The organism is Falsiroseomonas selenitidurans (assembly GCF_012103215.1).
GTDB classification, from domain to species: Bacteria; Pseudomonadota; Alphaproteobacteria; order Acetobacterales; family Acetobacteraceae; genus Falsiroseomonas; species Falsiroseomonas selenitidurans.
Genome location: NZ_JAAVNE010000041.1, coordinates 1 through 48083, shown reverse-complemented (window position 1 = coordinate 48083; position 48083 = coordinate 1). Strand labels below are relative to the sequence as shown.

Here is a 48083-nt window from a genome sequence, read left to right as displayed (position 1 = left end):
GCGGTCACCATCGCCCCGATCCCGCTGTTACAATTCACCCCGTAGCGGCTCCGAAATCGATAAGGCTAGAAGCAAGACACGTAGAGAAGGTGCGAGAGCGCCGCGGCTGAACAGCCACGCTGCGGCTCGATCGAGACAGTGGCTCGCGAGCCAATGGTTCCTTTCTGGCCCCGCTGTATGCGGGGGGCGGAAGCGCGCAACATTCCTAGCGCCAGGCCATTTTTCCAGGTTGCCACGCCGCCGTGTTGCCAGCCTCGCCAGGCGGCATTCTTCACCACCACCATCGATATCAGCAGGTGCGTATGCCCCAGGCCCCATGGTCTGCGAGCGCCGTTGAGGCGCGCGCGGTCGCCTCCCTGCTGCCCTATGCCGGCAATGCGCGCACGCATTCCGCCGAGCAGGTGGCGCAAATCGCTGCCTCCATTCTCGAGTTCGGCTTCGTGGCGCCGGTCCTGGTGGACGAGCGCGGTGAGGTCATCGCCGGCCACGGCCGGCTGCAAGCCGCCAAATCCCTGGGCCTGGAGACGGTCCCCACCATCATCCGCGCCGGACTGACCGAAGCGCAGAAGGCTGCCTACCGCCTGGCCGACAATCGCATCGCGCTGAACGCCGGATGGGACGAGGCGCTGCTCGCCGCCGAGGTGGCCAAGCTGCAGGAGATGGGCGGTCTCGATCTGGCGCTGACCGGCTTCGATGCCGGTGAGCTCGATCGGCTGCTGGCAGGCATGGAGCCATTGGCAACGGACCCTGGCAACGGGCCGCTTGCCAGCCCCGCCGTTGCCAGCGCCGACGCCCCTGGCAACGAGGCGCCGGCGGACGATCCCGCGGACGCCGAACCGGAGCCGCCGCGCCAGGCCGTCACCCGTCCCGGCGATCTCTGGATGCTCGGCGACCATCGCCTGCTCTGCGGCGACAGCACCGACGCCGCCTCAGTGGCGCGCGTGATGGGCGACGACCGCGCCACGCTGCTGTTCACCTCCCCGCCCTATGGAAATCAGCGGGACTACACCACCGGCGGCGGCACGGATTGGGATGCGCTGATGCAGGGCATGTTCCAGCATCTCGACTTGGCCATGCGGCCGGACGGTCAGGTGCTGGTGAACCTCGGCCTCATCCACCGCGACAGCGAATGGATCCCGTATTGGTCCGGCTGGCTCGACTGGATGCGCGCCCGCGGTTGGCGGCGCTTCGGGCTTTACACCTGGGACCAGGGGCCTGGCCTGCCCGGCGATTGGAACGGCCGCCTCGCGCCGGCCTTCGAGTTCGTCTTCCACTTCAACCGCCAGGCGCGCCAGGCCAACAAGATCGTCCCCTGCAAATGGGCCGGCACGCCGAACAAGGGCAGCGGGCTGCGCGCCGCCGACGGCACCATCTCGGAGTACCAGCATGCCGGCCTGCCGGTGCAGGACTTCCGGATCCCCGACAACGTGCTGCGCCTGACCCGCCACAAGGGCCGCGGCATCGAGACGGAGCACCCCGCGGTGTTCCCGGTCGTGCTGCCGGAATTCCTGATGCGCACCTACACCGTCGAGGGCGAGGTGGTGTTCGAACCGTTCGGCGGCTCCGGCACGACCATTCTCGCCGGCCAGCGCACCTGCCGCCGCGTGTGCGCCATCGAACTGGCGTCCGCCTATGTCGACTTGGCGATCGCCCGCTGGCGGATGCTGCACCCCGACCTGCCGGTGACGCTGGCAGATGATGGCCGCGATTACGAGGCTGTCGCCGCGGCCCGGATGGAGGTCACTGTCGATGCGGCCTGACCTTCAGATGGAGATGATGCCTGTGGCATCGCTCGTGGCCTATGCCGCCAATGCGCGCATGCACCCTAGCGAGCAGGTAGCGCAGCTGGCGGCGTCCATCGCCGAATTCGGCTTCAACGTGCCGGTGCTGGTGGACGATGCCGGCGTCCTGATCGCGGGCCATGGCCGCGTGCTGGCGGCCAAGGCGCTCGGGCTCGAGGCGGTGCCCGCCATCCGCCTCGGCCATCTGACCGAGGCGCAGGCGCGGGCCTTTCGGCTGGCGGACAACCAGCTGGCGCTGAACTCGACCTGGGACGAGAGCCTGCTCGCCGCCGAGCTGCGGGAACTGCGTGCCGACGAATTCGACCTGGGCCTGATCGGCTTCGACCAGGCGGCGCTGGATCGCCTGCTGGCCGACGCCGCGGGCGCGGATACGGGTCCCGCCGCGGGCGATCCCGACGCACCGGCGCCCGAGCCACCGGTCGTGCCGGTCACCCGTGCAGGCGACCTTTGGCAGCTTGGGGCACATCGGCTGCTCTGCGGCGACGCCACATCCGCCGCCGATGTCGCGCGCCTGCTGGATGGCGCGACGCCACATCTGATGATCACCGACCCACCCTATGGCGTGAACTACGATCCGGAATGGCGAAACGAAGCCGGCGTCTCGGCCACCATGCGTACCGGCAAGGTGGCGAATGACGATCGCGCCGACTGGCGGCAGGCCTGGGCGCTGTTCCCCGGCAACGTGGCTTATGTCTGGCACGCCGGTGTGCACAGCCGCACGATGATCGACAGCCTCGAGGCCGTGGGCTTCGTGATCCGCAGTCAGATCGTCTGGGCGAAGTCGCGCTTCGTGCTGGGCCGCGGCGACTATCACTGGCAGCACGAGCCCTGCCTCTACGCGGTCCGCAAGGGTGCGACCGGCCACTGGCAGGGTGCACGGGACCAAGCCACGCTCTGGGCGATCAGCAACGCTGGCGACGAGGACGCCGCCACGGTGCACGGCACGCAGAAGCCGGTGGAGTGCATGCGCCGCCCGATCATCAATAACAGCGCCGCCGGCGAGGCGATCTACGATCCCTTCCTCGGCAGCGGCACGACGCTGATTGCCGCGGAGACGACGGGCCGGGCCTGCTACGCGGTGGATATCGATCCGCGCTATGTCGATGTCGCCATCCAGCGCTGGCAGAACCTCACCGGCAAGGCGGCCGTGCTGGCCGGCGAGGACCGGGTGTTCCGGGACGTGGCCGCAGCGCGTGGTGTGGCACTCGCGGCATGATGCGTCAGCGGAGCGTCGTGGCTACCTTGCGAGCGGCATCGAATGCGGCGACCGCGGTGGGCCAATCGAGCGCGGCGCCGTCGCCAAGCGTCTGCACGGGCGCGAGCGCCACGCGACGGCGCGACCAGTAGTTGCCGTCCAGCGTGGCGAGCCATCCCGCCAGCCCCTGCACGGCGAGCGCCGCGGCGGCGGCTTCGACTTCTGCCTCGCTCGGCGGTGCGGCTCGCCCCATGGTGACGTGGCGGCCATCCTGCGCCAGGATGATCCAGCAGCGTTCGGAGGGCATCAGCCTTCCTCCTTCTCGGTCTGCCAGGTGGCGTATTCCACCGTGGCGTAGATCGCCCGCCCGTCGCTGGCGGTGCAGACCTGAATGGTCGCGCGGCCCACGCTGTCGGTGCTGCGCGGCGCGGTGGCGAGAAGCTGCTGCCAGGCGGCGCGATCCTGCGGGCCTTCGGCGGTCTCGTGCGGGAGGATGGTGGTGCTGGTCATCGTCGTCTCCGTCTGGCGGGGCGGGATGCCCTGCGCGTGACGGACGATTCGCGCTGTGTCGGAGCGCAGCCAACTCGATAAAGCGCCGGGAATCTGGATGATCCCCGGCGCTTCCGATGATGTTCAGTGGCGTGGCTGAGATGCTTCACTCCGCCAATGCGTAGATCGTGAAGGACCCCTTCGCGCCCGTCTTGTTGGGGCCGACCATCCGCTCGCGTGACTTCACCTCGACCGCGTGGCCCTTCTTCTTCAGCCCGGCAAAGAAGCCGCGCACCGTGTGCTGTGCCCAGCCCGTGGCCTCGGCTATCTGCGCGACCGTCGCGCCCTCGGGGCGGCGCAGCATGGCCAGCACCTGCTCCTGTTTGGTCCCCTCGCGCGGCTTGCGCGGCGCGCCCGGCTCGCGGGCGACGCGGGCGGGCTTCCCGGCAAGCAGGATGCGAAGGGCCGCGATCGGCGCGTCCAGGGCGCCGATCAGGTCGCCATCATGCGTCCCGAAGCGAGCAGCCTGGTCGTCCCAGGCGGCGAGGATGGCCGCGGCGGTATCGCGCAGGCTGGCGCGCGGCATCGCGGCGCGTGCGGCGAGGGCCTGGTCGAGCAGGGCGATCTCCTCCGTCAGGGGCGCGGTTTGGGCGGGCTCGGCGGCGAGCGTGGGGCTTTCCCCCGGCGCGGCGTCCGGCGCCACCGTGGGCGCCGTGTCGGGCACGCTGCCCTCGATGCCCGAGCAGTCGGGCTCGCTTGCCTCCGCGTCGCCCTCGTTGGGGTCGATGCCGATGGCGCGCAGCCCCTCGTCGGTGATGCGGGCCACGATCCAAGTGCCGTCGTCGTCCTGACGCCAGCCCAGCCCGACGAAGTCCCGCGGGGCGTTGATCTCGGTGAGCAGGTTGTTCTTGATCAGGCTGCGGAACACCGCGTTGCGGGCCGCGGCCGGCAGGGTCTTCGGCGCGCGGGCGAGGCCCATCTCGTGCTGCGCGGCGGCGCTGAGGATCACGCGCTGGCTGTCGGAAAGCTTCGTCATCGTGGTGGTCTCCGGTTCCGGGTGCCGGTCATCGGCCCCTACTGCCGGGAGCCCCGCCGGCGTGGCCGGTCGGGGCGGTGCGGGAGTGGCGCGCGTCAGGCTTCGTATTCGCCGCGGCGGAAATGCTGGTCCGCGATGTCCTTCAGCTTCGCGGTGGCATCGGAAAGCCAGGTCGCTTCGCCCCAAAGCACCGTCTCCGGATCCGCGCCGAAATGGTCCGCGCTGGCCTGGGTGAGTTCGGCGAGGAGGGCGTCGAACTCGGTCTTCTTCGCGAGGAAGGCGGCCAAGCTGCGTTCCTGGTTGCGGGCGGCGCGGGCGGTGCGGTCGGTCATGGCGGTCTCCGTCGTGGTGCAGGGCGTGATGCTCTGCGTGTGACGGACCATTCGCGCTGTGCCGCGCACGAGCCAAGCGCATCTCGCGCGCATCGAATTGCTAAGATCGGAGGCGTTCGATCACATCATGATCGCAGCCGCTTCCGATGCGCTGGTGGCCTCGCAGCGCGAGGTGGCGCGCCGGCTGGGCATTTCGCACACCGCGCTGCAGAAGGCCGCGCAGGCCGGCCGTATCGCGCAGGAGCCTGGCGGCGGCTGGGACGTCGAGAAGGTGCGTGCGCGGCTGGCTGCGAGCAGCGACCCGGCGCGCAAGACAGCGGCCATGGTGACGCCGGTATCGGCGCAGCCCTTGCCACCCCCGGCCGCGCCGCGGCCGGCCTTCGTCGCCCCGCCCATTCCGGAGCCGCTGCCCACGCCCTCCGCCGGCGGCAGCAGCTTCCACAATGCCCGCACCGCCAACGAGATGCTCAAGGCGCAGGAGCGCAAGCTCCGGCTCGATGAGCGTCGCGGCCAACTGGTCGAGAAGGCGCGCGCGCTCATGCTGGTGCACCGGCTGGCCAAGGAGGAGCGCGATGCCATCCTCGCATGGCCGGCCCGTATCGCCGCGGAATTGGCGGCCGAACTGGGTGTCGATGCGCATCGGCTGCAGACGCTGATGGATGCCCGGCTTCGGCAGCACCTGGCCGAGCGCAACGACGTCCGCGTGGCGGTCGCATGATGACCGGCGAACAGATCATCGGCGAGCTCGGCAACTTCGACGGCGCCGCCGAGATCCTGCAGGCCTGGCGCGACGGCATGGCGCCCGAGCCCGCGCTACTGGTTTCGGACTGGGCGGACAAGCATCGCATGCTCGGCTCCCGCGGCAGCGCCGAGCCAGGCCCATGGCGCACCAACCGCACGCCTTATCTGCGCGACGTGATGGACGCGCTCTCGCCCGCACATCCTGCCCGGCGCGTGGTCTTCATGAAGGGCGCGCAGGTCGGAGGTACGGAGTGCGGCAATAATTGGATTGGCTACGTCATCCACCATGCGCCTGGTCCGATGCTGGCGGTGCAGCCGACCACTGAACTCGCCAAGCGCTTCTCCGACCAGCGCATCGACCCGCTGGTGGAGGAGACGCCCGCCATCCGGCAGCGCGTCGCGCCGGCCCGATCGCGCGACAGCGGCAATCGCCAGCTCAGCAAGGAGTTCCCGGGCGGCCAGCTGGTGATGACCGGCGCCAACAGCGCGGTCGGGCTGCGCTCCATGTCGGCGCGCTTCCTCTTCCTGGACGAGGTCGATGCCTATCCTGGCGACGTCGAGGGCGAGGGCGATCCCGTCGCGCTGGCGGAAGCCCGGGCGCGCACCTTCGGCTGGCGCCGCAAGACGCTGCTGGTCTCGACGCCCACCATCTCCGGCCTGTCGCGCATCGAGCGCGAGTATCTGGCCAGCGACCAGCGGCGGTTCTTCCTGCCGTGTCCGCACTGCGCCGCGATGCAGTGGCTGCGCTTCGAGCGGCTGGTCTGGGAAAAGGGCGAGCCGGACAGCGCACGCTATCTCTGCGAGGCCTGCGACGGGGAGATCGGCGAGCAGCATAAGACGGCGATGCTAGCCGGCGGCGAATGGCGACCCACCGCCATCCCGCAGGATCCGCACGCCATCGGCTTTCACATCTCGGCGCTGTACTCGCCGGTCGGCTGGTTCTCCTGGTCCCAGGCGGTGCGGGATTGGGAGGCGGCGCAGGGCGACGACCGCGCCATCAAGACATTTCGGAATACCGTCCTCGGAGAAACCTGGCAGGAGAGCGGCGAGGCGCCGGACTGGCAGCGGCTCTACGATCGTCGAGAGGAATGGGCGCCCGGCACGGTTGCGGCCGAGGGGCTGCTGCTGACGGCGGGTGTCGACGTGCAGCGCGATCGCCTCGAGGCTAGCATCTGGGCATGGGCGCAGGATCGGCAGTCCTGGCTGATCGAGCACCGCATCCTCGCGGGCAATCCCTTCGAGGCGGCGGTGTGGGACGAGTTGCGCGGCCTGCTGGGCGAGACCTGGCGGCACGCTTCCGGCCACCGGCTTGGCCTTGCCATGACGGCGATCGACAGCGGCGACGGCATGACCACGGCCGAGGTCTATGCCTTCGTGCGGCGGGCCGGTGCCGGTCGTGCCATCGCCGTGAAGGGCCAGGACGGTCTGCGGGCGGCGATCGGGCAGCCCTCGGCCACGGAGGTGCGGCGGAACGGCCGCAAGCTTGGCGGGCTGAAGGTCTGGCCGGTCGGCTCGTCCTTCCTGAAGGGCGAGACTTACGGCTGGCTGAAGCTGGAGCGGCCAACGGCGGAGAGCGGCGATCCGTTCCCGCCCGGCTTCGTGCATCTGCCGCTGCATGCGGCCGGCGAGGAATTCTGTCGCCAGCTTACCGCCGAGCAGTTCGTGGCGCGTGCTGGCCGCAACGGCTTTCGCCGGCTCGAATGGGTCAAGACCAGGGAACGGAACGAGGCGCTGGACTGCCGGGTCTATGCGCGTGCTGCCGCGGCGGCCCTCGGCATGGATGGTTGGGGTGACGGGCGTTGGACACGGATGGCCGATGCGCTGTCGCTGCCAGCAGGCGAGATTCCCACCGGCGGGATTGTCGCTCCTCCATCGCCGCCGCAGGTCGCGACTGACACCCAACGCCCACGCGGCTGGCTCGCGCCGCGCAACGGCTGGCTTCGCTGAAGGAGGACGATCATGGACCCGACCGTCCTCGCCTGGGCACTCGCCCAACCGCCCGGCACCCGCGCCGCCGTGCTGGCCGCAGCCTTCACCGGCGGCACCACGCGCGTGACCTTCGATGGCCGCACGGTTGAATACCGCTCCCTGGATGAGCTCGGCCGCGCCCTATCCGTCCTGCACGCCGCCGAGAACACCGCCGCGCGCCGCCCCAGCGTGACCTTCGCCAGCTTCTCCCGCGAGGGAAGCAGGTGATGGGCCGCCTTCGCGATGCCTGGCACGCCCTGCGTGGCTATGCCGCCGCGCAGGACAGCCGTGCTTCGAGCTGGGCGGCCTCCGGCGGCAGCGCCACGGCCGATGTCGGCGCCGCCGCACCCACCGTGGCACGCCGCGCCCGCGATGCCGTCCGCAACGACCCCTACGCCGCCCGCATCGTGGATCTCTGGACCGGCAACGCGGTGGGCGCCGGCATCACCACTCGCTGGCCGGATAAGCCGCATGCCGAGGCCTGGCGGCGCTGGTCCGACAGCACCGCTTGCGACGCCGAGGGCCGGCTCGATCTCTATGGCCTGCAGGCGCTGGTGATGCGGGCGGTGGTCGAGAGCGGCGAATGCTTCGTCCGGCTGCTGCCGGCCGACAGCACGCCGGCCAATCCGATCGGCCTGAGGCTGCAGGTGCTGGAAAGCGATCACCTCGACACGGCCCGCCAGGGCGTCATCGAGGGTGTCTCCACCCTGCAGGGCATCGGCCTGGGAGAGGCCGGTGAGCCGGTCGGCTATTGGCTGCACCGCGTGCATCCCGGCGCGTCCTGGGTCCTGCCGGGCGGTGCCACCTGGCTCAGCAGCCAGCGCGTCCCCGCCCGCGATGTGCTGCACATCTACCGCAAGCGCCGGCCTGGCCAGCTGCGCGACGTGTCCTGGCTGGCGCCGGTGCTGACCCGACTGCGCGACCTCGGTGACTACGAGGCCGCGCTGCTGATGAAGGCCAAGATCGAGGCGTGCCTCGCCGCGGTTGTGTCCGAGGATGGCGACGACACCATGACCGGCCCGGCTTCGGGACTGCTGCGTGATGCGCAGGGCCGGACGGTCGAGAGCTTCGAGCCCGGCATGATCCTGTATCGCCGCGGCATGGGCAGCGTGGAGGTGGTGAACCCCTCCGGTGGTGGATCGCACGCGGCCTTCGCGCGGCGCGCGCTTGAAGCTTCCGCCGTCGGCACCGGCCTCACCTACGACCAGGTCGCCGGGGACCTCACCCAGGCGAACTACTCCAGCCTGCGTGCCGGCAAGATCGAGTTCCGCCGGCTCTGCGAGCAGGTGCAGTACGGGATGCTGATCCCAATGCTGGTGCGGCCGATCGCCGATCGCTTCCACGCGCAGGGCGCGCTGCTCGGCCTTTGGGGCGCGGATGTTCCCGAGGGCCTATCGCACGTCCCGCCCGCCCACGAGATGATCGACCCGCTGAAGGACACCACCGCCCTGATCGCCCAGGTGCGCGCCGGCTTCGTGCCGCAGCCCGAGGCCGTCGGCGCCTTCGGCTACGACTTCCGCCAGGTCGTCGAGATGATCCGCGAGGCCAACGCCCTGCTCGATGAGGCAGGGCTGTCGCTCGACAGCGATCCGCGCCGCGTCGCGAAGTCCGGCGCCGCACAGGATGCGGCCCAGCTCGCCGCCATCGAGATCGCCGCCACCGGCGCTGCTTCGCCGCGTGCGGATGCGGGCGCTGCCCCCAATCCAGGAGCATCCCAATGATCGCAGGTGCCTACGACTGGACCGACGACATGCTCAAGATCAAGAGCATGCAGAAGAAGTTCCGCGACAGCTTCAACGGCACCGAGATCAATCCGGCGCGCTGGGAGATCGCGGCGACCGGCGGCGGCATCACGCACACCGTCGCGGATGGCGCCGTCACCATCTCCACCGGCACCACGCTCGACGACGAGCTGACGCTCACCAGCCGCACCACCTTCACCATCCCGCTCCGGGTCATGGTGGCGGTGAATATGAGCCAGCGCATCGTCGGCCAGTCGGTCTGGCTCGAGCTGGTCAGCATTGATCCGGCCACCGCCCAGCCGGACGGGCGCAGTGCGGCTGCCTGGCGGCTGGACGGGACCAGCGCGACGCTCGCGAACTACGAGGTGCAAAGCGAGGCCGCGCCGCGCCTCGGCAGCGCCTCGGGCAGCACCATCCCGACCACGGCGCCGGCCGGCTGGTCGGTGCTGGAGCTCGAGCCGACCAACGACGAATGCTACTTCCATGGCCGCCTGCTCGACACCACCGCAGCGCGGTCGAACTCGTATGTCCGCCACCAGCAGATCCCAGAGCCGAATGCGCTGTATCGCTTTCGGATCCGCGTGCGGAACCGCCAGTTCATCAGCGGCGTCTCGGCGGTGGCGAACAATGGCGGTGGCGCGGTGCGTATCACCCGCGCGGCGCATGGCTTTGCCACGAACGATGTGGTGACGGTCGCCGATGTCTCCGGCGTGCCCGGGGCGAATGGCAGCTTCACCATCACGGTCATCGACGCGAACAGCTTTGATCTGGTCGGCTCGACCTTCACCGGCGCCTATCTGAACACCGGCTGGGCCTCGGTCTCGCGCAATCTCGCTCCCGCCTCGAACACCGACATCAAGGTCCAGTTCGTCACCATCGCGGACTATGCCGAGCTCACCACCGAAATCACCGCCGGCCGCGGCCAGTCGGTCGCGGGCCAGGGGCTTGGCGTGAATGTCCTCAGCACCATCCCGCCGACCGTAACGCCGGTGGGCGGCCAGGCCCGCGGTACCAGCGGCGCGCTGCCGGTGCTGGCGGCCACCGGCTACTCGGCCAATCCGGTCGCCGTCACCACGGCGCGTGGCGTGGATCTGCTGGCGACGCTGATCGGCGCGCTGGTCACAAAGCCCTACGCCATCCCCGAGGCCGACTGGCAGTACGCCGCCGCCGCGGGTGGGATCATCAACACCACCGATGTGGTGCTCCGGGCGGCCGCCGCGGCCGGCATCCGGAACTACGTCACCTCGATCGATATCCGCAACGCACACGCGACGGTCGCCACGGAGGTGGTCATCAAGGACGGCGCCACCGTGATCTGGCGTCAGCTGCTGCCGGCGGCGATGGCGGCCCCGGTCGAGATCACCTTTCCCACCCCGCTGCGCGGGACCGCCGCCACGGCGATGAACGTCGCCTGCATCACCACCGGCGCGCAGGTCTACGTCAACGCGCAGGGCTTCGCCGCGCCGTAACGGCGCCGCGCCAGGAGCACATCCATGACCGAGCCGATCGAACCGGAGGGGCCCAGCCCCGCGCCGGATCGAATGCCCGACGCTGGGCAGTCGATCACCGCCTGCCGCGCGCTCGCCGCGCCCGTCACCGTCAATCGGGCGGCCCGCACCGTCGAGGTGGTGTGGTCCACCGGCGCGCGGGCCCGCAACTTCGTGCCGCCCTATGGGCCGATCCTCGAAGAGCTCGACATGGCGCCCTCAGCGGTCCGCATGGACGCGCTGCGCTCCGGCCGCGCACCGGTGCTGGACACCCACCGGCGCGCTGGCACGCGCGACGTGCTGGGCCGCGTCACCGCCGCCCGGCTCGAGGCCGGCCGCGGCTACGCCACGCTGCAATTCAGTGGCGCCGATGACGTGGAGCCGGTCTGGCAGCGCGTCGCGGACGGCACGCTGCAGTCCGTCAGCGTCGGCTACCGGGTGCACCGCTACGAGCCCCGGCCCGACGCCGCCACCGGCCAGACCATCCACCGCGCCGTGGATTGGGAGCCTTACGAAATCTCGATCGTGCCGGTCCCCGTGGACGCGGCCGCCGTCGTGCGCGGCGAGGGGGACCAGGGCGCCCTCGCCACCGCCATCGAACCCGCCCTGACCATCCCCGAGGAACCCACCATGCCCGAGACGACGCCGGCTTCGTCGGATCCCGCGCCGGCGCCGCCCGCGCCGCCCATCGCATCCACGCCCCAGGAGAACCCCGTGACCACCGCACCCACCGCCGCACCCACCGCTCCGCCCGAGCCGACCCGCGCTGCGCCGCCGGCCCCCGACTTCGAGGCCATCCGCGCCGAAGCGGAGCGCGCCGCGGTCGAGCGCATCGCTGGCTACGAGCCGGTCCTCGCCGCCGCCCGCGGCCTGGTGACCGCCGACATGCTCGACACCATGCGCGAGGCCGCCATCCGCGACCGCGTCTCGCCCGAGGTGCTGCGCGGCCGGCTCTGGGACGCCTTCACCAGCGGGGCGGCCCGTCCCTCCCTGCCGGCGCGCCCCGACACCGGCCCCTCCAACGAGGACCCGGCGCAGATCCTCGACGCCATGGCCGAGGCGCTCGCCGCCCGCACCATGCCCGGCTACCAGGCGCCGACCACCGGCCGCCACACCGAGTTCCTGGGTTGGCGCCCCTCCGACATGATCGGCGAGCTTCTCCGCGCCCGGGGCGAGCGCAACGTCCCGCGCAACCCGACCATCCTGGCCGAGCGCGCCTTCCACACCACCTCCGACTTCCCGGTGCTGCTCTCCGCCGCGGCCAACAAGATGCTGCTGGCTGCCTACGCGCCGGCCGCACCCACCTACCGAACGCTGTTCCTCCGCCGCGATTTCCGGGACTTCAAGCCGCACCGCCACCTCCGCGTCGGCGACTTCCCGACCCTGCTGCCGCTGTCGGAGAATGGCGAGGTCCAGGCCGGCACCATGTCGGAGAGCCAGGAGCTCGTGTTCCTGCAGACCTTCGCCCGGCGCATCCGCGTCACGCGCCAGATGCTGGTGAATGACGATCTGGGCGCCTTCACTGACTTCGCCTCCATGATCGGCCGGCGTGTCGCCGACTTCGAGAATGCGACGGCCTATGCGCTGGTGAATAGCGCGGGTGGCGACGGCCCCACGCTCACCACCGGCGCGGCCGCGGTCTTCGGTACGGCGGCGGCGCGGGCCAACAAGGCGGGTGCCGGCACGCTGCTCGACTTGCCGAACCTCGCACTCGGCCGTGCCGCCGTGATGCGGCAGCGGACGCTCGACGGCCTGCCCATCGCGGTGGGCGCGCAGATGCGCCTGCTGGTCGGGCCGAACCAGGAGCTCGCGGCGCGCCAGCTCACCGTCTCGGTGCAGGCGACGCAGACCAGCAACGCCAACGTCTATGCTGGCTTCGTCCAGCCGCTGGTCGAGCCGCTGATCCCGGCCAACCGCTGGTACCTGTTCTCCGACCCGATGGCCGCGCCGGTCTACGTCTACGGCTACCTCAACGGCGCCGAGGGGCCGCAGGTCACCACCGGCAATGTGCAGGGCGTCGATGGTGTCGAAGTCTCGGTGATCTTCGACTTCGGCGTCGGCGCCATCGACTGGCGCGGCGCCTGGTTCAACCCGGGCACCTAAGGGCACGCCGCTGCGGGGCGGGCAGTGCGCGAAAGCGCCCGCCCAGCCGTAAGGCGTCGCGCGTCGGTATGTGGCCATTTTCGCGGGCGGGGATCAGAAGGACAGGTCGCTGCCCGCGATCCGCGATCACCACCCGATGCCCGCGCTCAACGAGCCGCAGGAACAGAGCGAGCTTGCCCCGCATCGCGCGACTGCTGACCCTCACTTCAAATGCCATGTCGCGCCTCACGCAAAGCCGAGGAAGACCGCCAAGCTTCTGTTCAGCGCGGTGATCTCCTCATCTGAGAGCCTCCCGATCACGGACGTCGCTCGATCGCGGCGGATGCTGGTTAGCTTTTCCACCATCACCCAGCTCGGCTGACGGATCGACAACCGATCACTCGGCGCGACTGCCACACGCAGCAATCCGGCATCGCGCTCCCGCGACGTCAGGGGGCACACCACCAGACTGAGCGTTTGGTCGTACATGTCCGACTGCACCACCACCGCCGGCCTGGGTTTCCCCGCATAGTCGCCGCCTGCACGGTCGGCGACGACCACCACCTCACCGCAGCGCATCGTATTCGGGGATATCGTCGTCTCCCTCGGGCCAGGCCGAATTGCGCTCGATGAAGCCCATCACCTCGCCGAACTCGTCATCCGCATCGACGAGCTGGGATTGCCGGCGCGCCTCCTCGGCAAAGCCGGGGGCGCGGGTGTCTGGGACCCAGATCTGGATCGGGCGCAGGCCGCGCTTGCGCAACTCCGCCCGGTGGGCAGCCACGCGCTTGCGCACATCAGGAGCGGGCATCGGAACCTCCATGAGACGTTACATGTAACGTCTTTGGCGGCCGACTTCAAGGCCGTCCTTCCTCACCAATCCACCCTCCACAGGAGCAATCCATGCGCAACTATGTGCAGCCCGGCGACAGCCTGGCGCTCGCCGTCCCCTATGCGGGCGGCGTCACCTCCGGCCAGGGCGTCCTGGTCGGCGCGCTCTTCGGCGTGGCCGCCGTCGACGGCGTGCAGAACGCCGTCATCGAATGCCAGACCAAGGGCGTCTTCGACATCACCAAGGAGCCGGCGCTCGCCATCACCGCCGGTGCGCGGCTGTTCTGGGACAACACCAACCGGCGCCTCACCACCACGGCCACCGGCAACTTCCAGGTGGGCCTCGCCACAGTGGCGGCGCTCGCGGCGGACACCACCGTCCGCGCCGTGCTGCTGCGCGTCCCGGCGTCCGGCGCATGAGCATCGATCCGAAGGCCACGCGGGGCTATCGCAACCGCAACCCGGGGAACATCGAGCACGTCCCTGCCAACAAGTGGCAGGGGCTGGCCGAGCCGCCGTCGGATGGGCGTTTCTGCCGCTTCACCAGCCACGAGTTCGGCATCCGCGCGCTCGCCGCCCTGCTGGTCACCTACCAGGACCGGCACAAGCTGCGCACGCCGCGCGCGATCATCGAGCGCTGGGCGCCCAAGGTGGAGAACGACACCGCGGCCTATATCGCGGTGGTGGCGCGACGCATTGGCGTCGCGCCGGACGATGCCATCGACCTGCATCGGAACGAACACCTCCGCCCGCTGGTCGAGGCCATCATCCACCATGAGTGCGCCGGGCTGAGCTATCCGGCCGCGGTGATTGACCGCGCGCTCACCCTGGCCGGGGTCCCGCCCGCGCCGCCGGTGACATTGCGGGAGGTGGCCGCCGTCACCGGCACCGGGCGTGGTGCGGTCCTCGTGGGCGCGGCGGGCATCGCCACCGCCGTGGCACAGGCGGCGCCGGCCATCCAAGCGCTGGGCACGCTGGCGCCCGCCGTCGCCATCGCGGTCATCGTCGCGGCCGTGGCGGGCGTCCTCGCCTGGCGGCTGCGGCGGCCCGCATGAGCGCCTTCGTCGCGGCCATGGATGCGCTGGCCGCGGATCCGAACATCGGAGCGGATGCGAGCTATCGCGCGGGCGGGACCGGTGCGCCGGTCCTGCTCCGCGTGGTCCGCTCGTCGCCGGATCGGCTGGGCGATGCCTTCGGCACCAGCGCGATCCAGGCCGGCGACGTGCTGACGGTGGCCATCGCCGTCCTCTCCAGCGTCGAGGCGGACGACACCTTCACCCTCGGCGCCGACACCCTGACCGTCCAGCACGCCGAGCGGGATGCCGCGGGCATCGCCTGGCGCGTCTTCTGCCGCCGATAGGAGAACCGCCATGATCGACCCGGAGCGCATCGGCGGCATCGTCGGCGAGGCGCTGCTCGCCGGCGCCCTGGGTGCGCTCGGGGCAATGGCGCGCTTCTCCTCCACCGACCGGCCACTGCTGACCCGCGCCTATCTGCTGCACGCGCTGGCGGGCGGCAGCCTCGGCACGGGCGCCTGGCTCATCGCGCACGCCTTCGAGCTCGATGGCTGGTGGCTCTTCGCTGTGGCGTGGCTGGCCGGCACGCTGGGCTACGCCGCGCTGCACGACCTGCTGCTGCGCATCCTCAGCCGCAAACTCGGCGGGCGCTGATCCATGCGGCTCGGCGCCAGCATCGTCGGCGATCTCCGCAAGGTGCTGGCCGATGAGGTGCGCGCAGGGGAGCGCGCAGCCATGACTGCCATTCGCGCCGAGACCGATCAGGTGAAGGCCGAGCTACGCCGGCAGGTCACCATCGCCTTCTCCGGCAATGCGCGGGGCATCGCCAATGCCTGGCGGTCGATGATCTTCCCGCGGACGGGGCAGTCGCTGCGGCCGGCGGGGCTGGTGTTCACCAAGGTGCCGAATGTCATCGATGCCTTCGAGCGGGGCGCGCTGATCCGCGCCAAGGGCGGCGGGAAGTTCCTCGCCATCCCGACCGGCTTCAACGCCGCCAGGGGCCGGCGTGGCCGAGGCGAGAAGGGGATGCGGGTGACGCCCGCGCAGATGGTCGCCTCGGGCCAGGCCTTCCTGCGGCCGTTCAAGTCGGGCCGGGGCTTCGTGTGGTGCCTGCCACTGCGGCAGGGCGAGCAGACCGGGCGCCGGCGGCGGACCCGCCTCGTGGCCGGCGGCGTGACGGAAGTCGGCACGGCCAATCGCAAAGGCCGCGAGGCCTGGGCGCGCGGGCTGCTGGAGCAGGGAATGGTGCCGATGTTCCTACTCCTGCCCCAGGTGAAGCTCGCCAAGCGGCTCGATGTGCGCGGCGCCGCCGAGCGTGGGCTGCGCCGCCTGCCAGGGCGATTTGTCGCGGCCTGGGAACGCGAGAGCGGGAGGTCAGCGTGAGCGCGCGCGAGACCGCCATCGCCGCACTGCACAGCCGGCTCGTCACTCAGCTGGTGGTGCGGAATCCGGCACCGCTGGTGCTGCGCGGTGAGACCATCCCGCAGCGCATTCCTGCTGGCGGGCTGGTACTGGTCCGAGATGGCGAGACGGTGGAGGAAACGCCGATCCTTTCCCCGCTCGCCTGGCAGATCGAGCATCGTGCTGAGGTCGAGATCACCGTCGCCGGCGCCACTCCCGCCGCCCGCAACACCCTGCTCGACGCGCTGCTGGTCGATGTCGCCGCGGCCATCACCGCCAACCGCACCCTCGGCGGCGCCGTCGAATGGACGCAGCCCGGCAGCGTCGCCTTCGAGGATGTCGAGTTCGAGGGTGCCGCCGCGGCCCGCGCCGCCGCCATCCCCGTCACCCTCTGGTTCACCGTTGCCGGCTCGCCGCTGGCCTGATCCCCATCCAGGAGAAAGCCCATGCCTCGTGCCATCGGCGCGAATTGCCGCCTGCTCATGCTGCCCGAGACCGTCTACGGGACGGCGCCCGGCAGCAACTGGCGGCGCATGCCGTTCCTGTCCTGCGACCTGGGCGCGGAGCAGCCGCTACTCGATGCCGACGTCATCGGCGTCGGCAGCAACCGGGATCCCGCCGCGCCCTTCCTCGACACGGTGACGGTCGCCGGCCAGGCGGTGGTGCCGGTCGACCTGATCAACATCGGCCACTGGCTGCGGCTGCTGCTCGGTGCGCCGACCACCAACGGTACCATCAACTTCATCCACACCTTCGGCTCGGGCGCGGCCTCGCTGCCCAGCAATGCGATGGAGATCGGCTATCCTGACGTGCCGAGCTTCGACGTCTGCACAGGCGTGCGCGCCGACACGCTGGAGATGGACTTCACGCCTACCGGTGCCGCGACGGCCACCTTCGGGCTGCTCGGCCAGGGCTCGGTGCGCACCGGCGCCACGTCAGGCGGGACGCCCACCAGCGCGGCCTATACCGCCTTCAACAAGGCCCAGGGATCGATCACGCGCAGCAGCGTGGCGCTGGCGCAGGTGACCGGCGCGCGGCTCACCTATGCCAACGGGATGGAGGCGGTGCGCACCATCCGCGCCGATCGTCGCGTCGAGGGCGTGGATCCCGGCATCGCGCGTTGCACCGGCCAGATCACGGCGCGCTTCGAGAACACGACGCTGCTCGCCCAGGCGCAGGCCGGCACCTCGGCGGAATTCGCGCTGGCCTTCACCATCGACGCCAACCGCAGCCTGACCATCACGCTGCACGAGGTCTATCTGGCGCTGGCCAAGACACCGATCGAGGGGCCGGCCGGCGTGGAGGCCAGCTTCGATTTCCGCGCTGCATTCAACGCGACGGCGACGCGTATGGTGACGGCAGTGCTGCGGAACCAGCAGGCGGGGACGGAGTACGCTTGATACCAGCCTGCGTCGCTGCCCTATTTTAGTTACCCCGCACAGCAGGACAGCTTACCGACCTCCTTGGAGAAGCTCAGCGCAGCCAGCTTCAGCGCTTCGACCGTCGTCAGGTAGGGGAAGATCGTCGCCGACAGGTCGGCCACGGTCAGCCTGTGCTTCACCGCCAAAACAGCGGTCTGGATGCTGTCCCCAGCCTCCGGCGCCAGCATGTGCGCGCCCAGGAGCCGCCCGCTCCCTCGCTCCGCCACCAGCTTGATCAGCCCCCGCGTGTCGCGGGCTGCCAACGCCCGGGGCACCTGGTCGAGCGGTACGATCCTGGTCTCGACCTCCAGCCCCGCACGTCGGGCCGCCGCCTCGGTCAGGCCGACGCTCGCCACCTGCGGGTCACTGAAGGTCACCTCTGGCATGGCCGTGGCGTCGTAGCGCGGCGCGCTTTCGTCGCCGAGCGCGTTCTCCGCAGCGATCTTGCCGCCGTGGGCCGCCATATAGACATAGAGGTCACGGCCAGTAACGTCGCCCGCCGCGTAGACCCCCGGGCGCATCGTGCGCATCCGGTCGTCGACCTGGACGGCGCCGCGGCTGTCCAGCACCACGCCAGCCTCCTCCAGACCCATCCCAGCTGTATTTGGGGTCCGGCCTGTGGCCACGAGCACGCGCTCGGCGAAGAGCGTAACTGCGGTACCCTCGGTGTCCCGGGCGACGAGCTCGACTCCGCCGTTCCCAGCCTGCCGTATGGCTTCGTAGGACACCCCAGACCGGACCTCGACGCCCTCGGCGCGGAGGTAGTCGGCCAGCGCCGCGCTCACCTCCGGCTCCGCACCGGGCAGCAGCCGGGAACGGCACACGATGGTCACGAGCACGCCGAAGCGGGCAAACATCTGGCCGAGCTCGACGCCAATGACGCCGCCGCCGATCACCAGGAGCGAGGCGGGGAGCTCTTCGAGCTCCATCGCGGTCGTGCTGGTGAGCCAGGGGACCGTGTCCAGCCCGGGGATCGCCGGTGCGGCGGGCGACGTCCCGGTCGCGATGATGACCTTCCCAGACCGGTAGGCTGCGTCCCCGACCATGACGGCGCCATCTGGCGTTAGGTGTGCCCGTCCCGGGACGTAGGTGACGTCGGGGTATTGCGGCAGGAGATCGGCGTACTTCGCCTGCCGGAGGCTCGCGACCAACTCGTCCTTCTGCGCGACGAGAGCCTTCCAGTCCCCCAGCCGCGCCGATGCGGTGATCCCGGCGAAGCGCGAGGCGGAGCGCGCTTGGTGCAGCGTCTCCGCCGCCCGGATGAGCGCCTTCGACGGCACGCAGCCAATGTTGACGCAGGTGCCGCCAATGGTTCCGTCGCCGACCAGCGTGACTTTCGCGCCAAGCTCCGAAGCGCGGATTGCCGCGGAGAAGCCCGCTGACCCGGTGCCGATCACGAGGAGGTCCGGTGTACGCTCGCCGTGGCTCGGCTTGACGCCGCAGCAGTCATGCTGGGCAGGCTGCGGTGCGAAGAAGTTCACGGTGGTTCCTTTGCTTTTCATTGGTCCGGCAGCCTAGGCGGAGCGCCGACGCCGGTAGGCCGCGTAGGCGACGATCCCAAGAAACAGGACCATCGCCGGGATCAGAACGTAGTCGAGGTAGCCAAGCACGGCCGAGAGACCAACGGCGCCGAACAGGACAGCCAAAATTGGGGTGAAGCAGCACAAAGCAGCCACCATGAAGCCAATGATGCCGGTGGCCATGAGCTTGCGGTTTTCCATGTCAGCGGTCCTTGCCCACGCGCCCGGGGGAACCGCCGGGGTCGAGCGCGAGCGCCTCGCGCGCCATCGGTTCGGTGACAAGCGTCCAGTCCGGTATCACCACGCCGGGGCGGAACGCGAAGGCATGGCCGACGGTGCCGATCATCCGTTCGACGATATCCATGGGGCCTCCGGGGGCTTCGTGGGCTGCCCTACTGCACCGCTCGCGAGGGGAATCCGGCGTTGGTCGTCGCCTGCACCAGGGCCGCGATGTTGGTCCTGGTAGTGTCAAACGTGACCGTCGCAGTGGCCGTCCCGGAGTGTTCAGCGACGGTCACCCGGCTCACGCCGGGCATACGGGTGAGGGTCCGCCTCACGATGGGCGCGCAGGTAACGCAGGAGATGTTCTGCACTTCGAGAGTTGCCGTCTGTTCGGCGGCGAAGGCCGTGGCGCCGGTGGCCAGGACGAGTCCCAGGGCGGCGGCAAGGCGGGTGATCAACTTCATGTCTGGCTTCCTTTTCAAAACGGCTACAGGAGGATTGACGCGGCGTATGGGAAGGCGAGGGCTGCCACGACAAGGGCGGCCGCGCTCCAGAGGGCGACCTTGGCGATCCGATCGGAGGCCGGTCGGGCGCAGTACGAGCCATCGGCGCAGGCCGCGGCCTTGGGCTTGCGGTAGACCGCGAAGAACCCGGCTACGAGGCAGGCCAGGGTGATGGCGATGAAGACCGGCTGATAGGGCGCCAGGACCGTCAGGTTGCCGATCCAGGCGCCGCTGACGCCGACCAGGAACAGGCCGAGGGGTAGGAGGCAGCAGCTCGACGCGCCGAGGGCGGCCAGCAACCCCACCATGGCCAACAACGCCTTGGGCGAGCCACTTCCATCCGCCGTTGGCTCCCCCGTGTCACCTGGGGCAAGGACATTCCGTTTCGCTTGGTCGCTCATCGCCGCCTGGCCCTTCTCCGTCATCTCGACCAAGATGGGACCTGTAGTAACTACAGGTTCAAGGGGGAATCTACGCCCTCTGGGAGATGGCGATGGACGGCAGGCAGCAGGGCATTTCGATCGGCGACCTGTCCATGCGGACGGAGGTCAACATTGAGACCATCCGGTACTACGAGAAGATTGGCCTGCTGCCCGCCCCGGGGCGGACGGGAGGGCGGCACCGGGTGTACGGGCCCGCGCACGTCGCGCGGCTCACCTTTGTGCGGAGGAGCCGCGAGCTGGGCTTTAGCCTTGAGGAGATCCGTAGCCTCCTGAGACTTGTCGACGGCGGCCACAGCTCGTGCTCGGACGTGCAGATCGTGACGCTCAAGCATCTCGATGATGTGCGAAAGAAGATCGGCGACCTCCAGCGGCTGGAGCGGACCCTCAGCGAGGTCGCGTCACGCTGCCAGGGCGGGTCGGTTCCGGATTGTCCCATCGTCGAGGCTCTGTACGCGCCCGCGCAGGGCGCCGAGGCGTGACCGCTCCTGTAGGTCTCGGGAAAGGGCCTTGAAGCTGTAGTTGCTACATGTCCGAGGGTCCGGTCGCGTGCGCTCCGCTATCGGACCTCCTCGGGGCGCCGATCGGCCGTTTCATGGGCATCGCATTTCACCTCGACTGAACTCCCGAAGAACCCGCCTCGGTCGGCTCGTGCCTGCACCCACCGGGGAAGCCCGGGCGCAACACTTATGGAGAACATCGGCATGCTCACCCTCGACCTCCCGGTCGAGCCGTACTGGCTCGACCTTCCCCGCGGCGTGCGCGTGGAGATCCGCCCCGTCACCACCGCCGTCATGGCGGCCGCCCAGGCCGGCTCGGCGCGTCGCCTCGGCGCGCTTCGGGCCGCGGAGGCCGACCTCGACCCCGACATGGCCCGCGGCTTCGCCTTCGCCTTCCTGGTCAAGGCGCTGGCCCGCCATGCCGTCACCGCCTGGGAGGGCGTCGGCGACGCGGCCGGCAATCCGCTGCCGCTCTCGCCCGAGGCCGTCGAGCGCCTGATGGACATGGACGAGATGGCCGCCGCTTTTTGGGACCGCGCCACCGGCCCGGTCGCCGCCGTGGCGCTGGAGGGAAACGGCTGAGGGCTCGCGCCGAATGGCACTTCGGCCAGGGCCCTGACTACTGCCGCGGCTGCGCGGCGCTCGATCGCGACTGCGGCCTTGCCTGCCCCTACGCCGCCCACGCGCCGGCCAGCGTCGAGGGCGCCGCCTGTTGGGCCGCCGGCACCACCTGCGCCACGGCGACCATGGCGGGCCTTGATCTCGACATGCCGGCGGCGCTGACCACCGCCCGCGAGATGGGCGCCTCCGGCTGGGCCGCCGCCGAACTGCTGCTCGCCATGCGCATGGGTCTCGCCGCTGGCAGCGCCGCCGGGCGCACTGATCCCCCCGGACCCTGACCACCCCACCGACTTAGGAGGCGCGACGCATGGCTGACGCCACCCGCCGCGTCTCGGTCCGGCTGTCGCTCGACGATGCCGCCCGCGTCAAGCAGGAGCTCCGCGAGGTCGGCGAGACCGGCCAGCGATCCCTGGAGCGCATCCAGGGCGGCGCCGATCGTGCCTCCCGCGCGCTGGACCTGCTCGACGTCGCGATCCGCGGCGTGCAGATCGCCGGCCTCGCCGCCGGGCTGCGCGCCGTCGTGGTGGCGGGTGATGCGCTCACCCAGTCCATGGGCCGGCTCAACACCGCGCTCGGCTCCGTCGAGCGCGCCGGCGAGATCTATGACCGGCTGTATCGCGACAGCCTGCAGACCGGCGTGGCGGTGCGCGAGAGCGTGGACGCCTTCGCGCGCTTCTCGATCGCGGCCCGCGAGATCGGCGCCACCTCCGATCAGGTCGCCTCCCTTGTCGGTGGCCTGCAGCGCATTGCCATCGCATCGGGCGCCAGCCAGCAGGAGATTGCCTCCAGCACGCAGCAGCTGGCCCAGGCGCTGGCCTCCGGCACGCTGCAGGGCGACGAACTCCGCTCGATCCTCGAAGGCCTGCCCACCCTGGCGCAGGCGCTGGCCCGCGAGCTCGGCGTCTCGATCGGCGAGCTCCGCAAGCTCGGCTCCGAGGGCAAGCTCACCGCCGACACGGTGTTTCCCGCGCTGCTGCGCGCGGTCGAGCGGCTGAATGGTGAGTTCGAGCGCGCACCGCTCTCCGTCGGCCGCGCCTTCGGCCAGCTGACCGCCGCGGCCGACCAGTTCCTCGCCCGGCTGGACCAGGCGATCGGGCTGTCCAACGCCCTGGCGCGGGCGCTCTCCGGCGCCGCCCGCGTGCTGGATGGCGTCCGCCGCGGCTCCGGCCTGCTGCTGCCCTCTGAGCAGGAGGCAGACCGCCGCGCCCAGGCCGAGGCCTTGCGCGCCCAGATCGCCCGCCTCGAGGCGGAGAACGACGGCCGCGACAGCCTGCGCTCGCAGCCGCGCCGTGGCTCGATCCGCGGGGGCCTGGTCGGCACCGCCCAGCAGCAGGCGGGCGTCGATCGCGCCGCGCGGCTGGAGGAATTGCGGCGGCAGTACGCCGAACTCCAGGATGAGATCACCCGCGGCGAGCAGGCTGCCGGCGAGCGCCAGCGCACCGAGCAGGAGGGCGCCGCTGCCCAGGCCGCCGAGGCCCGCCGTCGCCGCACGGCCGCGGATGCCGAGGAACTCCGCAAGGCGCTCGACGACCGCTTCCGCATCAACAGCGAATACGATGACCGCGTCCGCCGCCTGCGCGAGGCCGAGGCCGCCGGCGGCATCACCGCTGCCGATCGCACCCGCCTCGAAACCCTGGCGCTCCGCGAGCGCGACGAGGCCCTGCGCCGCATCGAGGGCACCACCCGCCGTGTGGCCGCCATCCCGCGCCCCGACCGCGAGGCCGAGCGCGAGATCAACGATATCATCCGCGAGCGCGAGCGGCTGATCCAGAACAACGAGAACGCCCAGGAACGCTACACTCGCCGCCTGGAAACCCTCGGCCGGCTGGTGGAGCGGTCCGAACGGATCGGCCAGCCCATCCCGGACGAGACCGTCTCGCGCGAGGCCAATGCCGCGCTGGAGGAGTTGGAGCGCAGCCAGCAGCGCGTCCAGCAGGCAACCGAGCGCACCAGCAACACGGCGCGCGAGCTCGGCCTGACCTTCTCCTCGGCCTTTGAGGACGCGATCATTAAGGGCGAGAGTTTTTCCAAGGTGCTGCAGGGCATCCTGCAGGACATCGCCCGCATCGTGGTCCGCCGCACCATCACCGAGCCGCTCGGCACGGCGGTGACCTCCAGCCTCAGTGGCTTCGACTTCGGCTCGATCTTCTCGGGGATCGGCTCGGCGCTGGGTGGGCTGTTCCGCGCCGAGGGTGGGCCGGTGGCGGGCGGCCAGCCCTACATCGTGGGCGAGCGGGGGCCCGAATGGTTCGTGCCGAGCTCCGCAGGCACGGTGCTGCCCAACGGCATGGCGCCGGGTGGGCCCGTCATCAACCAGAGCATCACCATCGATGCGCGCGGCGCCGATGCCGGGGTCGAGGCCCGGCTGCGCGTGCTCTCGGCGCAGATCGTGCGCCAGGCCAGTGCGGCCACGCTCGACGCCATCCGCCGCGGCGGCAGCGCCACCAGCATTGTGCGGGGATAGGGCAGATGACCGAATACGCCTGGCCCGCCGTGCTGCGGCCGTCGCGGCTGAGCTTCTACCTGCAGCACAACACGCTGCGTTTCGTCTCGCCGGTCACCCGCGCCACGCAGGTGTTGCGGCGCGAGGGTGCCCGCTGGGTGGCCGAGGCGAGCTTCGAGCCGCTGGGGCGCGTGCAGGCCGGGGTGATGGATGGGCTGCTGGCGGCCCTCGCGGGATCCGCCAACACGGTGCGCATCTGGGACTGGCGGCGGGAGTACCGCACCGGCGATCCGCGCAGCCAAGGCGACGTGCCGACCGGGCCGTATTCCTTCTCGGACGCGACGATCTTCACCGATGGTACCGGCCTGGTGGTGGGCTCGGGCAATCCCTCGCTCGCGGCCGGCGCGCCGCGTGGCGCGCTGTCCATCGTCACGCAGGGCTGGTGGCCCAGCACGGTGGCGGTCGGCGCCGGCGACTATATCGGCCTCGGCGGCCGGCTCTACATCGCCACCGCCGCGGTCGCGGCCTCCGGTGCCGGCACCGCCACCATTGCCATGGCGCCGCCGCTGCGCGCCCCGGTGGTGGTGGGCGAGCCGCTGATCCTCTCCCTGCCGAGCGTGCCGATGCGGCTGGTCTCGGATGACGAGGCCGCGAACCCGACGCGGCCCGGGCCCTTCGCTTCCGTCACCATCCGCATGGAGGAAGCCCTCTGATGTCCGGCACCCCACGCCTCAGCAACCAGGCGGCGGCCGCCGCCACGGCGCCGATCGCCACGCCGGTCGTGCTGATCGAGCTCGACTTCGCCACTGGCCCCTTTCGCGTCTGGACCGGACTCGGCCCGCTGGATTGGGCGGGGAAGGTGTTCGAGGGCGCCGGCAGCATCGGTGCCATCTCGGATGTCGAGGAAACGGTCGAGCTGCGGGCCGTGCGCCTGACCCTCGCCCTGTCGCCCGTGCCGCAGGAGGTGGTGGATATCGCGCTGGCCGAGCGCAGCTACCGGCTGCGGCCGGTCACGCTTTGGGGCGCGCTGCTCGATGCGCAGGGTGCCTTTGTCGCGGACCCATTCCCACTCTGGGCGGGGCTGATGGACACGATGGAGGTGACGGACGGCGCCGAGCCCTCCGTGGCGCTGGCCTGCGAAAGCCGGCTGGTGGACCTCGAGCGCGCCGAGGTGCGGCGCTACACGGATGCCGACCAGCAGGCGGAATTTCCCGGCGATCGGTTCTTCGAGTTCGTGCCGGCGCTCCAGGAGGCGGAGATCCGGCTGCCGAACCAGTGACGCGGTTGCCTGACTGGCCGGAGCGGCTGGCGACGCTCATCACTGCCGCCGAGCATCGCCCCTTCGAGGCTGCGCGCTGGAACTGCGGGCGCTTCGCCCTGGCGGCGGTGGTGGCCTGCACGGGCCTGCGACCATCATGGCAGCACCGCACCACGCTCGCGGAGATGGCCGACACAGCGGGGTACCCGCGCGTGCCGGTGCCCTTCGCTCGAGCTGGCGACGTGGTCTTGGCCGCAGACCCCGACCGCCTCGGCGTCGTGCTGGACGCCGGCCGCGCCGCCTTCGTCGGTGCCTCGGGCCTGGTCCGCCTCCCCATCACCGCCTGCACCATCGCCTGGAGGGTTGGCTGATGCCCGTCGCCATCCCCTTCATCGCCGCCGCGGCGGGAGCCGCGGCCTCCGCCGTCATTGGCGGCGGCGTCCTGGGCGCCGTGGCGGCCGCCGGCGCCGCCCTGGTGGTCTCCGCCGTGGGTGCCGCGGTCTTCCGCCCCAAGTCGCCCTCCGCCGCCCGCAGCGCCAACGTCACGCCAGGGACGGACACCGGCCCGGGTTCCGGCTTCGACCCGCGCACGCCCGGCGCCGGCCGCACCCAGTCCTTCCGCCAGCCCATCACCGAGCACCAGATCGTCTTTGGCCGCTGCCGCACCTCCGGCCCCGTCCTGTTCCTGCATTCCGCCACCGACGATGAGGGCCGCGCCGACGGGTTCCTGCACGTCGTCGTGGTGCTGGCCGCCCATCGCGTGCGCGCCATCGGCGAGGTGTTTCTCAACGGCACCGCCTCCACCGACGCCAAGTTCGTCGGCCTCCTGCGCATCGACCGCGCGCTGGGCGATCCCGGCCAGGCCGCCAACGCCAATCTCGTGGCGGACACCGGCGGCCAGTGGACCGCGGCGCATCGCGGCCAGGGCCGGGCCTATCTCGCCGTCCGCCTCAAGCTGCGGCCCGAGGCCTTTCCCTCCGGCGCCCCCAGCCTCTCCGCCATCGTCGAGGGGGCTGACACCATCCTCGATCCGCGCACCGGCGCCACGGGCTGGTCCGACAATCCCGCACTCTGCCTGGCCTGGTATCTGACCTCGCCTTTTGGGTGGCGCGCCGCCTGGGCGGATATCGACCTGCCGGCGCTCATGGCCGCGGCCAATACCTGCGACGAGATCATGGGCCGGCGCGATGGCACCGCCGAGCGGCGCTACACTGTCAACGGCGCCGTCACGCTCGGCGAGGGCAAGATCGCCATCACCCGCAAGCTGGTCGCCGCAATGGCCGGCGCGCTGGTCGTGAGTGGGGGGCGCTTCTACATCCATGCCGGGGCACCGGCGTTGCCGGCCGCGACCCTCACCTCGGACGATCTGCGTGGCGACGTCACCATTGTGGGTTCGCGCCCGCGGCGCGATCTCTTCAACGGGGTGCGGGCCGTCTATGTCGAGCCGGCTGCCGCCTGGCAGCCGACCGATGCGCCGCCGCTGCTGGCCAGCAACTACGTCACCGAGGATGGTGGCGAGGCAATCTACCGCGACATGGAGTTCCCGCTCACCACCTCGGCGGCGACGGTCCAGCGCCTGATGAAAATCGAGCTGGAGCGCAACCGCCGCCAGCGCGAGGTGGCGATGCAGGCCAACCTCTCGGCGCTGCGGCTGCGGCCCTGGGATGGGGTGACGGTGGCGTTGGAACGGCTCACGCCCTTTCCGGCGCGGGTGACGGGCTGGGCGCTGGCGCCTGATGGCGGGGTGAACCTGCAACTGGCCGAGGAGGATCCGGCCGTCTGGGCCTGGAACCCGGCGACGGATGAGCGCGCGACGGGGCAGAACCCCTCCGTGGTGCTGCCCAACCCGGGCGTGATCGCTGCGCCGGCCGCCATCCTGGTGGAGACGCCGCTCGGGACAGCCTTCACCGCGATCGCGGTTTCCTGGTCCGCGGTGGGCTCGGCCTATCTCGCCGGCTACGAGATCGAGTTCCGCCCCACCTCCGTCGCCGTCTGGCAGGGCTATGCGGGCGGCTTCGGCGCCATCGCCGTCGCCATCCCCACCGCGGAGCCGACCGCCTTTCGGGTGCGGGCCCAGGCGCGCAGCGGCGCGGTGTCGGGCTGGCGGGAGGCGCTGGTCCCGGCCGCAGCGTCAGGCTTGGCCGCGACCGGCATCGCCGCCGGCGTGCGGCTGTCGGGCGGCTTTCCCCCGGACGGGGTACGGTTGCAGGTCTTCGAGGCCAGCAGCGCCAGCCTTGCCGCCGCGACCAAGCTGGCCGCCGAGCCGACCGCACTCCCCTGGGACCGCACCGGCCTCACCACCGGCCAGACCCGCTGGTACTGGCTGCGCAGCGTCTCGGCCGAGGGCAACGTCTCAGCCTTCGCCGGCCCGGTCACCGCCACCGCACTGTAGGAGGCCCGCCATGCCGGCGCGCATCGATGACCTGCTGGTCCTCAACGCCAACCTCAACAAGACCGACTTCGCGAAGTATCTGCGCGACCGCGAGGCGGTGCTGCCGACCGATTTCGGCGGGCTCGGCGATGGCGTGGCGAACGATCGCACGGCCATCCAGGCCTGCTTCGATCGCGCCGCGGCCGATGGGAAGTTTGCGGTCATCCCGCCCGGCACCTGGAACGTGGGCAGCGGGGTCACGCTCGGTGGCGGCGCCCGCGGCCTGATCATGCGCGGCGTCATCCGATACACAGGCGCGGCCAACGCGCCCGCCACCGTGCTGACGCTGGGCGATGGCGGCACCACGCGCAATGGCGAGAAGCTCTATGCCGGGCTACAGGTGATCAGGCAGACGCAATCCGATTGGGCCTCCGAAGCCGATATCGGCATCCTGGTGCGCAACATCGACGCCTCGGTGGTGGAGCTGCGCCTGGTCTCGGGCTTCACCATCGGGATGCGGACGCTGGGCGATGGCCGCGGAGTCGAGGACAGCACCTTTCACCTGCTGCGCATCCTGAACAACCGCTACGGGCTCGACATCCGTGCCGAAACGGCGACGGCCTGGAACACCTCCATCCGCTACTATGGCGGCCACTTCGCCCTTGCCACGGGGATCAACCCCACCATCGACCGCTACGGCATCCGCTTCTCGCGCGGCGCCGGCGGTTACAACAACCACAATCGGCATGTCTTCGACGGGCCGAACTTCGAGCTGCGGCAGCTCGACCCGAACGTCGCCATCCCTTTCCTGAACGAGACGGACGGCACCGCCATCATCGGGCGCGCGCTGCGCATGGAGGCCTGCTCGCCGATCGTGGCGCGGCACACTGGCAGCGCGACCGACTGCGAATATGAGGTGGCCTGGGCCAATACCTATGCCGTGCGGATGGACTACACCTCCACCGCCGACCGCGCCGGCAACGCGGTGATCAATCGCCACCGCGCGCCGGCGTCGCGGCTGCTGCGGGTGCTGGAGGCGGTGCCGAACCTCCGCGCCGCGGCCTTTCGGCAGAGCGCGACCGAGATCGGCGTGGAGAGGCTGGCGACGCTGGCGACCTCCACCACAGCAGCCACCACCTTGGCTGGGCTGAGCTTCAACGGGCTGGACGGGATCGCCGCCACCGCGCGCGGGCTGCTGCTGGATGCGAACCGGGGCATGGCCATCGTGGTGGACACCTCCTCGGCGAAGGAGTTCGCGCTGGCGCATTGGCTGGTCGGCGGGGTCGATGGCGGGCGGCTTTTCGTGCGCGTGTTCGATGCGGCAGCCAATGTGCGGGAGAACATCGCCGGCGACGTGCTGGCCTCGGGCACCACCATGCAGTGGAACGCGCCGGCGAAGGGCTGGAATGCCGGCGCGGTGATGGCCGATGCCTCGCTCAACCGGAGGCAGACGATCCGGGTGGGTGCTGGCGTGGCCTTCGCGCAGGTCGGCATCGTGGGCTTCGACGGGCAGATCGAGCTCGAGGCGCTGCGGCTGTTCGGGCTGCCGGAGGCGGCTCCGGCCGTGCTCTATGCCTGCCCCTCGGTGCCGGTAGGGACGCGAAGCCTGGCGCTGGAGACGACATGGGACCTGCCGAGCCTGACCGCAGGCGCGACGGCGAACATCGACGTCACGGTGCCTGGCGCGCGGCGCGGCGACTTCGCCGATGCCTCGCTCGACACCAGCAGCATCGCCTTCGTGCTGGACTGCCATGTGTGGTCGAACAACAGCGTGCGCGTGACGGCGCGAAACGTCAGCGCGTCGACGGTGGACCTCGCAGCGGTGGCGCTGTCAGTCCAGGTGGTGAAGCGCAGGGTGGCGTAGAACCAAACGAGCCTGCGTCGCACCCCCAAATGCGCCGATCACCGCCGCCCCACCAGCATCCGCAACTTCTCCAGCGCAACTCGCTCGGATTCCTTGTAGTCCACGGTCCCGGCAAACCGTCCCTCGGCATCCAGCAGGAAGACGCTCGCCGAATGGTCCATCGTGTATCCGCCGCCCTCCAGCGGGACGCGACGGTAGAACACACGGAAGCCGTTCGCCGCCGCGGCGATCTGCGCCTCGGTGCCGGTCAGGCCGATGATCCTCCGGTCGAACGCCTCCAGATAGGCGGCCATGGCCTGCGGGGTGTCGCGCTCCGAATCGACGCTCACGAAGACCCACTGGATGCGATCCGCGTCCGGCCCCAGCGCCTCGATGAAGCCGGTCATCTCGGTGAGCGTGGTCGGGCAGACATCGGGGCAATAGGTGAAGCCGAAGAACACGGCCATCGGCCGGCCGCGGAAGTCGCGCTCCGTCACCGCGCGGCCGCGATGGTCGGTCAGGCTGAACGGCCCGCCGATCGCCAGCGTCTGCGGCCCGGTCGCCACGCGCGGCGGCGCCAGTGGACCATCGGAGACCAGCCACCCGCCGGTGGTGGCCAGCAACAGGGCACCCAGGACGCCAACGGCGCCCCAGGCGACCCAACGGATGATGCGCAGCACCGGCCGGCTCAATGGCCCTGGTGCGGGCCGGTGCCGCGCGCGCCCGGCGCATCGACAGCCAGTTCGACCGCGACCCGACCGGCGCGCTCGAACACCAGCGTCACCGGCACGCGAGCGCCCTGTTCGAAGCCGCCCTGCGGCCCGATCAGCATTAGATGCAGGCCGCCGGGGGCGAGCCGCACCTCCCCGCCCGGTGGCAGCGCGATGCCGCCGGCGATCGGGCGCATGCGCATGATGCCGTCGGTGACGGACATCTCGTGCAGTTCGACGCGCGCCGCGCGCGGCGTCTCGGCCGCGACCAGGCGATCCGGTGCGGCGCCGGTGTTGCGGATGACCATGTAGCCGGCGGCGGTCGGCGCCGAGGCGCCGACGGCACGCGTCCAGGGATGGTCGATGACCAGGTCGCCGGCACGGAAGTCGTGCGCGGCGAGCGGGGCGCCGAGGAAAGGCAGGGAGACGAAGGCAGCGCCGGTCATCAGGACCGCGCGCAGGAAGGTGCGACGCATAATGGGATTGCTCCGACAAGGGATGGAACGGCCCCGCGCCAGGCGGGACCGGCTTCAGCCGAGGGGCGGAGCGGCGGGCGGCGCGCGGGCCGGCGGCGGCGCCCGCGCCGGCGGCAAGGGCGATGCGCCGGCAACCGCGGCGCGGGGCGCGGCCAGCGGCGCCCAGGCCGGCATCGGCAGCACGACAGGAGTGGCCGGCGGCGCATCCACGGCATCGGGCAGGCGGCACAGCGGGCAATGCGTCACCTCCGCGGCATCCGGCGCCTGGTCGGGCGCGTCCGGCGCGGCCAGGCCGGACGGCAGGCACAGGGTTGCGCGCAGCATGGCGTCGAAGGCAGCCCGGTCCATCGCCGCGAAGACCGGGAGCGGCGCCAGCAGCCGCGCCACCATGCCCAACAGCACCAGGGCGGAGACCGGCCCTCGCAAGGCGCGCCAGATGTCCCTCATGCCGCGCGCGGCCCCCAGAGGATGATCGCGGCGCCGGCCAGAACGACCGTGCCGCCGGCAAGATCCGAGCGATCAGGCGCAATCCCCTCGACCACGCGCAGCCAGACCAGGCTGGCCACGACATAGATGCCGCCATAGGCCGCATAGGCGCGCCCCGCCGCGACGACCTCGACCAGGGTCAGCAACCACGCGAAGGCGATCAGCGCAGCGACGCCCGCAACTGCCCACACCGCCGAATGGCCGAGCCGCAGCCACGCCCAGAAGGCGAAGCAGCCGGCGATCTCCGCCAGCGCCGCCGCGGCGTAGATCGCCGCCGTCCTCATCGCCGGGCAGGCGCCTCGGCGACCTCGATGCCGGGGATGCAGGACTGCCGTGTCAGCCAGGGCCAGGGATTCTCCGCGCGGCCGTCGCGGCGCAGCTCGACATGCAGGTTCGCCCCGGTGGTGCGCCCGGTGCGCCCCACCACGCCCAGGTCCTGGCCCGCCGCGACCGGACGCCCGGCGGCCACGCCCGACGCGAATCGCGCGAGGTGGGCATACCGTGCGCGGGAGCCGTCGGCGTGCTCGATCTCGATCATCAGGCCGTAGTCGTAGTAGCGGCCGGCAAAGACCACCACGCCGTCGCTCGGCGCCACCACGGGCGTGCCCATCGGCGCGCGGATATCGACGCCAGGATGCGGCCTGCCGTGGCGCGAGCCGAAGCCGGAGGAGAACTCGCCTGCGACCGGCATAGTCGCTGGACAGGGGGCTGCGAGCGCGGCGGGCCCGGTACCGAGAACGAGCGCGACACCGAGGATCAGGGAGGGGCGATGGATCATGGCGCGGTCCGTGCCTTGACGCGCTCCGGAAGGCAACCCCGCATCCTCAGCCACGCGGCGTCGTGCCCGGCGGCAGCAGCGGGCGGACCAGCGCGGAGAAGCGCTCGAAGCTCTGCACGCCGCGATGCAACTGCCCGTTGATGACGAAGGACGGGGTCGCGTTGACGCCCGACTCGCGCTCGCCCTGGAGCCGCATCAGGATGATCGGGTCGGTGAAGCCGCGGTCGGTCATGCAGGCGTCGATCCGCGCCGCGGGAATGCCGGCGAGCGTGCCGGCGCGACGCAGCCAGGTGCGCGCATCCGGGCTGTGCGCCCAGGCCTCCTTGTTCGCGTAAAGCGTCGAGATCAGCGCCTCGTAGCGCTCCGGTCCGCCGCAATGGACCATCGCCGCCGCATCGAGCGCCACGCGGTCAAGCGGGAAGTCGCGCATCACGAATCGGACCAGCCCCGGCTCGATGAAGGTCGTGCGGATGCGCGGAAAGATCGTGGTGTGGAAGTTCGCGCAATTCCCGCAGGTCAGGGAGTGGTACTCGATAACCGCCACCGGCGCGTCGGCGCGACCGATGATGCGCTCGCCCGGCAGGGGGCGCGGCGTGTCGGGGCCGGGTGCCGTCGGCTCGAAGGCCTGGGGCCCGGGCGCCTGGGCGAAGGCGGCCGACGCGGGAACGGAGAGTGCCGCGGCGAGCGCCGCCCGGCGGGTGGTGGCGTGGGACATGGGTGGTTCCTCCGGTTCAAGGATCATGGTCATTGGGCCTGCACCTGTGGCGATGGTGCGCGGAAGCTGGTGAGCACCAGCAGCGTGACGCCGCAGACGATGGCGACATCGGCCATGTTGAAGGTCGGCCAGTGCCAGCCGCCGTAGTGCGCGTCGATGAAGTCGGTGACCGCGCCGATGCGCAGGCGGTCGAGGATGTTGCCGAGCGCGCCGCCGATGATGAGGCCGATTGCCGTCGCCTCGGTCCGGCTGGCCGCGCGCCGCAGCCAAAGCAGCAGCCAGGCCACCACCGCGAGCTTGATGCCGACCAGCAGCCAGACCGCGCCGGCGGCGCTTTCGGCGAACATCCCGAAGGTGACGCCGGTGTTGAAGCCGAGCCGCAGGTTCAGCACCGGCAGCAACGTGATGCCCTCGCTGTAGGGTGGCCAGAGCGCATCGAGCGCCCAGGCCTTGGTTGCCTGGTCGATGGCCGCGGCGATCGGCACGGCGAGCAGGCCGAAGCGCCGCAGGGCGCGGGGGGCGGGCGTGGTCATCCCAGCTGAGCCAGCCATGGAAAGGCCTCCAGGATCCAGATGGCGAGACGGGTCATCTCGCCGGTTGCGATGGCGAGGCCGGCGGCGAGCATGATGACGCCGCTCGCGACCTGCAGGATGCGCCCCAGCCGCCCGAGCCGCCGCGCGCGGGCCATCGCCGCCGGCAGGTAGAAGGCCGCCAGCAGGAAGGGCACGCCGAGGCCGAGCGCATAGGCGGCGAGCAGCCCGACGCCGGCGCCGGGCGTGAACGCCGCCGCCGTCAGCACGCCGGCCAGCACCGGCCCGATGCACGGCGTCCAGCCGAAGCCGAAGGCGACGCCGATCAGCGTCGCGGAGACCGGGCCGCCGCCCTCGCCCGGCGGCCTGAAGCGCAGGTCGCGCATCAGCGGTGCCACGCGCAGCAGGCCCATCTGAACCAGGCCCATCGCCGCGATCAGCAGGCCGGCGACTATGGTGAGCTCGTTGGACCAGCGCCGCAGCAGCCCGCCGATGGCGGTCGCCCCCAGGCCCAGCAGCACGAAGACCAGCCCGAAGCCCAACACGAAGAAGGCCGACAGGCGCAGCGCCCGCCACCGCTCCGCCCGCGCCGTCGCCAGGTCCGTCCCCGCCACCCAGGCGACATAGCCCGGCACAAGGGGCAGCACGCAGGGCGACAGGAAGGAGACCAGCCCCCCGCCGAAGGCCAGCACCAGGCCGAACAAGGTGAGGTCGATCGTCATGCGCGCCGCCGCCCGGCCAGCGCGAGCCCCGCCAGCGCCGCGACGCCGATCGCAAAAGGCACATCGCCGAAGCGCGCATAGGGCGTACCACCGGCCAGCGCCGCCGGCAGCGGCAGGTCCAGCACGCCCTCGGTCGCCAGCGGCAGCCGCGCGCGCTCGCGCCCCATCGCGTCGGTCACCAGCGAGATGCCGCTGTTGGCCACGCGCACCAGCGGCAGGCCGAGCTCGATGGCGCGCAGCCGGGCGGCCAGGGCATGCTGGTACGGGCCCCAGGAGGTGCCGAACCAGGCATCATTGGTCACTGTCAGGATCCAGCCGGGCATCGGACCGTGTGCCGGCAGCGTGGTGGGGAAGATCGCCTCGTAGCAGATCAGCGGCCAGAACGCCGGCAGGCCGGCGACGCGCATCGCCTGGCGCGGCGGGCCGGGGATGAAGTCCACCGTCCCCACTGTGAGCTTCGGCAGGTCCGCGAGCAGCCGACGGAACGGCTGGTATTCGCCGAAGGGCACCAGCCGGATCTTGTCGTAGGCCGCGGTGATCTCCCCGCTGTCGTCAAGCGCGACCAGGCTGTTGAGCAGCGCCGGGGCGCCATCGGCCGCGATGGTTTGCCGCACGGCGCCGGTCAGCAGCGCGCCGCCGGGCGGGACGATGCGCGCGACCGCTGCGCGGATCGCCGGCGCCTCAGCGAGGAGGTAGGGCACGGCACTTTCCGGCCAGATCACATGGGTGGGGGCCACGCCATCCGGCGCCGGCGCGGCGCTGAGCGCCAGCAGCCGGCCCAGGATTCGCTCGCGCTCTCCCTCGGCCCATTTCAAGTCCTGGGGGATGTTGGGCTGCACCAGGCGCAGGCGGATGTCCGGGACCTCGGCGGGCGTCGCATCGGCAAGGCGCGCCGCGCCCCAGGCCCAGGGCAGGGCGATGACGACCACCGCGGCCAGCGCGGGCCCGACGCGCCGCTGCCGCACCGCCACGCCCACCAGCACGGCGGCGAGCACGGCGAGCAGCCCCAGGCCATGGATGCCGACAAGGGCGGCCGCCTGCAGCCCGGCATCGCTGCCGCCCCAGGCATGGCCCGCGATGTTCCACGGAAAGCCGGTGAACACGGTGCCGCGCAGCCATTCGCCCGCGACCCAGGACGCGGCCAGCGCCAGGGCGAGCGGTACGCCGCCCGCGCGGCCGGCCAGCAGCCGCGCGGTGGCGACCGAGACGGCGGGGAACAGCGCCAGCCCGGCGCTGAGCGCGGCGAGCGCCGGCAGCGCCAGCGCGCCGAAGCGGGCCGCATCCACGCTGAAGGCCTCGGTGATCCAGGACAGGCCGACCAGGAACGATCCCAGGCCGAACAGCCAGCCGAGCGCGAAGGCACCGCGCAGCGATGCCGTCCGCTCCAGCAGGAACCACAGGCCGCCGAAGGCCGCCACGCCCGCCGGCACGACAAGCAGCGGCGCCAGCGCGAACGCGCTGAGCGCACCCAGGCCGAGGGACGCGCCACCCCAGGCCAGGCGCTGCGCGATGCCACGGATCGGCAGTGGCGCGGGCTTCACTCGGGCAAGCGCAGAAGTGCCGCGCATTGCCGAGCCGAACGCGGCAGGAGGCGTGCCGGACGCCCGTGACGGCCCGCAGCCTGTCACGGCGCGGCCTGCCGCGCGGGCACAGGCGCCAGCCGATCTTCCCGGGGGACGCGCGCCATCGAGACGGCGTAGAACAGGGCCGCGAGGCCAAGCAGGACAGCCAGCAAGGCCCGCGACCGTGAACGACGCCGCGCCAAGGCGCGGTGCAGCTCGGCACTGTCGTTCGCGGCCGGCGTATTCATCGTCAGTGCCAATGCGCCCGAAGCGACACGACCACTGCGCCTGCGCGTTCGAAGCGCAGCGTGACGCGGATCTCATCGCCGAGCGCGAGCGGTACCTGCAGGTCGCGCAGGAGAAGGTGCCGCCCGCCGGGCTCCAGGGCGACGACGTCGCCAGCAGGGATCACGAAGCCCTCGGTGACGGCGCGCGCGCCGCCGGCTGCGGACGCGTCTGGTTCGCGCAGTTCGACAGCGGCCGCGCCGGCCGACGTGGCGCCGAGCAGCCTCTCCGCTTCATGGCCGCGGTTGCGGATCGTCACGAAGCCGAAGGGCAGGCGCTGGTCGTTATCCGCGGCCTTCGCCCAGGCTCCGGTCAGAAGCAGGCTGCCCGCCTGAACATCCTGGGCCGCGGCCGGACCGGCCACGATCAGGCGCCACGCAAGGAGAACGGCGGGCATCAGCCAGCGCCGCCCGATGATGGTGTCGGGCGTCATGCGGTCGCCCGTCCGCTGTTCCGCGGCGCGCTGGTTTCCGCCATCAAGCACATCAGGCAGCATCCCTGGAACCCGCAGGCGTCCAGCGCAGCAGCCTGAGCGCATTCAGCGTCACCAGCACGGTCGCGCCGGTATCCGCCATGATGGCTGGCCACAGGCCGGTGATGCCGAGCATCGTCGTGACCAGGAACACCGCCTTCAGCCCGATCGCGACGGCGACATTCTGCTTCACGTTCGCCATGGTCGCGCGCGACAGGGAGACGAGTTCGGCCACCCCCGTCACGCGGTCCTTCAGCACGGCGGCATCGGCGGTTTCCAGCGCGACATCGGTACCGCCGCCCATCGCCACGCCGACATTGGCTGCCGCCAGCGCCGGCGCGTCGTTGATGCCATCGCCGACCATCACCACCGTGCCGCGCTCGCGCAGCTTGCCGATCTCGCGCAGCTTGTCGTCGGGCAGCAGTTCCGCCTTGGCGTCGAGGCCGAGCGAGATGGCGATCGCCTCGCCGGTGCGGCGGTTGTCGCCGGTCAGCATCACCGGGCGCACGCCAAGCGCGGTGATCGCCGCGATGCCGGACGCGGCATCCGCGCGCGGTTCATCGCGCAGCGCGACCAGCGCGGCCACGACGCCGCCGGCCAGCACCACCGACACCGTCTTGCCCTCGCCCTGGAGCCGCTCCAGCTCGGCTTCCAGCGGACCGAGCGCGGCATTGGACTCCCTCGCATGGCGCGGGCTGCCGATGCTGACCGCCACGCCGCCGACCGTGCCGGCCACGGCGCGGCCAGGGATGGCCGACTGCGCCTCGGCCGCCGGCACCGCGACCCCGCGCGCCGCCGCCTCCGCCAGGATCGCCTTAGCGAGCGGGTGGGAGGAGCCCTGTTCGACCGCGGCGGCGAGCGCGAGGACCTCATCGGCGATGCGCCCCTCGGCCGGCAGCACGTCGGTGACGCGCGGGCGGCCTTCGGTGAGCGTGCCGGTCTTGTCGAAGGCGACGGTCGTCGCGCTGCCGATCGCCTCCAGCGCCGCGCCGCCCTTGATCAGCAGGCCGCGTCGCGCGCCGGCCGACAGGCCCGAGACCATCGCCGCCGGCACCGAGATCACCAGCGCGCAGGGACAGGCGATCAACAGCACCGCGAGGCCGCGGTAGATGCTGGTGCTCCAGTCCCAGCCGAGAAGGAAGGGCGGCAGCAGGATGACCAGAAGGGCGACGATCATCGCGCCCGGCGTCCACCAGGTCGAGAAGCGCTCGATGAAGCGCTGCGTCGGCGCGCGGGAGGCGGTGGCCTCCTCCACCATGCGAATGATGCGCGCGATGGTGTTGTCGGACGCGGCACGCGTGACGCGCACGCGGATGGCGCCCTCGGCGTTGATGCTGCCGGCGACCACGGCCTCGCCGGGGCCGCGCGAGACGGGCACGCTCTCCCCGGTGACCGGGCTTTCGTCGAGGGCGGAGCTGCCTTCCTCGATCAGGCCGTCGCAGGCCACGCGGTCGCCGGGGCGGATCAGCACCAGGTCGCCGACCGCGAGCCGGTCGGCCGGCAGTTGTTCGGTCGTGCCGTCGGGCCGCAGCCGCAGCGCGGTGCGCGGCATGAGGTCGGCCAGCGCGCGGATGCCGGCGCGGGCGCGCCCGGCGGCGACGTTCTCCAGCAATTCGCCGACCGCGAAGAGCAGCACGACGACAGCGGCCTCCTCGGCGGCGCCGATGATCGCGGCGCCGATCGCGGCGGTGACCATCAGCGTCTCGATGCTGAACGGACTGCCGGCGCGGGCCAGGGCGAAGGCGCGCCGGCCGAAGGGCACCAGCGCGACGGCGGTGGCGGCGAGGAACAGCGGGTAGGTCAGCCGCTCCGGCAGGACGATGGACAGCGCGTAGGCACCGACCACCAGGCCCCCCAGCAGCCAGACGAGGATCGCCTTGCCGCTGCGCCACCAGGGCTTGCCGGCATCGGCAGGGTCGTCGTGGTCGTGGCCATGCGCCGCCGGGCCGGCGGCAGGTCCTGGCTCGGCACCATGCGCATGGCCTGCGTGGCCGTCCTTGCCGTCATGACCGTGACCGTCAGCGCCATGGGCGTGGTGATGGCCGCAATCGGCGTCATGGACATGAGCTGGGGCGGCCGCGGCGACGGGCGCCATTGGCATGACCTTGTAGCCCAGGATCTCGACCTGGCGAGCCACACCCTCGGCCGGCGTGGTGTCCGGCGCGAGCGCGACCGTCAGCCGCTCGGCCATCAGGTTCACCTGGACCTCCGAGACACCGGGCAGGCGTTCCACCGCCCTGGTCACCTTGGCGACGCACGAGGCGCAGTCCATGCCCTCGACCCGCCATGTCAGCTTCCTGGACTCACCCATGGCATCTGTCCTGATCGTCATGCGCGACCGTATGAGACCTCCAGCGGCTGGAGGTTCAAGGGGCTATTCGTCCGCCGGTGCCATTTTCGTCCCGCGCTGACGCAGGCGCGCTGGCGGTGTCGGATGCGACGTTATCCCCGCTTGCGCGCGGACAGCGATGTTTGGGATAGATCGGTACCCCCCGCGCCAGGAGCCTTGCCGTGCCGTCAATCAGTTCCCCGGATCTGCGCGTCGGTCGCCGGCTCGTGGTGCGCGCCGCGCTGGCTGCGCCGTTCATCGCCGCCGGACGCGCCGCCGGCGCACAACCAGTGGCCGAGGCACCTGCGTCGGCGCCCGCCGGCTCGCTCTTCGTCCTCAATTCCCTCGACGCCAATGTGCAGGTGCTGGACCCCGCCAGCAGCAGCGACCTGCGCCGCGTGCCCGTGCTGCGCGAACCGCACCACCTGGTGCTGACCCCCGCGCGGGACCTAATCCTGGTCGGCGATTCCGGCGCCAACGAGATGTTCCTGCTCGACCCGCGCAGCGGCGAGGTGCGTCGGCGGGAGCCGATCAGCAATCCCTACAACCTCGGCTTCACGCCGGACGGCAGGCGGCTGGTCGTCACCAGCCTGCGGCGTAACCAGGTGGACATCTACCGCTGGGACGGCGCCGCCCTGGCCTTCGAGGGCCGCCTGCAGGCCGGGCGCAAGCCGAGCCACGTCACCTTCTCGCCGGATTCGCGCTTCGCCTTCGTGACCCTGCAGGGCGAGGCGGCGGCCATCGCGGTCGACCTCGACACCCGCACCGAGGCCTGGCGCGCCGAGGTCGGGCGCGACCCTGCCGGTATCCTGTGGCATCGCGGGCGCATCCTGGTGGGCGTCATGGGCGGCGACTACGTGTCGGTGATCGATCCGGTGGCGCGGCGCGCCGACCGGCAGATCACCGTCGGACGCGGCGCCCACGCGCTGTTCGAGGGGCCGCGGGACGGACTGGTCTATGTCACGTCGCGCGTCGACAGCCGGATCACCGCGCTCGACCCGCAGACGCTGGAGATCAAGCGCGTCCACGAGATCGGCGGCGGTCCGGACTGCCTGACCTTCGACGCGGACGGCACGATCTGGGCGACGCTGCGATGGACCGGGCGGATCGCCAGCATCGACCCGCGCAGCGGCGCGGCGCGCGTGTCGCGCGTCGGGCGGTCGCCGCACGGCATCCTGTTCGCGCCGACGGCCGCCGCCTGAGGGTTGGTGGCAGGGTCTGCGCGGCGCCGTCCGGACGCCTCGTTCCTCAATCGCCGAAGGCGGCGTCGAACAGCAGCTTCATGTTCAGCCCGACGATCACCGCCGCGGTCGCCCAGCCCAGGGCCAACTGCCAGGCGGGCGCGGTGAACACCCCCATCCGCTTGCGATCCTGCGCGAACAGCATCAGCGGGATCACCGCGAAGGGCAGCTGCATCGACAGGATCACCTGGCTGAGGATCAGCAACTGCGCCGTACCGGACGCGCCATACATCCAGGTCACGATCACCGCCGGGATGATGGCGATCAGCCGGGTGACCAGCCGCCGCAGCACCGGCGGCAGGCGAAAGCGCAGGAAGCCTTCCATCACCACCTGCCCGGCCAGCGTCGCGGTGACCGTGGCGTTCAGCCCGCACAGCAGCAACGCCACGCCGAAGGCCGTGGCCGCGATGCCCGCACCCAGCAGCGGCGTGAGCAGCTGGTAGGCCTCGCCGATCTCGGCGACCTCGGTATTGCCGCTGGCGTGGAACGTGGCGGCGGCGGTGATCAGGATGGCGGAATTGATCAGCAGCGCGAGCGTCAGCGCGAGGGTGCTGTCGATGGTGGCGAACTTGATTGCCTCCCGCTTGCCCGCGTCATCGAGGTTCCAGGACCGCGACTGCACCACGGCGGTGTGCAGGTACAGGTTGTGCGGCATCACCGTCGCACCCAGGATGCCCATGGCGATGTAGAGCTGCGTCTGGTTCGTCACGATCGAGACAGCGGGGATGTAGCCGTTCAGCACCGCCGCCCAATCCGGGTCGGACAGCACGATCTGGATGCCGAAGCAGCCGACGATCAGCACGATGAAGCCGAAGATCAGCGCCTCCAGCCAGCGCACGCCCTTGTTCTGCAGCCAGAGGATCAGGAAGGCGTCGAAGGCGGTCAGGAACACGCCGTAGAGGAGCGGGATTCCAAACAGCAGTTCAAGCGCGATGGCGGTGCCGATCAGCTCGGCAAGGTCGGTGGCGCAGATGGCGATCTCGGCGAACAGCCACAGCGGATAGGCGACGACCTTGGGGAACCGCTCCCGGCACAACTGGGCCAGGTCGCGTCCGGTGGAGACGCCGATGCGCACGCACAGCGCCTGCAGCAGAATCGCCATCAACGAGGAGGTGAGCGCGACCGCGAGCAGCGTGTAGCCGAAGGCGGATCCGCCGGCGAGCGAGGTCGCCCAGTTGCCCGGGTCCATGTAGCCGACCGCGACCAGATAACCCGGACCCATGAAGGCAAAGAGCTTGCGGAGAAACCCGCCGGCGTTGGGCACCGCCACCGAGCGGTGGACCTCAGGCAGGCTTGGAAGGCCGGCCTGTGCAGGTGGCGCGGCAACCTCGGATGGCGGATTCACGCTGGCCCTCCAAAATTTAGCGTCGGCTAAATCATAGTGACTCGGCTATCGCCGATGTCAAGAGGTGCCGCTATAGTGCTGTATGTCTCGCGCTTCGCCACGCCCGCTGCCCCCGCCGGAAGACCATGCGGCCCGCTTCGCTCAGCAGCGCGAGGCCGACCGCACGGCGATCGCCGAGGACTACGTCGAACTGATCGCCGACCTCCTTCAGGAGGAAGGCGAGGCGCGGGCTGTGGATATCGCACGACGCATGGGAGTTGCGCAGGCGACGGTCGCCGCGACTGTCGCGAGGCTGCAGCGCGATGGCCTGGTGGAGACCAAGCCTTATCGCGGCTTGTTCCTGACGCCCGCCGGCCAGGCGGTGGCATCCGCGGCCCGGGCGCGACACGAACTGGTCGTCCGGTTCCTCCTGGCGGTGGGGCTCGACCCGGAGACGGCGGAGGCCGACGCCGAGGGGCTTGAGCACCATGCCAGCGACAAGGCCCTGGCCGCCTTCGCGCGCTTCCTCGCGAGGCAGGAGGGCGACCGGACGTGAGCGCGACATTCTCGATCGGCGATCTCGCGCGTGCCACGGGGGTCAAGCCGACCACGATCCGGTGGTACGAACAGGAGGGGTGGCTGCCCCCACCAGGTCGGACCGAGGGCGGCCATCGAGCTTACGGCGCTGCGCACCTGCGGCGCCTCGGGTTCATTCGCCACGCCCGGGAACTGGGCTTCGAGAGCGAGGCAATCCGCGCTTTACTCGACCTCGCGGACAGGCCGGATGCAGACTGCGGACAGGCGCATGCGCTGGCCACCGCGCAGATTGGCGAGATCGACGCGCGGCTACGGCGTCTCACGGCGCTGCGTGCGGAGCTTCAGCGTATGGCCACGAGTTGCGAGGGCGGCGTCGTCGGTGAGTGTCGGATCATCGAGACGTTGGCCGATTTCGGGCACGGGCACTGCGAGGATCCAACACACGGGACGCGGTGACCCAGCCGGCGAGACGCGTCTCACGAACACCAGAGAAGGTTGGATTCCGGTTCCCACCGCTGCTCCAATTTCCCCAGCAAATTCAATACCTTGTAGCCGATACCTTGGGGCCGCCTTGTGGAGCATTCGTTCCTGGGGGCCGGATAGGGTGCCATTTTCGCGTGGCTGTAGGCGGTTTTGGGCGAACTTCGGCGAACGAAGGGCGGGTACTCGCGACGCCGCCCGGGCAGAGGTGTTCGACTACATCGAGCGGTTCTACAATCCGACGCGACGCCACTCGGCCATCGGCTATCTCAGCCCGGTGGCATTCGAGCGCTTGGCCGGTTCAGGCTAAACTCGGTGTCCATCGAACCGCCAGCAGGCCATAGTCTGGGCCATCATAGAGCGAAGTCGGCCTGCTTCAGGGCTGCGTCGGTCTCCTCGCGGTTCACAACGACGATGTGTTGGCTCCGAGCGGGGAGCCGTTCCGGATGACCCAGTAGGTTGAGGCGCTTCAGGACGTAGAACAGCATCGCGTAGCGGACCTCGATCTCGCCCTCGCCATCAGTCATCCGGTAGTCCCTCACGACACTGGCCTGCTGATCGCGACTGAGGTCGGGATGGGGCGCGATCCTGATCTTGAAGCGCTCCTGCCAGAGCTTATCGGCCGCCCCGTGCGCACCTCCCGCCTGCGGATCGCGCGACCCACTGATGCGCGGGAGCAGGAAGTCCTTAAACCTGTCGGTCAGATGGCAATAGGCACGGACATGCCAGCGGAAGCCATCATAGCCAAAGGCGTGCGTCGTGATCCTGCGCCACATCGGCTTGGGGCGGTCGAGGCTCATCGACTGGTAGAGGATCTCCAGCGACTGACCGTTGCGGTGAGCCGAGAGAATGGCCCTTAGGCAGTCTTCACTCACCTCACGCGTCGGCGTGACGACGATGTCGACCTCCGGCTCGTTGGCGATCCATGACTCCGCCCTTTCTGTCAGTCCCTCGGCGAGGGAACGCAGGCGCTGGAGATAGTTCTCGGGCCCCCGCTCCAGGAACACGGGTCGGAAGTCCTCCCCCGCCACATACCGCTTCGACACCTTGTCGTAGACCGCGTTGCCCGGCGCCCGCTCCTGATAGAGGGTCAGGTCCTTCGAGGCCTGGGGTTCGGACACGCGAAACGCGGCCATGATGTCGGACCGGCGGACGCCGCCCTCCCAGGACAGGCGGAACTCGATGAACTCGAGTCTTCGCTCCACCCCCCAGTTGATCTTGCCGTCGTCGGCCGCCATGACTTTTTGCTCCCATAGGCACAGAAAGTATATGGACATACTTTTAAGCTCGGTGTAGTTTCTATCCCTACAAGCGAATCTTGTCAATCGGTTCCTAACCAGGCGGCACCCCGCTTCCGGGCACGGGGGATCGCGTCTGCCTGGATCACACAGGAAAAAGCGAAAGGGACTGCAATGCCGCTGAACAATACGCAGCTGCGCTACTACGACTACAACGTGCTCCGCCTCCCCAAGGATAAGCGGACCGAATATAACGCTCAGGTCGATCGCCTGATCGATAACCTGCGCAAAAACGTGCGAGACAAGACCGAGATCAAGATCACGAAGGTGATCAAGGCGGGCTCGTTCGCAAAGCACACCATCCTGCGCAAGACGACCGACGATCCGGTAGACGTGGACGTGGTGTTCTACATCTCGGGCAAGGACGCGCTCGTCGAGACGATCGAGACCCTGACCGCCGACATCACGAAGCTGCTCGAGGCGCAGTATCCCAACAAGTCGGTGGAGGACTTCACCATCCAGTCGAAGGCGGCGACGGTCGCGTTCGTAGGGTCTGGGCTGTCGGTCGACATCGTGCCGGTGATCCAGGACGAGGAGGCCTCCGAATACGGCTGGCAGTACGACATCCGCGACGGCAGCAAGACGCACACTTGCGCACCGTGCCAGGTGAATTTCGTCTACAAGCGCAAGCAGGCCGACCCCGACTTCCGCACCCTGGTCCGTCTCGGGAAGCGCTGGAGCCGCCGCGCCGAGGTGAAGGGCCTCAAGTCGTTCCACGTCGAGCTGATCATGGCCCACCTGCAGGATACCCGCGGCAAGCCAACGAGCATCGAGCAGCGCTTCTGCGACTTCCTCCTCTTCATCGCGCAGTCGGAGCTCAAGCAGGTCATCTCCTTTCCGGAGAACGGCGCCTCGATCCCTTCCTTCGGCCATCCGGTCGTGATCATCGACCCGGTCTGCGACACCAACAATGTGGCGAGCCGGATTACCGAGGCCGAGCGCAAGGCGATCGTCGAGGCGGCCCGCGACGCCTGGGAGACCGCCAACTTCGCGTCGATCGAGAACGACGACGTGGTTTGGAAGGAGCTCTTCGGCCCCAAGTTCCGGACGGAGGACCAGTGATGAACACGACCACCACCACCCAGACCTACAGCACCACCGACGTCCAAAACGTCGTGCGGCGCTTCCAGGCCGACCTCAAGATGATCGCCGACAGCACCGGGGCCATCTCGAGCGAGGACGTGGCGAACTACGTCCACGACATCGAACTGTTAGCGAAGATGGGATACCTGGCCTCCATCGACGTAACGCTGCTCAACCTCGGCACCGAGGTTCGCGCCGCCTGCTATACTGTCGACACGGACGCGGGCGGGCTTGTCTCGAGCCGGCCAGGCAACGCGATGTGGCCGCGGGTGACGATCCCGACGCTCCGCATCGTGATCTCCTACACCAGTTCCTACGACCACGATGCGCACCAGGCGATGAGCGGCAGGCTCAACCTCACCTGGTCCACCAACTACGACGACACCAGCCACGCCAGCCTCAACGACGACGGCGGGCGCAACTACACCAGCGGCTCGTATGGGCTGAAGCGGAAGGATTGGACGAAGTGAGCCAGACCGACATCTTCGACAGCGAGACCGTTGTGCCGGACGCGGGCCTGGCGCAGCGCGCCGGGACGCTTCTCGGGTTCCAGGAACGCTACGCCCGCGTTCACGACCAGCTGCGGCTGCTCCTCGCCGCCGACAAGCTCGGCGACTGGAGCCGACGCCACCACCGCCAGCAGCTCGCGATCACTAACCTCGTCGCCGACCAGTATCCGCTGGTCGTGTTCCACGGCGACGTCGGCACCGGCAAGACGGCGATGGCGGAATGCATCGCTAACCGCCTGCTTACCGACGCCCGTTCCGAGGATGCGACGATCTTTCGGCTGTCCAACCGCGTGCGCGGCAGCGGCAAGGTCGGCGAGATGACCACGCTGCTCGCCGAGGCGCTGAAGCGCGTCACCGCGTCGGTCGGCAAGACGCGGCGCGCCGTCCTCGTCATCGACGAGGGCGACAGCATCGCTGCGGCCCGCACGCAGGAGCACAGCCATCACGAGGACAAGGTCGCGGTGAACACCCTGATCCAGGGCATCGACGACCTGCGCCGCTACAAGGGTCGCATTGTCGTGATCCTTTGCACCAACCGGCTGAGCGTCCTCGATCCAGCGCTGCTGCGCCGCGCCGCCATCGTCGACCGGTTCGACCGGCCGTCCGACGCGGAACGCCGCGCTCTGCTGGAGATGGATCTCGATGGGCTTGAGCTCACGGCGGCGCAGTTTGGCGAACTGGTCAGGCTGACGGGCCAGACGCAGGAGAAGCCCCTCTGGACCTATTCCGACTTCCGCACCCGCTTCTACCCCGCCGCGATGGCGAAGGCCTTCCCCGACGGCCCGCTGCGCTACGAACATTTGCGCGCCGCCGCCACCGAGATGTCCGGGTCGCGCGTGATGGAGGACCGCTAATGGCCCGCTCCCCCCTTCTCGGCCGGCGCATCCACATCGCCGGCAGCATCTCCAAGGATCTCGCCGTCGCGTCCCCTAACGACGTCGCCAGGTCACGCGAGTTGGTGGTCGGGCTGGTGCGCGCCCTTATGAAACTGGGCGCGACGTTCGTCGTCCCGGTCGACGCCGAGCCGAAGCGCGACGACGGAGGGCCGATCTGCTTCGACTGGCTGGTGTGGCAGACGATCAAGAACGCGATCTCAACCCGCCCGGCTGGCGCGCCCGTCCCTCTCGCGGTCGCGGTCCAGCACCACAAGAACGAGGACCAGATCCCGGAGGAATTCCACGCACTGTGGGACGAGATGCGGGACTCTCCCGTGGTCCGGATGGAAAGCGCCGCACGCTGGAACATGAACAGCAAGCGCATGGAGGCGCAGGCGCGTTACGGCGACATCCTGATCGCGCTCGGCGGCACTGAAGGCGTGCGGTTCCTCGCCGACCTTTATCATGCCGCGGGCAAGCCGGTGATCCCGCTGAACCTGTCGATCACGCCGGAGAACGAGGGCAGCCGCCGCCTCTATTCCTTCGGCGAGGCGAGCGGCAACAGCCGCAAACTGTTCCAGATCGCGGACGGCGGGGATTCGCACGACTGGATCAACCGCATCCGCTTTCCGGCCCGCCAGTCGGTGCAGGACAGGGTCACCGTCCTAGTCGACCTGCTCGAGAACCTTGAGCGGCCGAGGGCGTTCGCGGTGCGCCTCCTGGCGCCCGACCAGGAGGAGTTCGCGGCCGTCCAGGGCTTCTTCGACACCGTCGTGCAGCCGGTGATCGAGGACGAGCTCGGCTACCGACTTACCGTCATCGACGGGCGTCAAGCCTACGATCACGCGCGCATCGATGACGAGATCTTCGCGAAGCTCCACCGCGCCAGCGTCGTGGTCGCCGACATAACCGGGTCGCGGCCCAACTGTTTCCTCGAGCTCGGCTACGCGCTTGGACGGTCCATCCCGACGATCGTCACCGCCCGTGACGGCTCCGACACGCCGTTCGACATCAAGACGCTGGCCGGACTGCGCTGGAAGACCGACGGCACCGCCGAGGATCGCCGCAAGGCGTTCCGCGAGCACTGGGAGGCGGTCCGCAACCGTCCACCGCTTGTCACCGTGGAGGAACTGATCGCGTGAGCACGTCCAGACAAGAGATCTTCATCTCGATCGACGTGGAGACCGCGGGCCCGATCCCCGGCGAATACAGCATGCTCTCGATCGGAGCCTGCGTCGTGGCCGCCCCGTCCACGACATTCGCGTGCGAGCTGAAGCCGATCAACGACCGGTTCGTGCAGGAAGCGCTCGAGGTCTCGGGGATGTCGTTGGACCAGCTCAAGCGGGACGGGACGGAACCCGAGGCCGCCATGCGTCGCTTCCGCGCCTGGGTCGACAAGGTCGCGGGCGACGCCACGCCGGTCTTTGTCGGGTTCAACGCTCCGTTCGACTGGTCGTTCGTGAACTACTACTTCCACAGGTTCACCGGTGAGAACCCGTTCGGCTTCACCGCCCTGGACATCAAGGCGCTCTGGATGGGCGTGTCCGGCTGCAGCTGGGCAGACACTCGGTCGAGCCGCATCGCGGAGGAAGTCCATCCCGAGCTTCACGGCGACCACGATGCGCTCCATGATGCGCTCTACCAGGCGGAACTCTTCCGGTTGATCCTGAACCGTAAATCCCGCTGCGGTTCCGTTTCCTAACGCACCCCGTTAGCTCGCCGATCTTCCAGAGGAGGATGCCATGACCTGCGCATCATTCTGGCTCGGCGACGGAGGCGGCGGCTGCTGGTCTCCTGAGCAGGCGAAATAATTGAGGCCGCTTCCGCAGGGAGGCAGCCTTTTTCATTCCTGGCCGACTGATTGGGCCAAGCCGGCCGGACTCTCGTAGGCTCCACACGGTCGTAAGTCCAGAATATCGTGCTCGTGGCGTGCATTGGTAGCTGCTATCCCCACGGTCGGGGGAATGTTCGATGCTGACGCAGATCAGAAGGATAAGGGGCCTGGACGTCTTCGACGACTACACGCCCGCGGCTCGTGATCATGTCGCAGACCATCAGCGCGCCACTGATCAAGGGCTTGTCGTCAAGTTGGATCAGCCGCGTGGCCAGCCGATCGGATTGCCGAGCCCCGCGAACCGGACTTCTCCTTCAACCGCACCGATCCGCTGCCGTGCACAACATCGAGCATTATCAGGCTCACCCTGCACTGTGCAGCTCAACTCGAACAGGCGCATGGGCGTGCGGCGCAGCGCGGCGACGTTGCTTCGTGTGGCGACGCCCACCTTTCGACCGCGGCGACGGAGATATGGCCTGCTGCCGGTTTGGTGGACACCTGGATAAGGTTTTCACCCAATCGGAGGCCCTTGCATGGGACGAAGGACATTCAGCCGCGAGTTCAAGCTCGAGG

The 48083-nt window shown here is 70.3% G+C and carries 56 protein-coding genes and 1 pseudogene; 33 read left to right on the top strand and 24 right to left on the bottom strand.

Translation table 11 applies throughout. The features are described from left to right. The first annotated feature begins 302 nt into the window (after positions 1–302). Positions 303–1760, top strand: coding sequence for a site-specific DNA-methyltransferase (locus tag HEQ75_RS20725; protein ID WP_168034020.1), 1458 nt, complete (start codon positions 303–305; stop codon positions 1758–1760). Further along, the gene (locus HEQ75_RS20720; RefSeq protein ID WP_168034019.1) at positions 1750–3018 is read left to right on the top strand and encodes a site-specific DNA-methyltransferase; all 1269 of its coding nucleotides are present in this window, start codon (positions 1750–1752) and stop codon (positions 3016–3018) included. The genes HEQ75_RS20725 and HEQ75_RS20720 overlap by 11 nt, the downstream gene beginning before the upstream one ends. 4 nt (positions 3019–3022) lie before the next feature. On the opposite strand, the gene HEQ75_RS20715 is transcribed toward HEQ75_RS20720, so the two are convergent. From HEQ75_RS20715 to HEQ75_RS20700, 4 genes are all read right to left on the bottom strand, one after another. After that, positions 3023–3304 (bottom strand): hypothetical protein, encoded by a 282-nt coding sequence (locus tag HEQ75_RS20715; RefSeq protein ID WP_168034018.1) that lies wholly within the window; start codon positions 3302–3304, stop codon positions 3023–3025. Then, positions 3304–3507, bottom strand: coding sequence for a hypothetical protein (locus HEQ75_RS20710; protein ID WP_168034017.1), 204 nt, complete (start codon positions 3505–3507; stop codon positions 3304–3306). The genes HEQ75_RS20715 and HEQ75_RS20710 overlap by 1 nt, the downstream gene beginning before the upstream one ends. A gap of 145 nt (positions 3508–3652) precedes the next feature. Continuing rightward, positions 3653–4495, bottom strand: coding sequence for a DUF3489 domain-containing protein (locus HEQ75_RS29090; protein ID WP_328734535.1), 843 nt, complete (start codon positions 4493–4495; stop codon positions 3653–3655). A gap of 122 nt (positions 4496–4617) precedes the next feature. Continuing rightward, entirely contained in the window at positions 4618–4854 is a 237-nt protein-coding gene (locus tag HEQ75_RS20700; RefSeq protein WP_168034025.1) for a hypothetical protein, read from the bottom strand. A gap of 58 nt (positions 4855–4912) precedes the next feature. On the opposite strand from HEQ75_RS20700, the gene HEQ75_RS20695 reads away from it, so the two are divergent. Genes HEQ75_RS20695 through HEQ75_RS20670 form a run of 6 tightly spaced genes read left to right on the top strand, consistent with a single transcriptional unit; the run spans position 4913 to position 12895 of the window. Then, entirely contained in the window at positions 4913–5572 is a 660-nt protein-coding gene (locus HEQ75_RS20695; protein WP_168034016.1) for an elements of external origin, read from the top strand. Then, positions 5572–7542 carry a phage terminase large subunit family protein gene (locus HEQ75_RS20690; RefSeq protein WP_168034015.1) on the top strand — a complete coding sequence of 657 codons (1971 nt, stop codon included), beginning with the start codon at positions 5572–5574 and terminating at the stop codon, positions 7540–7542. Before HEQ75_RS20695 ends, HEQ75_RS20690 begins: the two co-directional genes overlap by 1 nt. A gap of 12 nt (positions 7543–7554) precedes the next feature. Beyond that, positions 7555–7791, top strand: a complete 237-nt coding sequence (locus tag HEQ75_RS20685) for a phage head-tail joining protein (protein WP_168034014.1) — start codon at positions 7555–7557, stop codon at positions 7789–7791. Next, the gene (locus tag HEQ75_RS20680; protein WP_168034013.1) at positions 7791–9284 is read left to right on the top strand and encodes a phage portal protein; all 1494 of its coding nucleotides are present in this window, start codon (positions 7791–7793) and stop codon (positions 9282–9284) included. Before HEQ75_RS20685 ends, HEQ75_RS20680 begins: the two co-directional genes overlap by 1 nt. Further along, on the top strand, positions 9281–10774 hold the full coding sequence (locus HEQ75_RS20675) for a ubiquitin-activating E1 FCCH domain-containing protein (protein WP_168034012.1): 1494 nt from the start codon (positions 9281–9283) through the stop codon (positions 10772–10774). The genes HEQ75_RS20680 and HEQ75_RS20675 overlap by 4 nt, the downstream gene beginning before the upstream one ends. A 24-nt stretch (positions 10775–10798) precedes the next feature. Then, positions 10799–12895 (top strand): prohead protease/major capsid protein fusion protein, encoded by a 2097-nt coding sequence (locus HEQ75_RS20670; RefSeq protein ID WP_168034011.1) that lies wholly within the window; start codon positions 10799–10801, stop codon positions 12893–12895. A 225-nt stretch (positions 12896–13120) separates the two neighbouring features. Here HEQ75_RS20670 and HEQ75_RS20665 read toward each other — a convergent pair whose 3' ends face one another. Further along, positions 13121–13438 (bottom strand): type II toxin-antitoxin system PemK/MazF family toxin, encoded by a 318-nt coding sequence (locus HEQ75_RS20665; RefSeq protein ID WP_209318683.1) that lies wholly within the window; start codon positions 13436–13438, stop codon positions 13121–13123. Between the two features lies 1 nt (position 13439). Beyond that, a complete protein-coding gene (locus tag HEQ75_RS20660; protein WP_168034009.1) occupies positions 13440–13685 on the bottom strand; it encodes an antitoxin MazE family protein in 246 nt (81 codons plus the stop codon). Between the two features lie 92 nt (positions 13686–13777). On the opposite strand from HEQ75_RS20660, the gene HEQ75_RS20655 reads away from it, so the two are divergent. Genes HEQ75_RS20655 through HEQ75_RS20625 form a run of 7 tightly spaced genes read left to right on the top strand, consistent with a single transcriptional unit; the run spans position 13778 to position 17522 of the window. Next, entirely contained in the window at positions 13778–14125 is a 348-nt protein-coding gene (locus HEQ75_RS20655; protein ID WP_168034008.1) for a DUF2190 family protein, read from the top strand. Next, entirely contained in the window at positions 14122–14760 is a 639-nt protein-coding gene (locus HEQ75_RS27925) for a structural protein (RefSeq protein WP_209318682.1), read from the top strand. The genes HEQ75_RS20655 and HEQ75_RS27925 overlap by 4 nt, the downstream gene beginning before the upstream one ends. Further along, positions 14757–15065, top strand: coding sequence for a head-tail joining protein (locus HEQ75_RS20645; protein WP_168034007.1), 309 nt, complete (start codon positions 14757–14759; stop codon positions 15063–15065). The genes HEQ75_RS27925 and HEQ75_RS20645 overlap by 4 nt, the downstream gene beginning before the upstream one ends. A gap of 10 nt (positions 15066–15075) precedes the next feature. Further along, entirely contained in the window at positions 15076–15375 is a 300-nt protein-coding gene (locus HEQ75_RS20640; RefSeq protein ID WP_168034006.1) for a hypothetical protein, read from the top strand. A 3-nt stretch (positions 15376–15378) separates the two neighbouring features. Next, a complete protein-coding gene (locus HEQ75_RS20635) occupies positions 15379–16104 on the top strand; it encodes a DUF6441 family protein (RefSeq protein ID WP_168034005.1) in 726 nt (241 codons plus the stop codon). Next, positions 16101–16547 (top strand): hypothetical protein, encoded by a 447-nt coding sequence (locus tag HEQ75_RS20630; protein WP_168034004.1) that lies wholly within the window; start codon positions 16101–16103, stop codon positions 16545–16547. Before HEQ75_RS20635 ends, HEQ75_RS20630 begins: the two co-directional genes overlap by 4 nt. Positions 16548–16568: 21 nt before the next feature. Further along, complete coding sequence (locus HEQ75_RS20625) at positions 16569–17522, top strand: phage tail tube protein (protein WP_168034003.1); 954 nt, start codon at positions 16569–16571, stop codon at positions 17520–17522. A 29-nt stretch (positions 17523–17551) separates the two neighbouring features. Here the strand turns inward: HEQ75_RS20625 and merA are convergent, their stop codons facing one another. Genes merA through HEQ75_RS20600 form a run of 5 tightly spaced genes read right to left on the bottom strand, consistent with a single transcriptional unit; the run spans position 17552 to position 20213 of the window. After that, a complete protein-coding gene (gene merA / locus HEQ75_RS20620; protein ID WP_407925903.1) occupies positions 17552–19024 on the bottom strand; it encodes a mercury(II) reductase in 1473 nt (490 codons plus the stop codon). Between the two features lie 33 nt (positions 19025–19057). Then, positions 19058–19264 (bottom strand): mercury resistance system transport protein MerF, encoded by a 207-nt coding sequence (merF, locus tag HEQ75_RS20615; RefSeq protein ID WP_168034001.1) that lies wholly within the window; start codon positions 19262–19264, stop codon positions 19058–19060. A gap of 1 nt (position 19265) precedes the next feature. Beyond that, positions 19266–19427 carry a hypothetical protein gene (locus HEQ75_RS20610; RefSeq protein ID WP_168034000.1) on the bottom strand — a complete coding sequence of 54 codons (162 nt, stop codon included), beginning with the start codon at positions 19425–19427 and terminating at the stop codon, positions 19266–19268. Between the two features lie 28 nt (positions 19428–19455). Continuing rightward, positions 19456–19749, bottom strand: a complete 294-nt coding sequence (locus HEQ75_RS20605) for a cation transporter (protein ID WP_168033999.1) — start codon at positions 19747–19749, stop codon at positions 19456–19458. A 23-nt stretch (positions 19750–19772) separates the two neighbouring features. Continuing rightward, positions 19773–20213, bottom strand: coding sequence for a mercuric transporter MerT family protein (locus HEQ75_RS20600; RefSeq protein WP_235962015.1), 441 nt, complete (start codon positions 20211–20213; stop codon positions 19773–19775). Between the two features lie 68 nt (positions 20214–20281). Between HEQ75_RS20600 and HEQ75_RS20595 the strand changes: the two genes are divergently transcribed. The 9 genes from HEQ75_RS20595 (at position 20282) to HEQ75_RS20555 (ending at position 29285) form a co-directional block, all read left to right on the top strand. Next, complete coding sequence (locus HEQ75_RS20595) at positions 20282–20710, top strand: MerR family transcriptional regulator (protein WP_168033998.1); 429 nt, start codon at positions 20282–20284, stop codon at positions 20708–20710. 222 nt (positions 20711–20932) lie between these two features. Then, complete coding sequence (locus HEQ75_RS20590) at positions 20933–21310, top strand: hypothetical protein (protein WP_168033997.1); 378 nt, start codon at positions 20933–20935, stop codon at positions 21308–21310. A 164-nt stretch (positions 21311–21474) separates the two neighbouring features. Further along, on the top strand, positions 21475–21627 hold the full coding sequence (locus tag HEQ75_RS20585) for a hypothetical protein (RefSeq protein ID WP_168033996.1): 153 nt from the start codon (positions 21475–21477) through the stop codon (positions 21625–21627). 29 nt (positions 21628–21656) lie between these two features. After that, positions 21657–23813 (top strand): tape measure protein, encoded by a 2157-nt coding sequence (locus HEQ75_RS20580; protein ID WP_168033995.1) that lies wholly within the window; start codon positions 21657–21659, stop codon positions 23811–23813. Between the two features lie 5 nt (positions 23814–23818). Further along, entirely contained in the window at positions 23819–24505 is a 687-nt protein-coding gene (locus HEQ75_RS20575) for a hypothetical protein (RefSeq protein WP_168033994.1), read from the top strand. Next, complete coding sequence (locus HEQ75_RS20570; protein WP_168033993.1) at positions 24505–25071, top strand: hypothetical protein; 567 nt, start codon at positions 24505–24507, stop codon at positions 25069–25071. The genes HEQ75_RS20575 and HEQ75_RS20570 overlap by 1 nt, the downstream gene beginning before the upstream one ends. Beyond that, positions 25068–25421, top strand: coding sequence for a DUF6950 family protein (locus HEQ75_RS20565; RefSeq protein ID WP_168033992.1), 354 nt, complete (start codon positions 25068–25070; stop codon positions 25419–25421). The genes HEQ75_RS20570 and HEQ75_RS20565 overlap by 4 nt, the downstream gene beginning before the upstream one ends. Next, on the top strand, positions 25421–27442 hold the full coding sequence (locus HEQ75_RS28860) for a phage tail protein (RefSeq protein WP_168033991.1): 2022 nt from the start codon (positions 25421–25423) through the stop codon (positions 27440–27442). The genes HEQ75_RS20565 and HEQ75_RS28860 overlap by 1 nt, the downstream gene beginning before the upstream one ends. A gap of 10 nt (positions 27443–27452) precedes the next feature. Beyond that, entirely contained in the window at positions 27453–29285 is a 1833-nt protein-coding gene (locus HEQ75_RS20555) for a hypothetical protein (protein WP_168033990.1), read from the top strand. Between the two features lie 38 nt (positions 29286–29323). On the opposite strand, the gene HEQ75_RS20550 is transcribed toward HEQ75_RS20555, so the two are convergent. The 11 genes from HEQ75_RS20550 to HEQ75_RS20500 form a co-directional block, all read right to left on the bottom strand. After that, on the bottom strand, positions 29324–29944 hold the full coding sequence (locus HEQ75_RS20550; RefSeq protein ID WP_007006078.1) for an SCO family protein: 621 nt from the start codon (positions 29942–29944) through the stop codon (positions 29324–29326). Positions 29945–29952: 8 nt separating this feature from the next. After that, entirely contained in the window at positions 29953–30450 is a 498-nt protein-coding gene (locus HEQ75_RS20545; protein ID WP_007006079.1) for a copper chaperone PCu(A)C, read from the bottom strand. Positions 30451–30504: 54 nt separating this feature from the next. Beyond that, a complete protein-coding gene (locus HEQ75_RS20540; RefSeq protein WP_168033989.1) occupies positions 30505–30897 on the bottom strand; it encodes a DUF2946 family protein in 393 nt (130 codons plus the stop codon). Beyond that, positions 30894–31220 (bottom strand): YnfA family protein, encoded by a 327-nt coding sequence (locus HEQ75_RS20535; protein WP_007005759.1) that lies wholly within the window; start codon positions 31218–31220, stop codon positions 30894–30896. Before HEQ75_RS20535 ends, HEQ75_RS20540 begins: the two co-directional genes overlap by 4 nt. Next, complete coding sequence (locus tag HEQ75_RS20530; protein ID WP_235962010.1) at positions 31217–31627, bottom strand: M23 family metallopeptidase; 411 nt, start codon at positions 31625–31627, stop codon at positions 31217–31219. Before HEQ75_RS20530 ends, HEQ75_RS20535 begins: the two co-directional genes overlap by 4 nt. Positions 31628–31760: 133 nt before the next feature. Further along, positions 31761–32429, bottom strand: coding sequence for a thioredoxin domain-containing protein (locus tag HEQ75_RS20525; RefSeq protein WP_157136233.1), 669 nt, complete (start codon positions 32427–32429; stop codon positions 31761–31763). A 29-nt stretch (positions 32430–32458) separates the two neighbouring features. Beyond that, positions 32459–32962 carry a signal peptidase II gene (gene lspA, locus HEQ75_RS20520; RefSeq protein WP_235962009.1) on the bottom strand — a complete coding sequence of 168 codons (504 nt, stop codon included), beginning with the start codon at positions 32960–32962 and terminating at the stop codon, positions 32459–32461. Then, complete coding sequence (locus HEQ75_RS20515; protein WP_209318679.1) at positions 32959–33681, bottom strand: cytochrome c biogenesis CcdA family protein; 723 nt, start codon at positions 33679–33681, stop codon at positions 32959–32961. The genes lspA and HEQ75_RS20515 overlap by 4 nt, the downstream gene beginning before the upstream one ends. Beyond that, a complete protein-coding gene (gene lnt, locus HEQ75_RS20510; RefSeq protein WP_328734522.1) occupies positions 33678–35222 on the bottom strand; it encodes an apolipoprotein N-acyltransferase in 1545 nt (514 codons plus the stop codon). The genes HEQ75_RS20515 and lnt overlap by 4 nt, the downstream gene beginning before the upstream one ends. 271 nt (positions 35223–35493) lie before the next feature. Continuing rightward, complete coding sequence (locus tag HEQ75_RS20505; RefSeq protein ID WP_168033986.1) at positions 35494–36024, bottom strand: copper chaperone PCu(A)C; 531 nt, start codon at positions 36022–36024, stop codon at positions 35494–35496. Next, positions 36014–38311 (bottom strand): heavy metal translocating P-type ATPase, encoded by a 2298-nt coding sequence (locus tag HEQ75_RS20500; RefSeq protein ID WP_235962008.1) that lies wholly within the window; start codon positions 38309–38311, stop codon positions 36014–36016. The genes HEQ75_RS20505 and HEQ75_RS20500 overlap by 11 nt, the downstream gene beginning before the upstream one ends. Positions 38312–38511: 200 nt before the next feature. Between HEQ75_RS20500 and HEQ75_RS20495 the strand changes: the two genes are divergently transcribed. Beyond that, complete coding sequence (locus tag HEQ75_RS20495; protein WP_328734520.1) at positions 38512–39531, top strand: YncE family protein; 1020 nt, start codon at positions 38512–38514, stop codon at positions 39529–39531. 46 nt (positions 39532–39577) lie between these two features. On the opposite strand, the gene HEQ75_RS20490 is transcribed toward HEQ75_RS20495, so the two are convergent. Continuing rightward, on the bottom strand, positions 39578–40915 hold the full coding sequence (locus HEQ75_RS20490; protein WP_168033984.1) for an Nramp family divalent metal transporter: 1338 nt from the start codon (positions 40913–40915) through the stop codon (positions 39578–39580). Between the two features lie 82 nt (positions 40916–40997). Between HEQ75_RS20490 and mntR the strand changes: the two genes are divergently transcribed. The 3 genes and pseudogenes from mntR to HEQ75_RS20475 all read left to right on the top strand — a co-directional run. Then, positions 40998–41450, top strand: a complete 453-nt coding sequence (gene mntR, locus HEQ75_RS20485; RefSeq protein ID WP_168033983.1) for a manganese-binding transcriptional regulator MntR — start codon at positions 40998–41000, stop codon at positions 41448–41450. Next, entirely contained in the window at positions 41447–41887 is a 441-nt protein-coding gene (locus HEQ75_RS20480; protein WP_168033982.1) for a MerR family transcriptional regulator, read from the top strand. Before mntR ends, HEQ75_RS20480 begins: the two co-directional genes overlap by 4 nt. Positions 41888–42095: 208 nt before the next feature. Continuing rightward, a pseudogene (locus HEQ75_RS20475) lies at positions 42096–42221 on the top strand (IS3 family transposase); the annotation flags it as partial. 43 nt (positions 42222–42264) lie between these two features. Here the strand turns inward: HEQ75_RS20475 and HEQ75_RS20470 are convergent. Next, positions 42265–43149 carry a WYL domain-containing protein gene (locus HEQ75_RS20470; protein WP_168033981.1) on the bottom strand — a complete coding sequence of 295 codons (885 nt, stop codon included), beginning with the start codon at positions 43147–43149 and terminating at the stop codon, positions 42265–42267. A 174-nt stretch (positions 43150–43323) separates the two neighbouring features. On the opposite strand from HEQ75_RS20470, the gene HEQ75_RS20465 reads away from it, so the two are divergent. From HEQ75_RS20465 to HEQ75_RS20445, 5 genes are read left to right on the top strand one after another with little or no spacing between them, the layout of a single operon-like run. Further along, the gene (locus HEQ75_RS20465; protein WP_168033980.1) at positions 43324–44271 is read left to right on the top strand and encodes a CBASS oligonucleotide cyclase; all 948 of its coding nucleotides are present in this window, start codon (positions 43324–43326) and stop codon (positions 44269–44271) included. After that, positions 44271–44762, top strand: a complete 492-nt coding sequence (locus HEQ75_RS20460) for an HORMA-1 domain-containing protein (RefSeq protein ID WP_168033979.1) — start codon at positions 44271–44273, stop codon at positions 44760–44762. The genes HEQ75_RS20465 and HEQ75_RS20460 overlap by 1 nt, the downstream gene beginning before the upstream one ends. After that, positions 44759–45655 (top strand): AAA family ATPase, encoded by an 897-nt coding sequence (locus HEQ75_RS20455; protein WP_168033978.1) that lies wholly within the window; start codon positions 44759–44761, stop codon positions 45653–45655. The genes HEQ75_RS20460 and HEQ75_RS20455 overlap by 4 nt, the downstream gene beginning before the upstream one ends. Next, positions 45655–46818, top strand: a complete 1164-nt coding sequence (locus tag HEQ75_RS20450; RefSeq protein WP_168033977.1) for a hypothetical protein — start codon at positions 45655–45657, stop codon at positions 46816–46818. The genes HEQ75_RS20455 and HEQ75_RS20450 overlap by 1 nt, the downstream gene beginning before the upstream one ends. After that, positions 46815–47378 (top strand): 3'-5' exonuclease, encoded by a 564-nt coding sequence (locus tag HEQ75_RS20445; RefSeq protein ID WP_168033976.1) that lies wholly within the window; start codon positions 46815–46817, stop codon positions 47376–47378. The genes HEQ75_RS20450 and HEQ75_RS20445 overlap by 4 nt, the downstream gene beginning before the upstream one ends. The last annotated feature ends 705 nt before the right edge of the window (positions 47379–48083 follow it).

Coding starts and splice junctions, on each gene's coding strand:
- HEQ75_RS20640 (WP_168034006.1), top strand. CDS start 15,076: ATGATCGACCCGGAGCGCATCGGCGGCATCGTCGGCGAGGCGCTGCTC.
- HEQ75_RS20470 (WP_168033981.1), bottom strand. CDS start 43,149: ATGGCGGCCGACGACGGCAAGATCAACTGGGGGGTGGAGCGAAGACTC.
- HEQ75_RS27925 (WP_209318682.1), top strand. CDS start 14,122: ATGAGCATCGATCCGAAGGCCACGCGGGGCTATCGCAACCGCAACCCG.
- merF (WP_168034001.1), bottom strand. CDS start 19,264: ATGGAAAACCGCAAGCTCATGGCCACCGGCATCATTGGCTTCATGGTG.
- HEQ75_RS20515 (WP_209318679.1), bottom strand. CDS start 33,681: ATGACGATCGACCTCACCTTGTTCGGCCTGGTGCTGGCCTTCGGCGGG.
- HEQ75_RS20725 (WP_168034020.1), top strand. CDS start 303: ATGCCCCAGGCCCCATGGTCTGCGAGCGCCGTTGAGGCGCGCGCGGTC.
- HEQ75_RS20720 (WP_168034019.1), top strand. CDS start 1,750: ATGCGGCCTGACCTTCAGATGGAGATGATGCCTGTGGCATCGCTCGTG.
- HEQ75_RS20545 (WP_007006079.1), bottom strand. CDS start 30,450: ATGCGTCGCACCTTCCTGCGCGCGGTCCTGATGACCGGCGCTGCCTTC.
- HEQ75_RS20605 (WP_168033999.1), bottom strand. CDS start 19,749: ATGAAGTTGATCACCCGCCTTGCCGCCGCCCTGGGACTCGTCCTGGCC.
- HEQ75_RS20700 (WP_168034025.1), bottom strand. CDS start 4,854: ATGACCGACCGCACCGCCCGCGCCGCCCGCAACCAGGAACGCAGCTTG.
- HEQ75_RS20635 (WP_168034005.1), top strand. CDS start 15,379: ATGCGGCTCGGCGCCAGCATCGTCGGCGATCTCCGCAAGGTGCTGGCC.
- HEQ75_RS20685 (WP_168034014.1), top strand. CDS start 7,555: ATGGACCCGACCGTCCTCGCCTGGGCACTCGCCCAACCGCCCGGCACC.
- HEQ75_RS20555 (WP_168033990.1), top strand. CDS start 27,453: ATGCCGGCGCGCATCGATGACCTGCTGGTCCTCAACGCCAACCTCAAC.
- HEQ75_RS20535 (WP_007005759.1), bottom strand. CDS start 31,220: ATGAGGACGGCGGCGATCTACGCCGCGGCGGCGCTGGCGGAGATCGCC.
- HEQ75_RS20625 (WP_168034003.1), top strand. CDS start 16,569: ATGCCTCGTGCCATCGGCGCGAATTGCCGCCTGCTCATGCTGCCCGAG.
- HEQ75_RS20530 (WP_235962010.1), bottom strand. CDS start 31,627: ATGCCGGTCGCAGGCGAGTTCTCCTCCGGCTTCGGCTCGCGCCACGGC.
- HEQ75_RS20575 (WP_168033994.1), top strand. CDS start 23,819: ATGACCGAATACGCCTGGCCCGCCGTGCTGCGGCCGTCGCGGCTGAGC.
- HEQ75_RS20585 (WP_168033996.1), top strand. CDS start 21,475: ATGGCGGGCCTTGATCTCGACATGCCGGCGGCGCTGACCACCGCCCGC.
- HEQ75_RS20595 (WP_168033998.1), top strand. CDS start 20,282: ATGGACGGCAGGCAGCAGGGCATTTCGATCGGCGACCTGTCCATGCGG.
- HEQ75_RS28860 (WP_168033991.1), top strand. CDS start 25,421: ATGCCCGTCGCCATCCCCTTCATCGCCGCCGCGGCGGGAGCCGCGGCC.
- HEQ75_RS20465 (WP_168033980.1), top strand. CDS start 43,324: ATGCCGCTGAACAATACGCAGCTGCGCTACTACGACTACAACGTGCTC.
- HEQ75_RS20580 (WP_168033995.1), top strand. CDS start 21,657: ATGGCTGACGCCACCCGCCGCGTCTCGGTCCGGCTGTCGCTCGACGAT.
- HEQ75_RS20655 (WP_168034008.1), top strand. CDS start 13,778: ATGCGCAACTATGTGCAGCCCGGCGACAGCCTGGCGCTCGCCGTCCCC.
- HEQ75_RS20505 (WP_168033986.1), bottom strand. CDS start 36,024: ATGCTGCCTGATGTGCTTGATGGCGGAAACCAGCGCGCCGCGGAACAG.
- HEQ75_RS20460 (WP_168033979.1), top strand. CDS start 44,271: ATGAACACGACCACCACCACCCAGACCTACAGCACCACCGACGTCCAA.
- HEQ75_RS20680 (WP_168034013.1), top strand. CDS start 7,791: ATGGGCCGCCTTCGCGATGCCTGGCACGCCCTGCGTGGCTATGCCGCC.
- mntR (WP_168033983.1), top strand. CDS start 40,998: ATGTCTCGCGCTTCGCCACGCCCGCTGCCCCCGCCGGAAGACCATGCG.
- HEQ75_RS20670 (WP_168034011.1), top strand. CDS start 10,799: ATGACCGAGCCGATCGAACCGGAGGGGCCCAGCCCCGCGCCGGATCGA.
- HEQ75_RS20500 (WP_235962008.1), bottom strand. CDS start 38,311: ATGGGTGAGTCCAGGAAGCTGACATGGCGGGTCGAGGGCATGGACTGC.
- HEQ75_RS20450 (WP_168033977.1), top strand. CDS start 45,655: ATGGCCCGCTCCCCCCTTCTCGGCCGGCGCATCCACATCGCCGGCAGC.
- HEQ75_RS20645 (WP_168034007.1), top strand. CDS start 14,757: ATGAGCGCCTTCGTCGCGGCCATGGATGCGCTGGCCGCGGATCCGAAC.
- HEQ75_RS20715 (WP_168034018.1), bottom strand. CDS start 3,304: ATGCCCTCCGAACGCTGCTGGATCATCCTGGCGCAGGATGGCCGCCAC.
- HEQ75_RS20660 (WP_168034009.1), bottom strand. CDS start 13,685: ATGCCCGCTCCTGATGTGCGCAAGCGCGTGGCTGCCCACCGGGCGGAG.
- HEQ75_RS20525 (WP_157136233.1), bottom strand. CDS start 32,429: ATGTCCCACGCCACCACCCGCCGGGCGGCGCTCGCCGCGGCACTCTCC.
- HEQ75_RS20570 (WP_168033993.1), top strand. CDS start 24,505: ATGTCCGGCACCCCACGCCTCAGCAACCAGGCGGCGGCCGCCGCCACG.
- HEQ75_RS20675 (WP_168034012.1), top strand. CDS start 9,281: ATGATCGCAGGTGCCTACGACTGGACCGACGACATGCTCAAGATCAAG.
- HEQ75_RS20590 (WP_168033997.1), top strand. CDS start 20,933: ATGCTCACCCTCGACCTCCCGGTCGAGCCGTACTGGCTCGACCTTCCC.
- HEQ75_RS20690 (WP_168034015.1), top strand. CDS start 5,572: ATGACCGGCGAACAGATCATCGGCGAGCTCGGCAACTTCGACGGCGCC.
- lspA (WP_235962009.1), bottom strand. CDS start 32,962: ATGACCACGCCCGCCCCCCGCGCCCTGCGGCGCTTCGGCCTGCTCGCC.
- HEQ75_RS20600 (WP_235962015.1), bottom strand. CDS start 20,213: ATGACGGAGAAGGGCCAGGCGGCGATGAGCGACCAAGCGAAACGGAAT.
- HEQ75_RS20710 (WP_168034017.1), bottom strand. CDS start 3,507: ATGACCAGCACCACCATCCTCCCGCACGAGACCGCCGAAGGCCCGCAG.
- HEQ75_RS20610 (WP_168034000.1), bottom strand. CDS start 19,427: ATGGATATCGTCGAACGGATGATCGGCACCGTCGGCCATGCCTTCGCG.
- HEQ75_RS20540 (WP_168033989.1), bottom strand. CDS start 30,897: ATGAGGGACATCTGGCGCGCCTTGCGAGGGCCGGTCTCCGCCCTGGTG.